This is a genomic window from Pseudarthrobacter sp. NCCP-2145 (assembly GCF_023708005.1).
Classification (GTDB): domain Bacteria; phylum Actinomycetota; class Actinomycetes; order Actinomycetales; family Micrococcaceae; genus Arthrobacter; species Arthrobacter oxydans.
In genome coordinates this window covers 1-56218 of sequence record NZ_BRCG01000017.1, presented here as the reverse complement: position 1 = coordinate 56218, position 56218 = coordinate 1, and the positions used below count along the sequence as shown (strand labels likewise).

At 66.6% G+C, this 56218-nt stretch carries 54 protein-coding genes and 1 pseudogene; 36 read left to right on the top strand and 19 right to left on the bottom strand.

Features of this window, described 5'->3' with window-relative positions:
- The first annotated feature begins 3 nt into the window (after nt 1–3).
- The 3 genes from NFU08_RS14980 to NFU08_RS14970 are packed head-to-tail and all read left to right on the top strand — an operon-like array spanning nt 4 to nt 2210.
- A complete protein-coding gene (locus tag NFU08_RS14980; RefSeq protein WP_251424437.1) occupies nt 4–705 on the top strand; it encodes a 3-oxoacid CoA-transferase subunit A in 702 nt (233 codons plus the stop codon).
- Nucleotide 706: 1 nt separating this feature from the next.
- Entirely contained in the window at nt 707–1384 is a 678-nt protein-coding gene (locus NFU08_RS14975) for a 3-oxoacid CoA-transferase subunit B (RefSeq protein WP_251424434.1), read from the top strand.
- Nucleotides 1385–1406: 22 nt separating this feature from the next.
- Nucleotides 1407–2210, top strand: a complete 804-nt coding sequence (locus tag NFU08_RS14970; RefSeq protein WP_251424432.1) for an IclR family transcriptional regulator C-terminal domain-containing protein — start codon at nt 1407–1409, stop codon at nt 2208–2210.
- Between the two features lie 30 nt (nt 2211–2240).
- Here the strand turns inward: NFU08_RS14970 and NFU08_RS14965 are convergent, their stop codons facing one another.
- Nucleotides 2241–3113: a shikimate dehydrogenase gene (locus NFU08_RS14965; RefSeq protein WP_251424430.1), complete on the bottom strand. Its 873-nt coding sequence runs from the start codon at nt 3111–3113 to the stop codon at nt 2241–2243.
- Between the two features lie 226 nt (nt 3114–3339).
- On the opposite strand from NFU08_RS14965, the gene NFU08_RS14960 reads away from it, so the two are divergent.
- The 9 genes from NFU08_RS14960 to NFU08_RS14920 all read left to right on the top strand — a co-directional run bounded on the left by NFU08_RS14960 (nt 3340) and on the right by NFU08_RS14920 (nt 11851).
- On the top strand, nt 3340–4311 hold the full coding sequence (locus tag NFU08_RS14960) for a tripartite tricarboxylate transporter substrate binding protein (protein WP_174177745.1): 972 nt from the start codon (nt 3340–3342) through the stop codon (nt 4309–4311).
- A 71-nt stretch (nt 4312–4382) separates the two neighbouring features.
- Nucleotides 4383–4937, top strand: coding sequence for a tripartite tricarboxylate transporter TctB family protein (locus NFU08_RS14955; protein ID WP_174177743.1), 555 nt, complete (start codon nt 4383–4385; stop codon nt 4935–4937).
- Entirely contained in the window at nt 4934–6466 is a 1533-nt protein-coding gene (locus tag NFU08_RS14950) for a tripartite tricarboxylate transporter permease (protein ID WP_217432406.1), read from the top strand. The genes NFU08_RS14955 and NFU08_RS14950 overlap by 4 nt, the downstream gene beginning before the upstream one ends.
- Before the next feature lie 72 nt (nt 6467–6538).
- On the top strand, nt 6539–7366 hold the full coding sequence (locus NFU08_RS14945; protein ID WP_251424428.1) for an IclR family transcriptional regulator C-terminal domain-containing protein: 828 nt from the start codon (nt 6539–6541) through the stop codon (nt 7364–7366).
- A 101-nt stretch (nt 7367–7467) separates the two neighbouring features.
- The gene (locus NFU08_RS14940; RefSeq protein WP_251424495.1) at nt 7468–7791 is read left to right on the top strand and encodes an MmcQ/YjbR family DNA-binding protein; all 324 of its coding nucleotides are present in this window, start codon (nt 7468–7470) and stop codon (nt 7789–7791) included.
- 175 nt (nt 7792–7966) lie between these two features.
- A complete protein-coding gene (locus NFU08_RS14935; RefSeq protein WP_174177737.1) occupies nt 7967–9136 on the top strand; it encodes a Re/Si-specific NAD(P)(+) transhydrogenase subunit alpha in 1170 nt (389 codons plus the stop codon).
- Complete coding sequence (locus NFU08_RS14930) at nt 9136–9456, top strand: NAD(P) transhydrogenase subunit alpha (RefSeq protein WP_251424426.1); 321 nt, start codon at nt 9136–9138, stop codon at nt 9454–9456. Before NFU08_RS14935 ends, NFU08_RS14930 begins: the two co-directional genes overlap by 1 nt.
- Complete coding sequence (locus NFU08_RS14925; protein WP_251424424.1) at nt 9453–10826, top strand: NAD(P)(+) transhydrogenase (Re/Si-specific) subunit beta; 1374 nt, start codon at nt 9453–9455, stop codon at nt 10824–10826. Before NFU08_RS14930 ends, NFU08_RS14925 begins: the two co-directional genes overlap by 4 nt.
- Nucleotides 10827–10930: 104 nt before the next feature.
- Nucleotides 10931–11851: a diacylglycerol kinase family protein gene (locus NFU08_RS14920; protein WP_251424493.1), complete on the top strand. Its 921-nt coding sequence runs from the start codon at nt 10931–10933 to the stop codon at nt 11849–11851.
- Nucleotides 11852–11857: 6 nt separating this feature from the next.
- On the opposite strand, the pseudogene NFU08_RS14915 reads toward NFU08_RS14920, so the two are convergent.
- Nucleotides 11858–12700, bottom strand: a pseudogene (locus NFU08_RS14915) (ACT domain-containing protein).
- 161 nt (nt 12701–12861) lie between these two features.
- On the opposite strand from NFU08_RS14915, the gene NFU08_RS14910 reads away from it, so the two are divergent.
- The 3 genes from NFU08_RS14910 (at nt 12862) to NFU08_RS14900 (ending at nt 16066) form a co-directional block, all read left to right on the top strand.
- On the top strand, nt 12862–13941 hold the full coding sequence (locus tag NFU08_RS14910) for an FUSC family protein (RefSeq protein WP_251424421.1): 1080 nt from the start codon (nt 12862–12864) through the stop codon (nt 13939–13941).
- A 61-nt stretch (nt 13942–14002) separates the two neighbouring features.
- The gene (locus NFU08_RS14905) at nt 14003–14746 is read left to right on the top strand and encodes an IclR family transcriptional regulator (RefSeq protein WP_251424420.1); all 744 of its coding nucleotides are present in this window, start codon (nt 14003–14005) and stop codon (nt 14744–14746) included.
- Between the two features lie 132 nt (nt 14747–14878).
- Nucleotides 14879–16066 (top strand): 4-hydroxybenzoate 3-monooxygenase, encoded by a 1188-nt coding sequence (locus NFU08_RS14900; protein WP_251424418.1) that lies wholly within the window; start codon nt 14879–14881, stop codon nt 16064–16066.
- Between the two features lie 36 nt (nt 16067–16102).
- On the opposite strand, the gene NFU08_RS14895 is transcribed toward NFU08_RS14900, so the two are convergent.
- A complete protein-coding gene (locus tag NFU08_RS14895) occupies nt 16103–16642 on the bottom strand; it encodes a TetR/AcrR family transcriptional regulator (protein ID WP_174177721.1) in 540 nt (179 codons plus the stop codon).
- Between the two features lie 56 nt (nt 16643–16698).
- On the opposite strand from NFU08_RS14895, the gene NFU08_RS14890 reads away from it, so the two are divergent.
- A complete protein-coding gene (locus tag NFU08_RS14890) occupies nt 16699–17754 on the top strand; it encodes an FAD-dependent monooxygenase (RefSeq protein ID WP_251424416.1) in 1056 nt (351 codons plus the stop codon).
- On the opposite strand, the gene NFU08_RS14885 is transcribed toward NFU08_RS14890, so the two are convergent.
- From NFU08_RS14885 to NFU08_RS14865, 5 genes are all read right to left on the bottom strand, one after another.
- Complete coding sequence (locus tag NFU08_RS14885; protein ID WP_174177717.1) at nt 17755–19575, bottom strand: iron ABC transporter permease; 1821 nt, start codon at nt 19573–19575, stop codon at nt 17755–17757.
- The gene (locus tag NFU08_RS14880; protein ID WP_174177715.1) at nt 19572–20639 is read right to left on the bottom strand and encodes an ABC transporter ATP-binding protein; all 1068 of its coding nucleotides are present in this window, start codon (nt 20637–20639) and stop codon (nt 19572–19574) included. Before NFU08_RS14880 ends, NFU08_RS14885 begins: the two co-directional genes overlap by 4 nt.
- Nucleotides 20640–20683: 44 nt before the next feature.
- Nucleotides 20684–21760 (bottom strand): extracellular solute-binding protein, encoded by a 1077-nt coding sequence (locus tag NFU08_RS14875; RefSeq protein WP_251424414.1) that lies wholly within the window; start codon nt 21758–21760, stop codon nt 20684–20686.
- Between the two features lie 176 nt (nt 21761–21936).
- Nucleotides 21937–22377, bottom strand: coding sequence for an acyl-CoA thioesterase (locus NFU08_RS14870; RefSeq protein WP_174177711.1), 441 nt, complete (start codon nt 22375–22377; stop codon nt 21937–21939).
- Nucleotides 22378–22450: 73 nt separating this feature from the next.
- Nucleotides 22451–22954 (bottom strand): GNAT family N-acetyltransferase, encoded by a 504-nt coding sequence (locus tag NFU08_RS14865; RefSeq protein WP_174177709.1) that lies wholly within the window; start codon nt 22952–22954, stop codon nt 22451–22453.
- Nucleotides 22955–23108: 154 nt separating this feature from the next.
- Here NFU08_RS14865 and NFU08_RS14860 point away from each other — a divergent pair, with 154 nt between their 5' ends.
- The 3 genes from NFU08_RS14860 to NFU08_RS14850 all read left to right on the top strand — a co-directional run bounded on the left by NFU08_RS14860 (nt 23109) and on the right by NFU08_RS14850 (nt 24942).
- Nucleotides 23109–23621 carry a MarR family winged helix-turn-helix transcriptional regulator gene (locus NFU08_RS14860; RefSeq protein ID WP_174177707.1) on the top strand — a complete coding sequence of 171 codons (513 nt, stop codon included), beginning with the start codon at nt 23109–23111 and terminating at the stop codon, nt 23619–23621.
- 116 nt (nt 23622–23737) lie between these two features.
- The gene (locus NFU08_RS14855) at nt 23738–24019 is read left to right on the top strand and encodes a hypothetical protein (RefSeq protein ID WP_229675247.1); all 282 of its coding nucleotides are present in this window, start codon (nt 23738–23740) and stop codon (nt 24017–24019) included.
- A complete protein-coding gene (locus NFU08_RS14850; RefSeq protein ID WP_251424412.1) occupies nt 24016–24942 on the top strand; it encodes a serine/threonine-protein kinase in 927 nt (308 codons plus the stop codon). The genes NFU08_RS14855 and NFU08_RS14850 overlap by 4 nt, the downstream gene beginning before the upstream one ends.
- Here NFU08_RS14850 and NFU08_RS14845 read toward each other — a convergent pair.
- Nucleotides 24939–25616 carry a histidine phosphatase family protein gene (locus NFU08_RS14845; protein WP_251424411.1) on the bottom strand — a complete coding sequence of 226 codons (678 nt, stop codon included), beginning with the start codon at nt 25614–25616 and terminating at the stop codon, nt 24939–24941. The two genes, NFU08_RS14850 and NFU08_RS14845, sit on opposite strands and share 4 nt — an antisense overlap.
- A gap of 117 nt (nt 25617–25733) precedes the next feature.
- Entirely contained in the window at nt 25734–27176 is a 1443-nt protein-coding gene (purB, locus tag NFU08_RS14840) for an adenylosuccinate lyase (protein WP_174177701.1), read from the bottom strand.
- Between the two features lie 239 nt (nt 27177–27415).
- Between purB and NFU08_RS14835 the strand changes: the two genes are divergently transcribed.
- Entirely contained in the window at nt 27416–27718 is a 303-nt protein-coding gene (locus tag NFU08_RS14835; protein ID WP_251424409.1) for a hypothetical protein, read from the top strand.
- The gene (locus tag NFU08_RS14830) at nt 27719–29065 is read left to right on the top strand and encodes a PE-PPE domain-containing protein (RefSeq protein WP_251424407.1); all 1347 of its coding nucleotides are present in this window, start codon (nt 27719–27721) and stop codon (nt 29063–29065) included.
- Nucleotides 29066–29074: 9 nt separating this feature from the next.
- Here NFU08_RS14830 and NFU08_RS14825 read toward each other — a convergent pair whose 3' ends face one another.
- Entirely contained in the window at nt 29075–29500 is a 426-nt protein-coding gene (locus NFU08_RS14825; protein ID WP_174177695.1) for a phage holin family protein, read from the bottom strand.
- Nucleotides 29501–29773: 273 nt separating this feature from the next.
- Here NFU08_RS14825 and NFU08_RS14820 point away from each other — a divergent pair, with 273 nt between their 5' ends.
- The 7 genes from NFU08_RS14820 to NFU08_RS14785 all read left to right on the top strand — a co-directional run bounded on the left by NFU08_RS14820 (nt 29774) and on the right by NFU08_RS14785 (nt 38712).
- The gene (locus tag NFU08_RS14820; protein WP_251424405.1) at nt 29774–31147 is read left to right on the top strand and encodes a polysaccharide lyase family 1 protein; all 1374 of its coding nucleotides are present in this window, start codon (nt 29774–29776) and stop codon (nt 31145–31147) included.
- The gene (locus NFU08_RS14815) at nt 31147–33033 is read left to right on the top strand and encodes a pectinesterase family protein (protein WP_251424403.1); all 1887 of its coding nucleotides are present in this window, start codon (nt 31147–31149) and stop codon (nt 33031–33033) included. Before NFU08_RS14820 ends, NFU08_RS14815 begins: the two co-directional genes overlap by 1 nt.
- 59 nt (nt 33034–33092) lie before the next feature.
- On the top strand, nt 33093–34211 hold the full coding sequence (locus NFU08_RS14810) for a histidinol-phosphate transaminase (RefSeq protein WP_251424401.1): 1119 nt from the start codon (nt 33093–33095) through the stop codon (nt 34209–34211).
- Nucleotides 34212–34360: 149 nt separating this feature from the next.
- The gene (gene pdhA, locus NFU08_RS14805) at nt 34361–35596 is read left to right on the top strand and encodes a pyruvate dehydrogenase (acetyl-transferring) E1 component subunit alpha (RefSeq protein ID WP_251424399.1); all 1236 of its coding nucleotides are present in this window, start codon (nt 34361–34363) and stop codon (nt 35594–35596) included.
- Nucleotides 35596–36576, top strand: coding sequence for an alpha-ketoacid dehydrogenase subunit beta (locus tag NFU08_RS14800; RefSeq protein WP_251424397.1), 981 nt, complete (start codon nt 35596–35598; stop codon nt 36574–36576). Before pdhA ends, NFU08_RS14800 begins: the two co-directional genes overlap by 1 nt.
- 21 nt (nt 36577–36597) lie before the next feature.
- Entirely contained in the window at nt 36598–38085 is a 1488-nt protein-coding gene (locus NFU08_RS20875) for a dihydrolipoamide acetyltransferase family protein (RefSeq protein WP_285835603.1), read from the top strand.
- 60 nt (nt 38086–38145) lie between these two features.
- Entirely contained in the window at nt 38146–38712 is a 567-nt protein-coding gene (locus NFU08_RS14785; protein WP_251424395.1) for a phosphatase PAP2 family protein, read from the top strand.
- A gap of 7 nt (nt 38713–38719) precedes the next feature.
- Here the strand turns inward: NFU08_RS14785 and NFU08_RS14780 are convergent, their stop codons facing one another.
- The 6 genes from NFU08_RS14780 to NFU08_RS14755 all read right to left on the bottom strand — a co-directional run bounded on the left by NFU08_RS14780 (nt 38720) and on the right by NFU08_RS14755 (nt 43971).
- Nucleotides 38720–39055, bottom strand: coding sequence for a hypothetical protein (locus NFU08_RS14780; RefSeq protein WP_251424392.1), 336 nt, complete (start codon nt 39053–39055; stop codon nt 38720–38722).
- 151 nt (nt 39056–39206) lie between these two features.
- Nucleotides 39207–39635 (bottom strand): universal stress protein, encoded by a 429-nt coding sequence (locus NFU08_RS14775; protein WP_104186955.1) that lies wholly within the window; start codon nt 39633–39635, stop codon nt 39207–39209.
- A gap of 44 nt (nt 39636–39679) precedes the next feature.
- Complete coding sequence (locus NFU08_RS14770; RefSeq protein WP_251424390.1) at nt 39680–40972, bottom strand: PLP-dependent aminotransferase family protein; 1293 nt, start codon at nt 40970–40972, stop codon at nt 39680–39682.
- Nucleotides 40973–41056: 84 nt separating this feature from the next.
- Nucleotides 41057–41884 carry a hypothetical protein gene (locus NFU08_RS14765; RefSeq protein ID WP_251424388.1) on the bottom strand — a complete coding sequence of 276 codons (828 nt, stop codon included), beginning with the start codon at nt 41882–41884 and terminating at the stop codon, nt 41057–41059.
- A gap of 150 nt (nt 41885–42034) precedes the next feature.
- The gene (gene ligD / locus NFU08_RS14760) at nt 42035–43279 is read right to left on the bottom strand and encodes a non-homologous end-joining DNA ligase (RefSeq protein ID WP_251424386.1); all 1245 of its coding nucleotides are present in this window, start codon (nt 43277–43279) and stop codon (nt 42035–42037) included.
- A gap of 134 nt (nt 43280–43413) precedes the next feature.
- Complete coding sequence (locus NFU08_RS14755; RefSeq protein WP_174177664.1) at nt 43414–43971, bottom strand: NAD(P)H-dependent oxidoreductase; 558 nt, start codon at nt 43969–43971, stop codon at nt 43414–43416.
- A gap of 126 nt (nt 43972–44097) precedes the next feature.
- Between NFU08_RS14755 and NFU08_RS14750 the strand changes: the two genes are divergently transcribed.
- The 6 genes from NFU08_RS14750 (at nt 44098) to NFU08_RS14725 (ending at nt 52269) form a co-directional block, all read left to right on the top strand.
- Nucleotides 44098–44712 carry a TetR/AcrR family transcriptional regulator gene (locus tag NFU08_RS14750; RefSeq protein WP_374724865.1) on the top strand — a complete coding sequence of 205 codons (615 nt, stop codon included), beginning with the start codon at nt 44098–44100 and terminating at the stop codon, nt 44710–44712.
- 360 nt (nt 44713–45072) lie between these two features.
- Nucleotides 45073–46056, top strand: a complete 984-nt coding sequence (locus NFU08_RS14745) for an ABC transporter permease (protein ID WP_174177660.1) — start codon at nt 45073–45075, stop codon at nt 46054–46056.
- A gap of 2 nt (nt 46057–46058) precedes the next feature.
- Nucleotides 46059–47048 carry an ABC transporter permease gene (locus tag NFU08_RS14740; RefSeq protein WP_251424384.1) on the top strand — a complete coding sequence of 330 codons (990 nt, stop codon included), beginning with the start codon at nt 46059–46061 and terminating at the stop codon, nt 47046–47048.
- Nucleotides 47045–49282 (top strand): ABC transporter ATP-binding protein, encoded by a 2238-nt coding sequence (locus NFU08_RS14735; protein WP_251424382.1) that lies wholly within the window; start codon nt 47045–47047, stop codon nt 49280–49282. Before NFU08_RS14740 ends, NFU08_RS14735 begins: the two co-directional genes overlap by 4 nt.
- A 52-nt stretch (nt 49283–49334) precedes the next feature.
- The gene (locus NFU08_RS14730) at nt 49335–51053 is read left to right on the top strand and encodes an ABC transporter family substrate-binding protein (RefSeq protein WP_188810860.1); all 1719 of its coding nucleotides are present in this window, start codon (nt 49335–49337) and stop codon (nt 51051–51053) included.
- 142 nt (nt 51054–51195) lie between these two features.
- Complete coding sequence (locus NFU08_RS14725; protein ID WP_251424380.1) at nt 51196–52269, top strand: Gfo/Idh/MocA family oxidoreductase; 1074 nt, start codon at nt 51196–51198, stop codon at nt 52267–52269.
- Between the two features lie 24 nt (nt 52270–52293).
- On the opposite strand, the gene ald is transcribed toward NFU08_RS14725, so the two are convergent.
- Nucleotides 52294–53412 carry an alanine dehydrogenase gene (gene ald, locus NFU08_RS14720; protein WP_251424378.1) on the bottom strand — a complete coding sequence of 373 codons (1119 nt, stop codon included), beginning with the start codon at nt 53410–53412 and terminating at the stop codon, nt 52294–52296.
- A gap of 233 nt (nt 53413–53645) precedes the next feature.
- Here ald and NFU08_RS14715 point away from each other — a divergent pair, with 233 nt between their 5' ends.
- Nucleotides 53646–54866: a CdaR family transcriptional regulator gene (locus tag NFU08_RS14715; protein WP_174177648.1), complete on the top strand. Its 1221-nt coding sequence runs from the start codon at nt 53646–53648 to the stop codon at nt 54864–54866.
- Here the strand turns inward: NFU08_RS14715 and NFU08_RS14710 are convergent.
- Nucleotides 54863–55270 (bottom strand): helix-turn-helix domain-containing protein, encoded by a 408-nt coding sequence (locus NFU08_RS14710; protein WP_174177646.1) that lies wholly within the window; start codon nt 55268–55270, stop codon nt 54863–54865. The two genes, NFU08_RS14715 and NFU08_RS14710, sit on opposite strands and share 4 nt — an antisense overlap.
- Before the next feature lie 48 nt (nt 55271–55318).
- On the opposite strand from NFU08_RS14710, the gene NFU08_RS14705 reads away from it, so the two are divergent.
- Nucleotides 55319–56101: an alpha/beta fold hydrolase gene (locus tag NFU08_RS14705; protein ID WP_251424376.1), complete on the top strand. Its 783-nt coding sequence runs from the start codon at nt 55319–55321 to the stop codon at nt 56099–56101.
- Nucleotides 56102–56218: the final 117 nt, after the last annotated feature.

The following is a 56218-nucleotide window of genomic DNA, read 5'->3' as shown; positions in this document are numbered from 1 at the left end:
GCAATGCTGAACTTCGTAGAGTCGGTCCAGGAGGCCGTCTCCGGAATCAAGGACGGTTCCACCGTGATGATCGGCGGGTTCGGCAACGCCGGGCAGCCGTTCGAGCTGATCGACGCGCTGCTGGACTGCGGCGCCACGGACCTGACGGTGGTGAACAACAACGCCGGCCAGGGTGACCAGGGCCTGGCCCTGCTGATCAAGGAAGGCCGGGTGAAGAAGATGATCTGTTCCTTCCCGCGCCAGTCAGACTCCTGGCACTTTGACGCCAAGTACAAGGCCGGGGAAATCGAGCTGGAACTGGTGCCGCAGGGCAACCTGGCCGAGCGGATCCGGGCCGCCGGGGCCGGGATCGGCGGGTTCTTCACCCCCACCGGATACGGCACCATGCTCGCCGAAGGCAAGGAAACCCGGATCATTGACGGCCGCGGCCAGGTGTTCGAGACCCCCATCCACGCCGACGTCGCACTCATCAAGGCGCTCAAGTCGGACGGGAAGGGCAACCTGGTGTACCGCAAGACCGCCCGGAACTTCGGGCCGATCATGGCCGCGGCGGCCAGGCACTCCATAGTCCAGGTCTCTGAGATCGTCCCTGTCGGGGCTCTGGATCCGGAGAACGTGGTGACTCCCGGAATTTACGTCAATACTGTGGTCCGCGTTCCCGCGGCAGCCGGCAGCACCACTGGCACTGAAGAGAAGGTGGCCTGAGATGGGCGTCATGGAATCGAGCATCAAGACCTCCGAGACCCCGCTGAGCCGGGACGACCTCGCCCGCCTGGTGGCCAGGGACATCGCCCCCGGCTCGTTCGTGAACCTCGGCATCGGCCAGCCCACCCTGGTGTCCAACTACCTCACCGAGGACCAGGACATCACGCTCCACACGGAGAACGGGATGCTGGGCATGGGCCCGGAGGCCAGGGGCGAGGAGATTGACGAGGACCTCATCAACGCGGGCAAGATCCCCGTCACCGAGCTCCCCGGCGCCTCCTACTTCCACCATGCCGACTCCTTCGCGATGATGCGCGGCGGGCACCTGGACATCTGCGTGCTCGGCGCGTTCCAGGTATCAGTCACCGGCGACCTGGCGAACTGGCACACCGGTGCACCCGGCGCGATTCCCGCCGTCGGAGGCGCCATGGACCTGGCCACCGGCGCCAAGGACGTGTTCGTGATGATGACCCTGCTCACCCGCGAAGGCGCGTCCAAGATCGTGGAGTCCTGCACCTACCCGCTCACCGGCGTCGGCTGCGTCACCCGCGTGTACACGGACAAAGCCGTCTTCCTCACCGGGCCCGGCGGCATCACCGTCCGCGAAACGTTCGGCTGCACTTTGGAGGAACTCCAGGAACTGGTGCCGGTTCCGCTCAAGGCGGCCGCCGCGGCCTGAGGCGGCCCTAGGATTGGTAACCATGACCGACGCAGCATCAGCGGGTGCCCCGCAGGCCAGTGACCAGTACGTCCAGTCCCTGGCCCGCGGGCTCGCCGTCATCCGTGCATTCGATACGGACCACCCGATGATGACCCTGACGGAGGTGGCAGCCCGCACCGGTCTGACGCGCGCCACTGCCCGGCGGTTCCTGCACACCCTGGTGGAGCTGGGCTACGTGCGGACGGACGGCAAAACCTTCGCGCTGACGGCCAAGGTGCTCCAGCTGGGCTACGCGTACCTGTCCGGGCTGTCGCTGCCGCAGATGGCGCAGCCGCACCTTGAGGAACTGTCCCTGAAGCTGGGGGAGTCCACCTCTGCGGCGGTGCTCGACGGGACGGACATCGCCTACATCGCCCGGGTGACCACCCGCCGGATCATGAACGTGGGCATTACCGTGGGCACCCGCTTCCCGGCGTACGCAACGTCAATGGGCCGCGTGCTGCTCGCCGGGCTGCCTCCGGCGGACCTGAAGGCCTACCTGGCCACGGCCGAGATCAAGCCGCTGACCCCGCGCGCCCTGGGCACCGCCAAGGACCTTCTGCCAGTCCTTGAGACGGTCCGGGCGCAGGGCTGGTGCCTGCTGGACCAGGAGCTGGAGCTGGGCCTGATGTCCGTGGCGGCCCCTGTGTACGACAGGTCCCGGGTAGTGGCAGCCGTCAACGTGTCCCTGCAGGCCCAGTCCGTGGCCGCCAAGCCGGACCCTGACGCCTTCCTGGCCTCGGTGGCACAGGAGATCATTGCGACGGCGAAACTCATCTCCGCCGATCTCAGCGCCCGGGGTTAGCCGCCCCAAGGGGGTGGACGCCGCCCGCGCCTAGCTCCCCTGCCGGAGCAAGGACAGGAAATGCTGCCTCATGCGTGCGCGGTCCGGTTCCACGCCCGTGATGAGGCGGAAGGCGTCCACCGCCTGGCCCACGGCCATGTGGCCGCCGTCCAGCACACGGCACCCTTTGGCGCCGGCGGCCTTGACCAGTTCGGTTTCGATCGGACGGTAGACGATATCGGCCACCCAGTGCCGGGACTGGAGCAGGTCCCCGTCCAGGGGCATGCCCGGGTGGGCGTGCATGCCCACGGGAGTGGCATGCACCAGGCCGTCAGCCTCGGACATCAGATCCCCTATCTCGCCGATCGGCCGCCACTCGATGTTCCTGTCCGGAAAGATCCGCGCGAGGGCCTCGGCCCGCTCCCGGGACCGGGCGGGATCCAGGTCCAGGACGCACAGGTGCTGCGCTCCTGCCGCCAGGAGCGCATAGGCCGTAGCGGCCCCGGCGCCGCCCGCGCCCAGCTGCACAACATGTCCAAGGGATGCTCCGGGGAGGCCTTCCTCGAGGGCGGAGCCAAATCCGGAGTAATCGGTGTTGTGGCCGATGAACTTGCCATCACGGATAAGGACGGTGTTGACCGCTTCCAGCCGCGCCGCATCGTCCGAAAGAACATCAAGGTACCTAAGGACAACCTGTTTGGCTGGAACGGTGATGTTAAAAGCATTGAAGCCCAGGTCGCGTCCGGCCGAGAGCAGGGTGCCCGCGTCGTCCGCCGGACGTGCCAGGACGGTCAGGTCGACGGTCCGGTAGATGTACCGCAGCCCGTGATGGTCGGCTTCCCGCTCGTGGAGGGCGGGGGTCAGGGAGTGCGTGGTTCCTTCGCCGATCAACCCCACCAGGTACGACTCCGCCGGAGTACTCATTCTGTCCACCTTCCGGCCCCGCCAGTGCGAAGCGTCCTTGGGTCGGATTGCCGGTCACAATTTCGGCCGCGGCCTTGTTCCGGGCCTCGATGTGAACTAGATTACAACTACTGTACGTTTTATGCACACATGTTCGTAATGCGCACAAAGTCCCAGGCGAGGCGCACTGTCGGAGAAGACAGCCGGCAGCCTTGTCGGAGTACGGGTATCAAAGGAGAAAACCGTAGTGAAAACCCTTCTAAAATCACTCGCAGTGGGCACGGCGGGGTTGCTTGCGCTGACCGGCTGCGCCTCGGGCAGCAACAGCAGTTCGGAAGCCGACTTCCCTGCACAGGACATCCGGCTGACCGTTCCGTGGGCCGCAGGCGGCTCGGGGGACCTGACGGCCCGTACCATCGCACCGCTGCTGGAAAAAGAGCTGGGCGTCGAAGTCATCGTCGAAAACAAGCCGGGAGCCAACGGATCGGTGGCCTACAACTGGCTGAAGGACCAAAAGCCGGATGGATACAACCTCTCGATGATGGGCGTAGAGGTGGCCACCCTGCAGTTCCAGGATTACGACATCGACCCGTCCAACTACGCGCCGATTGGCCAGGGCCTGGCCGGACCCGGTGCCATCGCTGTCCCGGTGGACAGCCCCTACAAGTCGCTCAAGGACCTCGTCGCGGACGCCAAAGCCAACCCCGGCAAGGTCACCTACTCCAGCCCGGGCGTCGGCTCGGTCTGGGATTCCCCCGCCCAGGGCCTCCAGGAACTGGCCGGAATCGAACTCACATCTGTCCCGTTTGACGGCTCAGCCCCGGCAGTTGCTGCTGCGGCGGCCGGTGACGTCGATTTCTCGATCGATGCGATCGGCACGCAGAAGAACCAGGTGGACGCAGGCAAGCTCCGTTACCTGGCCATGCTGACCGAGGAACGGGATCCAAAGAACCCGGATGTCCCCACCGCCAAGGAAGAAGGAATCGACCTGCAGAACGCTTCATGGGTGGGAATCATGGCTCCGGCAGGTACACCCGAGGAAGTGGTCAGCAAGCTCTCCACCGCCATGGGCAAGGCTGTTGAGGACCCGGAATACAAGAAGGTCATCGAAGGGTCCAACCTCGTGCCTACCTTCAAGGACGCGGAGGAGATGAAGGCTTTCCTTGACGAGGAAGCCGACCGTTACGGACCGTGGATCAAGCTCGCGCAGGGCAAGTAGCGCAGGGCACACACTTCGAGGCAGACGGGCCGGCCGGCCTTCCGCTGGCCGGCCCCTACTGAGGAACCGCAATGAACGATCACACAGCAACAGGGCCGCCGGCAGGCCTCAACCCAACAGACCCTGAGCAGGACCACGCCGAAGCCCATATCCACCCGGCGTCCGAGGTGCTGGTCACGGACCGCGCGCACCGGCTCAGGGAACTGGTTCCGGCCGCCGTCACCATAGGCCTCGGCGTTCTCATCCTGGTGCTCGCCCAGGGCATCCGTTCGGGGGTCCGGGTGGAACTCGGGCCTCCCTTCTGGCCCACCATGCTCGCATGGAGCCTTATCGTCCTCGGCGTCCTGCAGGTGGTGGTCAACGTGCTGCGCGGGGTCAGCCGGGCAAACCTCCCTGATCCGCTCAGCGGCTGGGGCATCGGCCGGATGCTGCTGACGGCCGTGATCCTGGTGGGCTACCTCCTGCTATGGAACGTCCTCCAGTTCTGGTTGATTACGTTCGCAACGAGCGTCGCGCTGACGGCCCTCTACGGCGGCCGGGGCTGGAGGCCGCTGCTCGTGTTCCCGGCCATCGTTACGGCCGTCCTCCATTTCCTTTTTGTCGTCGCATTGCGGGTGAACCTATGATCCAGATCGCTGCCTCGCCCGTCACGGACGGCATCATGACCGTCCTCCAGGTGGATACCCTTCTCTACATAGGCCTGGGCATCCTGGTGGGCATGCTCGTGGGTGCCTTCCCGGGTGTGACTGCCACCATGGCCGTGGCTCTGGCCAGCGGTTTCACTCTGACGCTGGAACCCATCCAGGGCCTCGCCGTGCTGCTGACCATCTACGTGGCCGCCCAGTTCGGGGACCGGGTGCCGGCCATCCTCATCAACACCCCGGGCACCCCTGCCTCCATTTCCACAACCTTTGACGGCTATCCGCTTGCCCTGAAGGGACAGGCGGGCCTGGCCCTGACGACGTCCGCCTTCGGCTCGGCCTTCGGCATGCTTTTTGGCATCCTCATCCTGGCGGTCGCCGCGGTGCCCCTTTCGGAATTCGCCCGCCAGTTCGGGCCGCCGGAAATGTTCGCGCTGGTGGTTTTTGGCCTGACCATGATGGTGGGTGTCTCCTCGGGACGGATCCTCAAGGGCCTTGCCGCCGGAGCCTTCGGTCTCCTGCTGGCCACCGTGGGCCGTGATCCCATCACCGGTGACGCCCGCTTCACCCTCAATGTCCTGGAACTGAACGGCGGCGTGCCCTTCATCCCGGTCATCATCGGGTTCTTCGGCGTGGCGGAAGTCCTCAACCAGATTCTCACCAGGCGCAGGCACCTGCACCAGGTCAAGCCCGTCACCCAGCTGGGCCAGTGGATGCCGGGACGGAAACTGATGCAGCGGCTGCTCAAGCCAATGGGAATCGGTGCGGTGACCGGATCCGTCGTCGGCCTTGTCCCGGCCGTGGGCGGCGACATCGCAGGCATCATCGCGTGGGACAACGCCAGGAAAGTCTCCAAGCACCCGGAGGAGTTCGGCAAGGGCTCCCTTGAGGGCCTGACTGCCGGCGATACCTCCAGCACGGCAACCCTGGGCGGCAGCGTGACCACCACCATGGCGCTCGGCGTCCCCGGTGATTCCGTCATGGCCGTCATGATCGGATCCATGATGATCTGGGGCATCCAGCCGGGGCCCAGCCTCTTCAGCAGCCGGCCGGACCTTGTCTCCTCGCTGGTCACGATCATGCTGATCGCCACCATCCTGACCCTCGGGCTGAGCCTCCTGCGCATGCGCGGCATGGTCAAACTGCTGGAACTGCCCAGCCACTACCTGTGGGTCATCATCCTGATTTTCTGCATGGTGGGGACGTACTCCATCAACAACAGCGTCTTCGATGTGTTCATGATGATGATCTTCGGGGCCGTGGGGCTGTTCATGCTGCGGTTCGGTTTCCCTGCAGGACCTGCTGTTCTGGGCCTGATCCTCGGCCCCCTGGCCGAGGCAAACCTGCGCCGCGCGCTCATCACCGACGGGTGGGCATCCGTCTTCACCAGTCCCATTGCGCTGGTGCTCCTTGCCATCTCTGCCGCCGCACTGGTGGTCCCTCCCCTCCGCGCGCAGCTGAAGCGGCGCAAGGCAGTGGGCGCCGGAGCGGACCAGGCGAAGGTTTCGAGCTAGCTACGCTCAGGGACACCGGGCCCACCGAGGCGGGCCCGGTGTCCTATATTTTTTCGGAAGGGCAGGAAGTCCATGGAAGAAGAACATCCGGCGTACTTTGTGAAGTCGGTCGGGAAGGCCTTTGACGTCCTCAGGGCGTTCACTTCGGAAACCCCCCGCCTGACCGTCTCCCAAATCGCGGCGGCGACGGACATAACGCGTGCCTCTGCCCGGCGGTTCCTGCTGACGCTGGCGGACCTGGGGTACCTGCGGACGGATGGACAGACTTTTGAACTGACCGCCCGTTCCCTGGAGCTGGGTTCGTCCTTCCTCTCCATCCTGTCCCTTCCCCGGGTGGCCGAGCCGCACCTCAAACTGCTGGCGTCCGAGCTCGGCGAGACGGCGTCCCTTTGCGTGCTTGATGGGGCGGACGTCGCGTATGTCGCCTGTGTCCCCTCCCCACGGCTCCTCAACGTATCCATCAGCGTGGGCACCAGGTTTCCGGCGTGGGCGACGTCCATGGGCCGGGTGCTCCTCGCCGCACTGCCGGCCGGCAGGCTGGAGGCGTACTACGAATCGGTCCACCTGCAGCGGTTTACCGAGCACTCCGTCGGCAGCCTCGAGGCCCTCAAGGACGAGGTCAGCCTTGCCCGGAGCCAGGGGTGGTCCATGGTGTCCCAGGAACTGGAGAACGGCCTCCGCGGCGTTGCCGTTCCCATCTGGTGCGGAGACGAGGCTGTCGGCGCTGTCAACGTCTCATTGCAGACACACCGCGCCGCCCAGGACGTGATCGAACAGACAGTTGTCCCGCTCCTGCAGGAAACAGCACGTGAGATAGGGCTGGACTACCAGGGCCGGCCGGCAAAACGCCTCGGCGGCGTGGATATGCTTCGGCCCGCGATGGCGGACACGCCAGGCTGACGCGGCCCGGGCGGCACGCACGCCCGCGGCGCCACGCACGCCCGCGGCGCCGGCGAACCGGCAGCCCTTGCCCCGGAGCGGCAGCAGTGCCACTGTGGCTTATGGCCACCGAAGCCGACGTCCGCAGGATTGCCCTGGCGATGACGGGCGTCACGGAGCGGCCCAGCTGGGGCCAGCCCGCATGGTTCGCCAGGACCCTGATGGCCCGCATCTGGGAACCCGGAGTCCTCACCGTCAAGACTGGCGAACGCGAGGCCCTGGCGGGAACGGAGCCGGAAACATACTTCTGGACCCCGCATCACGAGCGTTCCCCCCAGTTGGTGCTGGTGCGGCTGGACGGGATCGGCGGGGAGCTGCTGGCGGAACTGCTGCAGGATTCCTACCGGCTGGCGGGCGGGGAACAGAGCAGGCGCAAGCGGCCGTAAGGTAACTGTTTGCCACCCAAGCAGGCCGCACTACTCCCGCGGCACCGGTGCGGGCCATAGACTCAAGCCAACTACGTGCAGCAGCGCCGCTCCGCGAAGCCGGCTGGTCCAGGTCAACCAGGAACGGCCCGGCAGGGCGGCGCTCGCGCATCCATGCAGCGAGGGGAGTCAGCGGGTGAAACTGGGCATACCGCGGGAACGCCGGGAGGGTGAACGGCGGGTGGCCGCCACGCCGGAAACGGTCAAGCAGCTGGCGGCGCTCGGCGTCGAGATACTCCTCGAGGAAGACGCAGGCGCGGCGGCCGGGTACCCGGACCTCGCGTACAGCCAGGCGGGTGCACGCATTGTCTCCGAGCTCGATCCCGCCCAGCTGGACGTCCTTGCCCACGTCCGGCCCCTCGACCCGGACACAGCCCGGTCCCTGAAAAGGGGAGCCGCCACCGTGGGGCTCGCATCGCCGTCGTCCGAACTGCCAACCGTCCAGGCGCTCGCCGACGCCGGCGTCACATCCTTCGCCCTGGAACTCGTGCCCCGCATCTCCCGGGCCCAGTCCATGGACGCCCTCAGCTCCCAGGCCCTTGTGGCCGGGTACCGCTGCGTCCTTGAGGCGGCGATCCGGCTGCCCCGGTTCTTTCCGCTGTACATGACCGCCGCCGGCACCGTCCCGCCCGCCCGGGTGCTGGTGCTGGGGGCCGGGGTGGCGGGCCTGCAGGCCATCGGCACCGCAAAGCGCCTCGGCGCGCGGGTCTTCGCCAACGACATCCGCCCCGCCTCCGCGGACGAGGTAGCCTCCATGGGCGGCACCTTCATCCGGCTGGACCTCGAAACGGCGGAGGCCGCCGGCGGGTACGCCCGCCAGCTCAGTTCCGACGCCGGCACCCGGCAGCGCCAGCTGCTGGCACCGCATGTGGCGCAGGCCGACGTGCTGATTACGACGGCGGCCGTCCCCGGCAGGCGGGCACCGCTCCTGGTCACACGGGAGATGGTGCAGGGCATGCGGGCAGGGTCGGTGGTTGTGGACCTCGCGGCCGAGTCGGGCGGCAACGTGGAAGGCGTCGTGGCGGGCCAGGACGTTCCCATACCCACCGCTGACGGCTCCGGCAACGTCTTGCTGGTCGGCCTGAAGGACGCACCCTCCGCCATGGCGTCGGATGCTTCGCGCCTGTACGCGAAGAATGTCGCCAACCTGCTGGTGCTGATGGTCAGGGACGGTGCGCTCGCTCCCGATTTCAGTGACGAGGTCATCGCCGGGGCCTGCCTCACCCACGACGGCACGGTGCGGCACCAGCCGACGGCGGACCTGCTGGCCGAGCGGGCCGGCTCCCGGCGGGAAGGGGCGCTCTGATGGACGGTATGAGCCTGCTGACCATTACGGTCCTGGCCGTCTTTGTCGGCTTCGAGGTGGTGTCCAAGGTCTCCAGCACCCTGCACACCCCGCTGATGTCCGGCGCCAATGCCATCCACGGCATCATCCTGGTGGGCGCCATCATCGTCGCCGGCCAGGCTGCAGACCCCTGGGTGCTCGCGGTGGCGCTCCTCGCCGTCGTCCTTGCCACGGCCAACCTGGTGGGCGGCTTTGTGGTGACCGACCGGATGCTGCACATGTTCCATGCGCGCAAAGAGGCCGGCACCAGTCAGGCCGCCCGGAAGGCGGACGGCAAATGAGCCTCCTGGATCCTGTGTGGACGTCGCTGCTGTACCTGGTCGCCGCCGTCTTCTTCATTCTGGCGCTGCGCGGGCTCAGCTCCCCGCGGACCGCCCGCCGCGGAAACCTGATCGGCGCCGCAGGGGCGCTGATCGCCGTCGTCACCGTGTTCCTGTCCTCCCGGCTGGAGAACATCCCGTGCATCCTGGCGGCCATTGCCGTGGGGTCGGCCGTGGCCGCCCCGGTGGCCCGGCGGGTCAAGATGACGCAGATGCCGCAGCTGGTGGCCCTCTTCAACGGCGTGGGCGGCGGCGCAGCAGCACTGGTGGCGCTCCTGGAACTCAGCCATGCCGGCGATCCCTGGGTGCGCCTGGCCATCGTTTTCACCCTCCTGGTGGGTGCCGTGTCCTTCGCCGGTTCGGGGGTTACGTTCGCGAAGCTCCAGGAACTGATGACCACCCGGCCGGTGGTGTTTCCCGGACTGCCGGCGGTGATGGCCGCGGTGCTGCTCGCCGCCGTGGCGGCGGCCGCCGTCGTCGTTTTTACCGGCTCCCTTCCGCTCGCGTCGCTGCTGCTGGTGCTGGGACTGGCCGCCGGCATCCTGCTGGTGCTGCCGGTGGGCGGTGCCGACGTCCCCATCGTCATCTCGCTGCTGAACGCCTTCACCGGCCTTGCCGTGGCAGCCTCCGGCCTGGTGCTGGGCAACGTGCTGCTGGTGGTGGCCGGCACCCTGGTGGGCGCCTCGGGCACCATCCTCACCCGGGCCATGGCGGCGGCTATGGGCCGCAGCGTGGCGGGCATCCTGTTCGGAGCGTTCAGGGGAGGTTCGACGGCGGGATCCACCGCCGTGAGCGAGCGTCCCGTCCGTTCCTCCAGCGCGGAGGACGTTGCGGTCCTGCTCGGCTACGCGCAGCGCGTCATCATTGTTCCCGGCTATGGACTGGCCGTGGCCCAGGGCCAGCACACCGCGGCCGAGCTCGCGCTGGCCCTGGAAAGCCGCGGCATTGAGGTGGACTTTGCCATCCATCCCGTTGCGGGCCGGATGCCCGGGCACATGAACGTGCTGCTGGCCGAGGCCAACGTGCCGTACGAGTCGCTCAAGGAAATGGGGGAGATCAACCCGGAGTTCAAGACGGCCGATGTGGCGCTGGTGGTGGGCGCGAACGACGTCGTGAACCCGGCCGCCAAGACGTCCGCGGGCTCACCCATTTACGGCATGCCCATCCTGGAAGTGGCGGAGGCCCGGCAGGTGGTGTTCCTCAAGCGTTCCATGCGTCCCGGGTTCGCCGGGATCGAGAATGACCTGCTGTACGAGCCGCAGACGTCGCTGCTTTTCGGCGACGCCAAGGACTCGCTGGCCCAGGTGCTCGGGGCCGTCAAAGCACTGTAGCCGCGTACCCAGTGCGGGGCTGCTGCCGGCCTGCGCCGAACCCCGGGCGGGGCAGGCTAGTCTTCTCTCAGACGTAGCCTTTTCACTTGCCACCAGAGGACACCATGACTGCCAACAGCTCCACCTCACCCCAGCGCGCCGCAATCATCGTCAATCCGGCCAAGCCGGTGGATATCGATGTGCGCGGCCTGGTGGCAAAGCACTGCGTGGAGAACGGCTGGGGCGAGCCGCTCTGGTTCGAAACCACCAAGGAGGATCCCGGCGTCGGCCAGGCCAAGGAAGCGCTCGCGCAGGGGGCGGACATCGTGATCGCCGCCGGCGGCGATGGCACCGTCCGGTGCGTGGCCGAGGTGCTGTCCGGTGGGGATGTGCCCATGGGGCTGCTCCCGCTGGGTACCGGCAACCTCCTGGCCCGCAACCTCGGCATGGACGTCACTGATTACGACGGCGCCATGGCCGGGGCCCTGATCGGCACCGAGCGGAAGATCGACGTGGTCCGTGCCCGCCGCAGCGACCCGGACATGGAGCAGCTGTTCCTGGTGATGGCCGGGGTGGGCTACGACGCCACCATCATGGCCGACACCAACGAGGAACTGAAGGACAAGGTGGGCTGGCTGGCGTACGTGGACGCCGGTATCCGGAACCTGCCCGGCAAACCGGTCAAAGCCACCATTGTGATCGACGGGAAGCCGGCTGTCCGCCGCGGCGTCCGCAGCGTCATGGTGGGCAACTGCGGCAAGGTCCAGGGCGGCCTGGAGATCTTCCCCGAGGCAAAGGTGGACGACGGCCTGCTGGACGTTGCCGTGCTGGCGCCCCACCACGGCAAGCTGGGCTGGCTCTCGGTGGTTGCCGGGATGATCGGCAAGGGCCGGGGGAAGGACACAGCCGTGGAGTACTTCCAGGGCAAAACAGTGGAGATCACCCTGGAAAACAAGGACGACTACCAGCTGGACGGCGACCACGAAGGCCAGAGCAAGCACGTGGTCATGACCATGGACCCGGCCGCCCTGACCCTCCGGATGTAGGGCTTCCTACCTGCTTGGCCGGGACGGAGCAGGCCGGTGCGCCAGGATCTCGGCGAGCTCCGCGAGGCGGTGGGCCCGGGCTGATTCAGCGGGAGTGAACGGTTCCCCCGGCCGCACAAAAGTGATGGGGCCGTGCCAGGCCGTCGGGATCTTAAGCCGGGTGCCGGCGTCGTGCCTTTCCAGCAGCGCCTCGGCAGGGGAAAGGATCCGTGCCCGCAGGAGCTCAGCCACGGCCAGCGGAAGCTCGTCCGGCGCATCAGCGATCCGCGCCGCCAGGCTCAGCGCCTTTGTCTGCCCGTCCGCCATTGCCAGCGCGGTGGTTGGCCACACGTGGGAGTGTGTACCGCCGGCCAGGTGCAGCGCCTCCAGCAGCTGGTATTCATCCACGTCGCCGGGCGTGGACAGCACAAACTCGTCCAGCACGCCGCCGGCCACCGGATGGACGTGGATGCTCAGGATATTGGTGTCCAGCCGGGCCAGGGCCTTGGTGACTTTCTGCAGCGCCCCCGGTTCATCCTACAGGACGGTGCGTGCCCGCCACAACGCCGGCGCCCCGGTAAGCCGGCGCCGGTGCCGCAGCGCCGGTGCGTGCAGCCATCCGCGAAGCACCCGCGCCGCGGAGGGCTCAGCCACCCAGATGACCAGGACAGTGGCGGTAACGGTCAGCACAAGGACCTTGGCCAGGTAGGGAAGCGGGGTGTCCACCACCAGGGCGTGGACCAGGAGCTCGATCGGCAGCATCACGGCCACGTTGGCCAGGGTCAGCCGGGTCCTTGTTGGTTCGGGCATCAGGCCGCAGACTTCGCAGCTCAGTTCAGACGCGGGGGTCTTGCTTGCACCGGGCTTCATGGTCCAAGGATCGCGTGGTGCTGTTTCGGCGGTGTTGCCCGGCCGTTCCGATCGTGCGAAGCATGGCGGGCGTAGGATTTTTGATGGAACGTCAGCGCGGCCGCCCGTCTCACCAAAAACAGATCCCAGACGCCCGGCACCGCAGGAAGGCCCCGCTCCACGTGAAGATGCTCGCCGAGATGTTCAGCATTGCCCCCGCCAACAAGGACCACCACCCGGCCCTCAGATGCGCGGTGGGTGTCTTCGTGCCGCTCTTCACGCTTGTGCTGCTGGGCCGGCTGGACCTTGCCATCTTCGCGTCGTTCGGGGCTTTCACCGGCATCTACGGCCGCGGCGAACCCCACGGCATCCGTTTCGCGCTGCAGCTGCGGGCCGGTTTGCTGATGCTGCTGGTCATTCTCCTCGCAGCGCTCGCTGCCCGGGCCGGCGGAGCCTGGGGGCTGGAACCCGCCGGGACCACGTGGCTCCTGGTCCTGGCCACCACGCTGGTGGCAGGCGGCTGTTCGGTGGCAATCGCGTGGTTCCGCCTCCGCCCGGCCGGGTCCCTCTTCCATATCTTCGCGTTCGCGGCCATTGCCTCCATCCCCAACCAGCCGCCGCTTTGGGAGGGCATGCTGGTGGCCGCCCTCACCACCGCCTTCTGCCTGCTGATCGGGTTCTCCTCCCGGATGCTGCCCAGCCGCCGGACAGCATGGTCCCGGCCGCGCCCCATCCGCCGCACGCCCGATGAGAAGCGCGCTGCCCTGCTTGAGGGCCTGGGCTACCTGGTGGCTGCCGGGCTGGCCGGTGCGCTGGCCACCTGGGCCGGCAGCCGCCTTGGGTTCGGCCACAACTACTGGGCCATGGTGGCCGCCGTCGTTCCGCTGGTGGGCCACACGACCCGCCACCGGGTCCGCCGCGGGGTGCAAAGGATCATCGGCACCGTGCTGGGGCTTGTGGTGATGGCGGGCATCCTGCTGCTGGGCCTGCAGCCGTGGCAGACCGTCCTGGTCATGGCGCTGTGCCAGTTCGGCGCCGAGATGTTCATCATCCGGCAGTACCTGCTGGCCCAGATCTTCGTCACGCCCCTGGCGCTGGTGTCCACCCTCCTCGTGGTCCCCGCATCGCCAACCATCCTGCTCCGGGACCGCATCATTGAAACGGTGATCGGCGCCGCCGTCGGCATCGCCGTGGTCCTGGCCCCGGGCGGGTGGCGCCGCCTCCGTGGACGCACGACGGCGGCACCGGCCAACGTGCCATAGCCACCTCACCTGCCACGAAGGTAGGCTGGAATCGTCCCATTCAACGGAAGCGGTGCGTGCGGTGGCGAATTCTGCCTCGGGTGATTCGGTGGTGGACCGCATTGTCCGCCTGCTTTCCGCCTTCCCGGAGGATGTCAGCGCCCTGCAGCTGTCCGAACTGGCCGAACGCTCGGGCCTGCCGCTCACCACTGCCCACCGGCTGGTCCGCCAGCTCGCGGCCCACGGCCTCCTGGACGCCGGCCCCGGCGGCCTGGTGCGCCCCGGCCTGCGGCTCTGGGAACTGGTCAACCGCACTGCACCCACCCTTGCCCTGCGGCAGGCGGCCATGCCGTTCATGGAGGACATCCAGCAGGTCCTCAACCAGAATGTGAACCTGGCCGTGCTGGACGGCTGGGATGCGCTTTTTGTTGAACGGTTGTCCCGCCGCGGGTCCGTGGCCAACCGGGCCAGGGTGGCCGGCCGGATGCCCGTCCATACCTCGTCCGCGGGACTGGCGCTGATGGCCCACCAGGACAGGCTGCTGCAAAGCCAGTACCTGGACCAGTTCGCGGACCCGGACGGGAAGGTCGCCACCGATGCTGTCCGGGTGTTGCTCAGCGAAACGTTCCACCAGGGCTTTGCCCAGCTGAAGGGCGTGGTGGACCCGGACACGTGGGGGATTGCCGTCCCCGTGCTGGACCCCCGCCAGCGCGCGGTGGCGTCGCTCGGCGTCGTGGTCCCTTTGCGCGAGATGCGCCTGCAGGCACTGGTGCCCGCACTGCAGACAGCAGCCAGGGGTATTGCGCGCAGGCTGAACGACGCGTAGCCCGCCGCCCAGCGTCCGGTTCCTTCCGTTGAACGGAATTCATGTAACGCCGCTCACCTGCCGGAGCGCACACTGTTGGCAGAAGCACCACACGGCCGCGCACCAGCGGCCCCGCAACGAAGCGAGAACACCATGCCCCGCACCATCATCACCACCCAGGTGGCCATCATGGGCGCAGGCCCTGCCGGCCTGATGCTGTCCCACTTGCTGGCCAAGGCCGGCATCGAGTCCACCGTCATTGAAGTCCGCAGCCACAAGGACATCTCGGAGACCGTCCGGGCGGGCATCCTGGAGCACGGCACCGTCAACATGCTCGTGGACAGCGGCGTCTCGGACCGGGTGCTGCGCGACGGCGACCGGCACGACGGCATCGAACTGCGGTTCAACGGCGAGAGCCACCGCGTGGACTTCAAGGACCTGGTGGGGGAGTCCGTCTGGCTCTACCCGCAGACCGACGTGTTCCTGGACCTCGCCGCCCGCAGGAAGGCCGACGGCGGCGACGTCCGCTACGGCGTCACGGACACCACCGTGCATGACCTGGAAGGGAAGCCAAAGGCCTGGTTCACGGACGCCGAAGGGGTGGAGTTTGAGATCCAGGCCGACTTCCTGGTGGGTGCCGACGGGTCCCGCAGCCACTGCCGCTTCCAGATACCCGAGGCCAGCCGCAAGTGGTACTTCCACGAGTACCCGTTTGCCTGGTTCGGCATCCTGGCCGAGGCTCCGCGCAGCGCTGACGAGTTGATCTACGCCAACTCCGCCAACGGTTTTGCCCTGATCAGCCAGCGGACCGAGACCGTCCAGCGCATGTACTTCCAGTGCGATCCCAAGGAGAACGTGGCGGAGTGGGATGACGACCGGATCTGGGCGGAGTTCCGCAGCAGGGTCAACGGCAACGGTTTTGAGCTCAAGGAGGGCCCGGTCATCGACAAGATGGTCCTGCCCTTCCGCAGCTTCGTTCATACGCCCATGCGCCACGGCAACCTGTTCCTCGCCGGCGACGCCGCCCACACGGTCCCGCCCACTGGCGCCAAAGGCCTCAACCTCGCCATCCACGACGTCAAGATGCTCTTCGAGGGTCTGGATACCCATTACAACTCTGGCTCTGACCACCTGCTGGACTCCTTCAGCGACCGCGCCCTGGAGCGGGTGTGGAAGGCGCAGCAGTTCTCCTACTGGATGACCACCATGCTGCACACCCCCGCCGATGCGGACGACTTCTCCCGGGCACGCCAGCTCGGCGAGCTCAACTCCGTGGTGTCGTCCAGGCACGGCATGGCCTACCTGGCGGAGGCCTACACCGGCTGGCCCGGCCACGCCTGACACGCTCCGGGGAAAGGGGCGACGGCGGGAGGCGCCTTAGGGGGCGAGCAGCCGGCGGACTGCGGCTGCGATGGACGCGGCATCAGGCCGCTCGTCCCGCCTGACCGTGAGCAGGTGGAGCAGGACGCCGTCGCCGTAATCCGCCAGGTCCCGTGCCCGGGCGGCTGCATCGGGCACCCCCAGCGCGGTGAGGGCCGGGACCAGGCCGCCCACCAGCCGGAAATGCCCGGCAGTCACCGCTTCCGGCCGGTCCAGCGAAAGGGCCAGCCGGGCGCGGGTCAGGCCCGCGTGCTCGCCGGCCAGCGCCAGCAGCATGGAAGCCAGTTGGCCCGCAAGTTCCTCGAGGTTCCGCGGCGGGCCAGCCGCTCCCTGGTCCCGGAGCAGCTGGGTGTCCAGATGCTCCAGGCGGTCCAGCACCGCTTCCACCAGGGCGGTTCGGTTGCGGAAATAGTTGGAGGTGGTCCCTTCCGCCACCTGCGCGGCGGCGTCCACGGCCCGGTGGGTAAGGCCCTTCATTCCTTTGTCAGCCACGACGGCCAGGGCGGCATCAAGGAGATGGGTCCGGCGGTCAGGCATGCGCCCAGTGTAATTGACCCCTTCCGGATCACTACAAAAGTAGTAAAATTACGTGCATGGACACAATCTCGATTGTTGGCGGCGGCATTGCCGGCCTGGCGCTGGCCGCGGCCCTGGACCACAGCCGGTTCCAGGTGACGCTGTACGAGAAGCGGCCTGGGCTGCCGGCCGTGGGCCACGCGCTGGGGATGTGGCCCAACGCCCAACGTGCCCTTGCGCGGCTGGGAGTCCTTGAAGAGGCGCGGGCGGTCAGCCCGGTGCTCGGCAGCGGATCGGTCCGTGACGCCCAGGGAGAGCCCTGGATCACCGTCAACGCGGGGGAGATGTTCGGCATTTCCCGGGCTGACCTGCTGCGGTTGCTGGACGGTGCCGTCCCGGGAACCGTCCGCCGGATCACCAGCACCGTCAGGTCACTTCCCGACGACGGCAGCCTGGTGGTCGGTGCTGACGGCGTGCACAGCGCAGTCCGGCGGGAGGTCTGGGGCGCCGGAACGGAGGCCCGCCTCACCCCCTACCTCGCCCTCCGCGGGACCCTGCCTGCTCCGGTCAGCCAGGACGAGGTGGGCGAATACTGGGGCCGCGGCGACCTGTTCGGCATGGCTGCCGCCCGGGGAGGGTCCTTCTGGTGGGCCAGCTACCGGTCCGCGATGGGCCCGTACGGAATTGACGCAGCATCAGCCCTGGAATACGCCCGGGAGCGCTATTCCAGCCACGCGCCCGCCATCCGCCGCACGCTGGCCGCAGCCACGCCCGAAGCATGCCTGGTCCAGCGGATCTGGACAGTTCCGCATCTTGGCTCCTACGTCCGCGGGCGGAACGTGCTCATCGGCGATGCCGCCCACGCCATGCTGCCCACCCTGGGGCGCGGCGCCTGCGAGTCGCTGGTGGATGCCGTAACACTGGCTGACCTCCTCAACACGCTGCCCGAAGGCCACGCACTGCGTGCCTACGACCGGCAGCGTCGGCCAAGGACCCGCGCCCTCAGCCTGGCGTCCTCTGCCATGGGGCGCGTCGCCTTTGCGGACGGTGCCCAGCCGCTGCGTGACGGCCTCCTCAAGCTGGCCCGACGGCGGAACGCCCGCGCCGCCGTCGTCAGCGGTTCCGCCGGCTGATCAGCGCACGGGAGCTGCAGGCTGCGCGGCGTCCTCCCCGGCCACCGGCGTTCCGGGAAGCCCCGGACCGGGAACCTGGGAGGCCGGCGGGACGGCTGGCAGCTTCTTCTTCCGGGACCGCTCCCGGCTGGAGCGGCCATAGACGAGATACATGGTCACACCGGTGATGACCATCAGCAGCACCGTGTAGACGAACGTGTTGGCGACTCCGTCAACGCCCTCCGCGCCGTCGGTATTGGCCTTGATGACCAGGCCCAGCGGCTGGACCAGGGGGTGGGCCAGGAAGATCGCGGTGTCGTAGTCGTCCAGCAGGCTGTTGAAGTTCAGCGCCGTGATGGCGGCGGCCGCCGGGAGCACAAGCGGCAGGAGGATCCGCCGGAAGACGTACAGGGTCTTGGCGCCCATGATGGCCGCAGCCTCCTCCAAGGAGGAGTTGACCGAGGCGAAGGACGCCTTAAGCATGCGCAGCGTGAACGGGATCTTGACTGTGACAAAAGCGATCAGCAGGATCACGGTGGTCCCGGTGAGGACTGCCCCGCCCACCAGGGGATTGGGGTGGTCGTAGCTGATGATGAGGCCCAGGGCCAGGAGCGCGGACGGCAGGATCCACGGAATGTGGAGCAGGTATTCGAAGACCGAGGCTACCCAGTTCTTGTACTTCTGCAGCAGCCGGGCCACAAACAGGAGCCCGCCCACGGCGATCAATGCCGCCAGGGCGCTGTACACCACGCTCACGATGAACGGCCGCAGCCCGGACTGCTGGGTCAGGACCCGCTGGTAGTTCTCCAGCGTAAGGCTGCCGAACGCCAGCTCGCCCGTCTGGATCGCGGCGCCGTCGGCAAAGGAGTACAGCACAATCAGCACCACCGGCAGCGTGTACACCGCAAACAGCAGGTAGGCCACCGCGTGGACCACCACGTTGGCCACAGGGTTGGTGATGTCCTGCTTCTGCAGCGCCGAGGACACCTTGGACACCGAAAAGTACGTGCCGCCCTTTTCCAGCCGGGACATCACGGCGAGCATCAGGATGGTGGCCAGGCCCAGGATCACGGCCAGCAGCGCCGCCAGGTCCCGCGAGGTGGGGCTGTTGGTGAACGTCAGGATCATCGGGGTGATGGTCTGGAAGTCGCGTCCGCCGAGCACCTGCGGAGCGCTCAGGGCGCCGAGCCCGGTCAGGAAGGACAGGATGGTGACGGCGAACAGGGTCGGCTTAAGCATCGGCAGCACGATCCGCCGCAGGATGGTCCAGGTGGACGCCCCCAGGTTCCGGGCCGCTTCAATGGTCTGGTAGTCAACGCCTTTCAGGGCGTTGGCCACGAACAGCATGTGGTTGGTGGTGGTGGCGAACGTCATCACTACCAGGACGGCGAAGAAACCGGAGAACCACGCGGGGTCCATGCCGGGAAACACCTTGACCAGCAGGGACGTGACAATTCCCTTGTCCCCGTAGATGAACTTGTATCCGGCAGCCAGGACGATGCCGCCGTAGATGAAGGTGGACGCATACCCCAGGAAAAGGATCCTGGAACCGCGGATCCGGAAGTAGTGCGTCACCAGGACAATGAACACGCCCACCAGGTTCACCGTGATGGACAAGGCCACCGCCAGCAGGAAGCTGTTGCCCAGCGCCTTCATGGCGCGCTGGGACGAGAAGAGCTTTTCCGCGGCCCGTCCGGAAAAGCTGCCGTCCGGGAAGAACGTCGCGATCAGGACGTTGATGTTGGGCCAGACCAGGAATGCCGCGATGAACCAGGTCAGGACGGCCCCCACGATCAGTACGAAGGGGGAGCGGACCATGGCGCGAACCGCCGTGCTGCTCATGGCAGGACTGCTGCAGGGTCCCGCTGCCGAAGGGCGGCGCCTGTGTCCGGGTGGTACTGCAGAACGTGGGCAGGCTGCAGGTACACAGTGGTTTCGGTGCCGGGTCCGTGGTGGGCGCCGCCTTCTTCCTTCACCAGGAGGCGGATGTCGGCGCCGTGGCTGCGCACCACGTACCGGCTGTGAAGGCCGTGGTAGGTGCGGGACACCACCGTGCCGGGAAGTCCGACGGCGGCCCCTCCTTCAGTCGCGGGACTCAAGGACGCCTTTTCCACCCGCAGGTAGGAGTTGGCGTCCGGGCTGAGCCCCGCCCCTGAGAGCCGGTTCAGCTCCGCTACGAACTCCGGCGTCAAGGCCGAGCTGTCCCCGATGAAGTTGCAGACGAACTCCGTGGCCGAATGGTCGTAGATCTCCTGCGGCGTCCCCACCTGCTCCACCACGCCCTTGTTGAACACGGCTACCCGGTCGCTCATGGCCAGGGCCTCGTCCTGGTCGTGGGTGACGTACACCGTGGTGATCCCGAACTCGCTCTGCAAGTCCTTGAGCTGCTGGCGGAGCTGGTGGCGCAGCTTGGCATCCAGGTTGGACAGCGGCTCGTCCAGCAGGAGGATCTTGGGCCGCAGCACCAGGGCCCTCGCCACCGCCACGCGCTGCTGCTGCCCGCCGGACAGCTCAGCGACGTTCTTGGACAGCTGTTCATCGCTGAGTTCCACCCGCCGGGCAATGTCCCGGACCAGGCGGTCGCTGTCCGCAGGTTTTTCCTTCCGGACCCGCAGCCCGAAGGCGATGTTTTCCCACACGCTCATGCTGGGGAAGAGGGCATAGTTCTGGAACACCATGCCCACCTGCCTCTTGTCGCTGGGAAGCCGGGTGACGTCCTTGCCGTCAACGTGCACTGTGCCGCTGGAGGGCTGGATGAAGCCCGCCAGCGTGCGCAGCGCCGTCGTCTTCCCGCAGCCGGACGGCCCCAGGAGGGTGAAGAACTCCCCCGGGAGTACGTGCAGGTCAAGGCTCGGGATGGCGGTGAAATCACCAAAGGAAACTTCGATGTTGTCCAAGCGGATCATGGCAAACCTGTCTGGTGAATCGAAACGGGGTGGACGGAGCCGGGTTACGTCATGTACTCGAGTTCGATCTTTTCCACCCAGGCGCCCATGTTTTCCTGCACGAAGTCCCAGTCGATGTCCTGCTGCTTGAGGTCCGCGAAGAAGTCCACCACCTCGGGATTGGCCTGGGCCTCGGCTTCCTTGTTCACCGGCATCGCGTTGAACTGCTGGGCAAACTCGCCCTGCACTTCGGCGCTGCCGAACCAGTCGATGAACTTCTGGGCCTGTTCCTTCTTTTCCGTGCCCTTCACCAGGGCGATCTGTTCCACGGCCAGCGGGACGCCAACGGACGGGACCACTGTTTCCACGTTGACGTTGAAGGACTTTTCGCGCTCGGCGATGATCGAGGACGGCATCTGGCCCATGTCCACTTCACCGGACGCGATCCGGGCAAAGAGGTCGGTCTTCGCAACGGCGGGGCTGCCGTTCTGGAAGTACTGCTCCACCTGCTTCCAGCCTTCGTCCGAGACGCCAAGGTCGCCGGAGTCGTCCTGGTAGCGGCTGAGGATGCCGGCGAAGACCAGTTGTGCCGTGGCGGTGCCCAGGCCGGTTACCCGCTCGTAGCGGTCCTTGAACTCGTCCTTGGTCCACAGGTCGGTCCAGTCCTGCGGCGCTTTGTCCGCCGGGATCTTGTCCGAGTTGTAGCCGAGGAGGATGGCCTGCTTGACCAGCGGCCAGTATGTTTCACCGTCGCCCAGTTCCTTGTCCACCTCGCCCGCCCACGACGGTTCGTAGGCCTCCAGGGCGTCCTCGGCCTGGATCTGCGAGAAGTACATGTTGTTGAGCCCGAACGCGACGTCGGCGATCGGGTTGTTCTTCTCCGCGATCAGCTTGTTGGTGGCATCAGCACCGCCCGCGCCGACGATCTCGATCTTGAAGCCGGCCTCGGCGGCCTTGGCGGTCCACCATTCCCCGCGGCCCTCGCCGTTGGAGTTGGTGTAAACCACCAGGGTGTCCCCGGATCCGCCAGCCGGGGCTGAGGAGGCATCACCTGACGCCGGGGGCGATGCGTCACCTCCTCCGCATCCGGCAAGAAGGGTGACGGCGACGGCGGCGGCAACCAAAGTCTTCAATGTACGCACGATCTGGACTCATTTCTGGACTGGAATCGGAGCATGTCCGGCAAGCCTAACGCCGGGCAGGCGGAATTCACGGCTGTTATGGCTATCGATTCGATAAACAGCCCGGCTGGTTACTCTGGTCCAGTCAAGGGAACGGCCGGGGGCGTGCGGGTAAACAGGCGGTGAAGCGTCAGCGGTTACTGTGCGTCTCCAGTGAGTGTCTCCGTCAGGTGGTGGGTGGGGATCCTGTCCCGGTCGTAGGTGATTTCCGTGTAGCCGTGCGGCTCCGGCCTCCCTGACGGGCTGAGGTTCACGAAGACGATTTCCTCGATGGTGAGGATGCTCTGGCGGGTAATCATGTTGCGGACCTCGGCGCGCATGGTCAGGGATGTCCGGCCGAAGCGCGTGGCAGTCAGCCCCATTTCGATCAGGTCGCCCTGCACCGCGGAGCTGACAAAGTTAATCTCCGAGATGTACTTCGTGACGGCGCGCCCGTTACCCAGCTGGAGGATCGCGTAGATGGCCGCTTCCTCGTCGATCCACTTCAGCAGGCTGCCGCCGAACAGCGTCCCGTTTGCGTTCAGGTCCTCGGGCCGGACCCACTTGCGGGTGCGGAAGGTGATGTCTGCTGTTTCCATAGGGCGAGGTTAGCCGAGGCGCTGCAGCGGCACCCACTGTGACGACGTCCGCCCCGGGTGACGGGACGCCGGCCTAGGCCATGGCGGTCTGGGCGGCGCTGCGGGCATTGATGCTCTTGGCGTAGCAGTACGAGTGCGCCACCCCAATGTAGGGCCCAAAGTTGGGAACGGCCTCAAATCCCGAGTTTTCGTAGAAGTTCCGGCCGTCCGGCTGGGCAGATCCCGCTTCGGCCTTGATGCGCGTGTAACCAAGCTTGAACGCTTCTGCCTCGAGGGCCGCCAGTATCGAGCTGGCCACGCCTGAGCCGCGGGTGTAGGGGAGGACGTACAGGCGCTTGATCTCCGCGGTGGTGGCGTCGATCATCCGCAGCCCGCCGCACCCCACGGGCTGGCCCGAGCCTTTGTCGTAGGCCACCAGGAAGACGGCACAGTCCGCGCTCGACGGCGGCGGGCCGGGTTCGTGGTCAGGGGTACCGAAGCGGGCGTCGAGTTCGGCCTGCTGCGCGCGCCTCAGGTCAGCGCCTACGGGGTTTGACCAGGGCACCTGCCTGATGTTCAACCGCGGGTTGGTCTGCATTCTGCCTCGCTTCGCCGAAGGGTTATGCAAACCTAGGCTAGGAGGGGGCGGTTACGCCGGTGTTTCCTGCCGGTTAGTTCCCGGAGAACGCATCGCGACCCGCCTCCTGCAAGTTACTTGGCTGCCTAGTTATCAGCTGGTCTAATATGATTGCATGCGTTCTACGGGTAATGAGGGTTCCGGGTATTGGTACGGGCCCGACGGTCAGTTGGATTACAGCGCCGCGGTGTTGAAGTCCCTGCGGGACTACCGGACCGCTGAAACGGCGGTCCGCCGCTCCACCCGTGACTCCATGGGAATGGGGGAGACGGATATTCTGGCCCTTCGCTACCTGCTGCGGGTGCAGGCCTCCGGAAAGTCCGTCGTGCCCAAGGACATCAGCCAGTTCCTCGGCATCACCAGCGCTTCCACCACATCCCTTATCGACCGGCTCGTGGCCAGCGGGCATGTCCGCCGCGAGGCCCACCCCACCGACAGGCGTTCCGTCATTGTGGTCCCTACCGTCGAGTCCGACAGGGAGGTGCGCCTGACCCTTGGCAATATGCACCGCGAAATGATGGCGGTAGCCGAGGGCCTCTCGGCGGACGAGGCGCGGGTTGTGGTGGAGTTCCTGGGCCGGATGACCGAAGCGCTCCAGAAATCACACCCGGACGAAAAAAGTATCTAGCCTGACTAGCTAGATTGACTAGCAATATGTATGCTTACGAATAATCCCGAACATTTACCTCCGGAGTCGTGAGCCTGTTGGTTACCTTTACTGAGCTTTTGCCCTTGGAGTCTTCTGTGACGGGCCCTGCGTCCAGCACGCAGTGGCCGTCGGACGGCGCGGGCAGCGGCGCCGCCTTCCATTGCGGAACCGCTATGGACCTGGTTACTCCCGCTGTGGGGCCAGCCGCCGTCGTCTACTCGTTCGAACCTGAGGATGGCGGTCCCGTCCAGCTCCCGCCCGTGTGGCGCTGCGGTTGCGGCTTCCAGCTGGACGCGTGGATCCGCTCCCCTTATGCCCGCGCATTCCAGGCCGGAACCGCTGTGGACCTGCCGAACACCGCGGCCCTCTCCGCATGAGCGCCCCCTCCCCGGCGCACAGGCAGCCACCAGGCGAGCACGCCCTGGGCGGGCCCGTGGTGGCGGGCCGCTATCAGCTCAGGGACCTCCTGGGCCGCGGCACGCTGGCCCAGGTTTTCCGGGCCGCCGACCTTGACGGCGGCCCGGATGTGGCCGTCAAAGTGGCAGTTGACGACTCCGCGAAGCATTTCGAGAGGATCAGCAATGAGGCCGCGGTCCTGGCCGCCCTCAGCCACCCTTCGATTGTCAGGTTTATCGGACTGGGTGTTGTCCCCGCCGGAACACCGCTGGCGGGGCGGCCGTTCCTGGTGGAGGAGCTCGCCCTGGGCCCGAGCCTTTCGGAGGCGGTCCGCAACAGCCAGCACCATCCCGACGCCGTCGCCGGCTGGGCGCGCGGGCTCTTCGAAGCCCTGGCCCACCTTCACGGAGAAGGGCTGGTCCACCGGGACATCAAACCCGCCAACCTGATGCTGAGCGGCCTGCGGCGGAGCCCGGTGCGCATTGTCGACTTCGGCATCGTCGCGGCCGCAGGCTCACCTGCGGAACCGGGTGTCTCATCAGGAACTGTGCACTACATGAGCCCCGAGCAGGCCTCGGGAGGACCCGTTCGTCCTTCCTGGGACGTCTACGCTATGGGTCTGGTCCTCCTGGAGCTCCTCACCGGATCCAAGGCGTTTCCCGGGACGGCCATCGAGTCGCTCGTGGCCAGGACCCTCCGCAGTCCCCAGGTGCCGGATTCCTTGGGTCCCGGCTGGTCTTCCTTCATCCGGTCTCTGACCGCTATGGACAGTGCGGGAAGGCCGACGGCGGCGGAGGCCGCGGGCATGGCCGCGCGGCTCATGCCCGTACCCGTCGACCAGGCCAGCAGCCCCTGCCGCAGAATGGCGGTTTTTCCCGCCCGCCGGATCCGGCAGCTGACCTAAGACCCGGCGGTGTCCTGCCCGGTGGGGTCTTCCGCGGTGGGATCGGCCAGGGCGAGACCGCCCACCGGGCTGCCGTCCCAGTGGAGCAGTTTCCAGCCGTGGTCCGGGTCGCCTTCCAGCGCCACGATCCCGGTATTGGCCAGCACATGCCGTGCCGCGAACTCATGGTCCGCGTCCTCCGCCCGGCGTCCCGCCCAGGTCCGGATGGCAGCGCCATGGCTCACGACGGCCGCCGCCTCGTGCCGCTGGTCGAGCGCCCGCTCCACCACCCGGCGGATGGCGGCGTCAAAGCGGTCAAAGAAGGTATGGCCGTCAGGGCCGGCAGGCATCCTCCGGTCCAGGTCCCCCGCCGCCCAGGAGAAGACAGTTCCCATGTATCGCTTGTGGGACTCCTCGTCCGTGAGCTTCTCCAGGGACCCGGCTTCGATCTCGTGCAGGCCGTCCAGCACCTCGACCTCCAGGCTATGCAACCGGCCCAGCGGTGCAGCGGTGATCTGGGTCCTGATCAGTGTGGACGCATACAGGGCGCCGATGGGTTCGTTCGCCAGCGAGCGGGCCATCGCCTCGGCCTGGCGTTCGCCCAGTTCTGTGAGGCCGGGCCCCGGGTGCTCAGTGTCCAGCTGGCCGAGCACGTTACCGGGGGTTTGTCCGTGGCGGATGAGCAGCAACTTCATGCTTCCAGTCTCGCACTTCCGGCACGGTTGGATGACCCGCACCGGAAGGCGCCGGGCCCCTTGGGAGCCCGGCGCCGCCGTCGTACTCTACTGCCATCCGCGGTACTGCAGCGGGAGCTACTTGAGGTGGTCCACCAGCTGGTCCGCGATGCCGGTGTACTTGCCGGGCGTCAGCGCCAGAAGCCGGGCCTCGGCTTCTGGTGACAGGCCGAGGCTCTGTACGAATTCCTGCATGCGGGCGGCGTCCACCCGCTGGCCGCGGGTGAGGTCCTTGAGGCGTTCGTAGGGGTTTTCCATGCCTTCGACGCCGGCGATCGCCTCTGCGCGCATGACCATCTGGATGGCTTCACCCAGGACTTCCCAGTTGGTGTCCAGGTCTCCGGCCAGCACATCTTCAGCCACGTCCAGGCGCTCCAGGCCCTTGGCAACGTTCGAGATTGCCAGCAGTGAGTGGCCGAATGCCACGCCGATATTGCGCTGGCTGGAGGAGTCGGTGAGGTCCCGCTGCCAGCGGGAAGTCACCAGCGTGGACCCCAGGACGTCCAGCAGTCCGCACGAGATTTCGAGGTTGGCCTCCGCGTTCTCGAAGCGGATCGGGTTCACCTTGTGCGGCATGGTGGAGGAGCCGGTGGCGCCGGCAACCGGGATCTGGGCGAAGTAGCCGATCGAGATGTAGCTCCAGATATCCGTGCAGACGTTGTGCAGGATCCGGTTGAAGCGGGCGACGTCGGCGTACAGTTCCGCCTGCCAGTCGTGGCTCTCGATCTGGGTGGTGAGCGGGTTCCAGGCCAGGCCCAGTCCCTCCACGAAGGACTTGGAGACCTGCTGCCAGTCAGCGCCGGGCACGGACGCCACGTGGGCGGCGTAGGTGCCGGTGGCGCCGTTGATCTTGCCCAGGTATTCAGTCTTCTCGATCCGGTCCAGCTGGCGGGTGAGCCGGTGCGCGATGACCGCAAGTTCCTTGCCCAGCGTGGTGGGCGTGGCGGGCTGGCCGTGCGTGCGGGACAGCATGGGGACCGCGCGGTTTTCCTCGGCCATTGCGCTGATCTGGGCTACCAGCGAGCGTGCGGCCGGCAGCCACACGTCCTCCACGGCGCCCTTGACGCCCAGCGCATAGGACAGGTTGTTGATGTCCTCGGAGGTGCAGCCGAAGTGGACCATCGCGGTCAGGTTTTCGATGCCGATGGCCGGCAGGCGGCGGCCGATGTAGTACTCCACAGCCTTGACGTCGTGGACCGTGACGGCTTCGATGTCCGCGAGTTCGGCCACCGAGCCTGCGTCGAATTCGGTCACGATGGCCCGCAGCTGGTCCTGCTGTGCGGCGGTCAGCGGCCCGGCGCCCGGAAGGACGTTGTTGCTGGTGAGGTGGATCAGCCATTCAACTTCGACAGCAACACGGTCACGGTTGAGGGCCGCCTCGGAGAGGTAGTCCACCAGGGGCGCGACGGCTGACTGGTAGCGGCCGTCCAGCGGGCCGAGCGCGATCTTTTCCGGGGACGCGGCAAGGGCCAGGCGTCCTGAGGGCGTACGGGTGTCAGCTGTGGCGGCAGTTTCAGGCATGTGCTGATTCTTTCACGAACTCCGGCGGCCCCTTAAGCGGCGGTCATCCACGTTACTTGTCCACATAGCCGACGGCGGCCCTACAGCCCGGGACAGTCCTTCCGTAGCGTCGGGGAAGGGAAGAGGGCCGGGCGGTGTGTCCTGGCGGGCGCTACGGAAGTGGGGCGGCATGGAAGGGACAGTTGCGGGATGGGAACGGGACTTGTGGCGGCGGTGCGGGGCGTCCGTGGGGCGGAAGGGTGAGCAGTGAGCTGGCAGGGGCGGACCTGCAGGCCGACTTGCACCGGGTTTCCCAGGTGGACCAGCTGGCTGCCCGTGTGGCGGCCTGCGTGGTACGGGGAGAGGAAGTGCTTGCGGGATTCAGGGACATCCAGCTCCTGCAGTGGGAGTCGCCGGCAGGGCGGGCCTACCGGGACACCCTGGCTCTGCAGGCGTCGGCCCTGCTGCGCGCCCTCGAATCATTGATGGAAGCAAAGGCGGCCGTGGAACGGCACAGCCGCGAGACCCTGGTTGCCGGCTGCTCCTACGGCGGCAGGTTCTAGATGGCCGAGGCGACGCCGCCCGGCACCGGCGGCCCTGTCCGGGTCACCGGCCCGGAACAGGACGGCCCCCTCACAATCCGGGGCGGGGTGGGCGGCATCAGCTTCCAGCTGGAGGAGCTGGCCGCCGGCGCGGAAAAAGTGGATGCCCTGGCGGGACGGCTTGCCGGGGTGGAGGCCGAGGCCCGCCGCATTTGGGAAGAGCTCATTCCGTTCCAGGACCAGCCCCGGTGGACCGGGACCATGGCCCTGACCGCGGTGGGCGAGTCAGAACGGAGCCTCCAGGCCGTGCGGACCGAACTCCAGCGCATCAGCAGCCAGGTCCGGGCGTGCAGGCAGGAGTACGAAATGGCGGAGGCGAGGGCAGCCGCTGCCCGCGCCAATGGAATTCTTGACATCCAGGCCGAGCTGCAACGCCACGCGGATTTCTGGAGGACAGGATTCCTGAACCGCAGCGCGGCCGAGAGCCTCTCAAGCCATGCGGCAGCTGCTACTCCGCTGCTGAAAACCTTGGTGGAGGGCGTATACCCGGGAATGAGGCCACGGCCGGTGACAGTGGGCCGGCAGGAGAGCATACCCATCGACTTCGATCCTTCCCCCTCCGGATTGCTTGAACGCATACGCCTTATTGATGAACGCGGGGCGGGCTTTATCGAGGTTATTGAAGTAGAAAACGGTGGCGAAAAGGCATATGTGCTGGTGATTCCAGGAACACAACTCCATGGTGAAGGGGCGGACCGCAATCCGTTCGGCCTGAGTGGAATTGTGGAAGGCGTTGGCAACGGCTCGGAAAACGTGAAAGGTGCTGTCATGGAAGCCCTCAAAGCCGCCGGGGCCGAAAGAGGGGCCGCGGTCGTGGGCGTGGGCTACAGCCAGGGAGGCATTCACGCCATGAACTTGGCAGCCAGCGAGGACTTCCTTGACGAGTACGACCTCAAATACGTCCTGACCGCTGGATCACCTGTCGGGGGAATAACGCCGTTGCCCGAGGTCAGCACGCTCCATTTGGAACATCGAACAGACTGGGTCCCTGGGACCGACGGCGCAGCCAATCGTGATGCAAGGAACCAGGTAACAGTCACAATGACCAACGACCACTACGTTCAGATTGGGGAGGACGTCGGCATTGGTCCCGGCCACCAGCTCAGTAGCTATCAGGACGGCGCCCGGCTGGTGTCAGCAAGCTCCGATCCGTCGCTGGTGCAGTCCACTGCCGCGCTGGGTGCTGTCCTCGGCGCCGGGGGCGCGGCAACGGCCATGCGGTTTTCCCTGGCACGGACACCGGCGCCTGCGTCACATCTCCACGCCGCGGACCTCCGCCGGCGGGAACGCGGGCATGGCGGGCGGTAGGCAGGCCTGTTAGCGGCGCACTCCGGTAATCCGGCCGGCCACCAGCGAGATCAGGGTGATGATGATGGCAGCGAACACGGCCGTCCAGAAGAACGAATCGATGGTGAAGTGCACCGGTGTGAAACTGCTGATCCAGGAGGTCAGGTACAGCATGGCGGCACTGATGACGATGGTGAAGAGGCCCAGCGTGAGGATGGTGATCGGAAGGGACAGGAAGCTCACCAGCGGGCGGATGAACGCATTCACCAAGCCAAAAATCAGGCCGATGAACACATACGCCAAAGCCGTTCCGGCCACGTCCGTTCCCTGCGAGACACCCGTCTGGGCTACCGCGTCTGTTGTTGCCGCTGTGGAGATTTCCAACCCGGGAAGGATCCAGCTTGCAATCCACAGTGCCAACCCGTTGATGAGGACGCGGCCAATGAAAGAGAGCATGCGCCCATGTTTTCACACCTGCCTGTGAGCCAGGTGCAGGAGACGGCTGTCCCCTCGGGGCGTCGGCTGGAGTCGGCCCTGCGCAGGCACCCTCCCGCAGCGACTGTCACACGCTTGCATGCCACTGTGACAACGCTGCAATTCATTTTGTCAAGGATCAACTAAGGCCTTGACATTCAGAAAGCGGTTTCTCATAGTAGAGAAATCGCTTTCCGACGTGCAGGCCGTCGCCTGTGCCGAAGCGTGGTTCATTCCAATGGAGGAAGAGAGATCATGCGTCACAAGAAGCCCCTAACACCCGTGTCCGTGGTGGCGGCCCTTGCCGTTTCACTGCTCGCAGCACCAGCCCCCGCGTTGGCATCGCCCGCGCCGCAGGCGGACCCAACAGCCCAGACCGCCCGGCAGCCGCTCGAACGCCAAGTACTGCCGGAAAACGACGGTTGGGCGGCGGCGGGTGCCGGCACCACCGGCGGGTCCGCCGCCGGCGCGGACCGCGTGTACGACGTTTCCAGCAAAACCGAACTCCGTGCCGCCTTCGCAAGTGGCGGCACGGACCCGAAGGTCATCCGGGTCCACGGGGACATCGCGGCCAACGTGGACGCGAGCGGCTCTCCGCTCAGCTGTGAAGACTATGCCAGCGGCACCGGCTATTCCCTGGCGCAGTACCTTTATGATTTCGATCCCGCCCGGTATGGGACAACCAGGGAACCTGAGGGCGCCCAGGAAACTGCGCGGCGCGCAGCAGCGGCCAAGCAGGCCGCCACCATCCGCTGGGACATCCCGAGCAACACCACCATTGTGGGCGCTGGCCCGGACAGCAGCATCACGGGTGCAGCACTGCGGATAAACCGCGCCGGGAACGTGATTTTCCGGAACCTCACCGTGCGCGATGCCGCCGACTGCTTTCCGGCCTGGGATCCGACCGACGGCGCCACCGGCAACTGGAACAGTGAGTATGACCTGCTGCAGATCATCAACGGTTCCACCAACGTCTGGGTTGACCATTCCCACTTCACCGACGCCCCCAACCTGGACAGCGCCCAGCCCAGTTACTTCGGCCGGCCCTACCAGGTCCATGACGGGGCGGTTGACGTCACCAACGGCTCGGACCTCGTCACCATGTCCTACAACCGGTTCTCCGACCATGACAAGCTCCTGCTCATCGGATCCACGGATTCCACCAACCGGGGTGACGCCGGCAAGCTGCGCGTAACAATCCACCACAACGTGTTTGAGAACGTGGGCCAGCGGGCACCGCGGGTCCGCTACGGCCAGGTGGACGTCTACAACAACCACTTCAAGGCCTCCGCTGACTCTGAGGTCCCCTACGGATATACCTTCGGGGCAGGGGTGGAATCGCACCTCTACGCTGAGGCCAACGCCTTTACCCTTCCCGCAGGTACCCCCGTCGCCTCGCTTATCGGCTATTTCAAGGGCAAGGCCATCGCCACCACCGGAAACGCGGTCAACGGCAAAATCGTCGATCTGCGGGCAGCCTACAACGCAGCTGCTCCGGCGGACCGTCAGCTGGGTGCCGATGACAGCTGGACGCCGGTGCTGCGGACCCATGTGAACGCCGCCCAGGCCGTTCCCGCCCTTCTCGCGGACGCCGTCGGGCCCGTCTTTACGGCTGGGGAGGCCAACTGATGCGACGCCTCAAGCCCAGCCGCCGTTCAATCCTGGCTGCTGTTGCGGCTGGAGCAGCGACGGCCGCGGCGGGAATCTCCGGACCGGGCGCTGCGCGCTCGCAGGCCGCCGTCCGCCCCGCCAATGCGTCCCCGCAGGGCCGGACCCGTCCGGTGATCTTCGTGGTGGGGGACTCAACCTCGTCGGCCTACCAGCAGTCGGAACGGCCCCGCGCAGGCTGGGGCCAGGCGCTCCCCCTGCTGCTGGGGCCGCAGGCAGGGGTGTTCGACTACGCATGGTCGGGCGCGTCGTCCAAGAGTTTCGCCGACGCCGGCCTCCTCGATGAGGTGGCGGCAATGCTCCAGCCAGGGGATTACCTGCTGATTTCCTTCGGACACAATGACGAGAAGGTCCAGGATCCGGCCAGAGGCACCGACCCCCAGACCACGTTCAAGGAATACCTGCAGAAGTACATCGACAGTGCCAAGGCCCGCGGCGCGAAGGCCGTGCTGGTCACGCCTGTAGAACGTCGGCGGTTCAGCGCGCTCGGCGTTGCCCAGGATTCGCACGGCGCCTACCCCCAGGCTGTCCGGGAGCTTGCCGCTGCGACGGGGACGCCCCTCGTGGATCTCACCGCTTCCTCCAAGGACCTGTGGCAGAAGCTCGGCCCAGAAGGGACAAAGTCGCACTTCCTCTACGCGTCGCCGGGCCAATATCCGCAGTACCCGGAGGGCGTGGCGGACAACACCCACTTCCAGGCGGAAGGCGCCCTTGCCGTGGCCCGGCTGGTGGCCTCGGAGCTGCAGGCGCTGCAGGCAGTCCCGCCGGGATACTTCCAGCATGTTGATGCCCAACTGGACCCCCTCGGCGGAATCCACTGGCCCAGCGAACGTCCCGTCGACAAGCCCGTGGTCCTGGAGGTCGGGGCAGCATCCGTGTTCCGGACCGTGCAGGCAGCCGTGGACGCCGTACCGGCCGGAAGCACCCACCGCACCCAGATACGCATCGCTCCCGGAACCTACCGGGAACTCATCAGGGTGCCGGCCAACAAACCCAGGATCTCGTTCATCGGTCTGGGGGAGAGGGCAGAGGATGTTGTGCTGGTCTACAACAACGCCTCCGGCACCGCGAAGCCTGACGGCACCGGACCTTATGGCACGGGCGGAAGCGCCAGCGTGCGGATTGACGGGGCGGATTTCACGGCGGCGAACCTCACGTTCAGCAACGACTTCGACGAAGCCGCCAACCAGGAGATGAAAAACCGGCAGGCGGTGGCGCTCTTCCTGACGGGCGATCGAGCGGTCCTGCGCAATGTCCGGTGCCTGGGAAACCAGGACACCCTGCTGGTTGATTCGCCTGCCCGGGGAGTGCAGTCACGGTTCTTCTTCAGCGACTGCTACGTAGAAGGGGACGTGGACTTCATCTTCGGCCGGGGTACGGCGGTGTTTTCGGGCTGCGAGATCCGGTCCCTGGACCGGGGATCTGACAGCAACAACGGCTACGTGTCGGCCGGCAGCCTCAACATCCAGATCAAACACGGCTACCTGTTCACGGGCTGCCGGTTCGTCTCGGATGCCGCGGCAGGCACCGTCCACCTGGGCCGTCCCTGGCACCCGAGCGGCGACGTGGAGGCGGTTGCCCAGGTGCTCATCAGGGACTCCTGGCTGGGCGCCCACATCTCCGGTCAGCCCTGGACGGACATGAGCGGATTCTCCTGGCAGGAAGCGCGCTTCCACGAACTCAACAACAACGGTCCGGGATCCCGGGTCACCCCCACGCGGCCCCAGCTCGACCCGGCCGTGGCCGGGGAGTACACGCTGGAGGCCTACCTGCGCGGCACGGACGGCTGGGCGCCGCAGCTGGCGGGCACCAGGGCGGACAGCGCCGCGGCACCGTCCGGCACCTAGGCCAACAGTGTGCGACCAGCCTGCTTCCCTCCTGCAGCACGGGAAGTAGGCTGGTCTGCATGACGTCTTCTGAGACCCTCACGGGTGGTGTCCAGCCCCGTCCCGTGGTGGCCCACCTGCCCCGCTATGCCGCTGGGAAGCCGCCCGCCGCCGTTGACGGGATGGCCAGCTACAAGCTGTCCTCCAATGAAAACCCGCTGCCCCCGCTACCCGCTGTCCTTGATGCCATAGCGCACCAGACCGACTTCAACCGGTACCCTGATCCGCTCAGCAGCAGGCTGCGCGCGGAGTTGTCCGGCTTTCTGGGCGTGCCCGCCGAGGATATTGTCACTGGCGCGGGCAGCCTGGGCGCACTGAACCAGCTGCTCGCCACGTTTGCCGGACGGAACGACGACGGCACACCGGACGAAGTGGTCTACGCCTGGCGCTCCTTCGAGGCGTACCCCATCAGCGTGGGACTCTCCGGGGCCGAAAGCGTGCGCGTCCCCGTCACTGCCGACGGCAGGCATGACCTCCGGGCCATGGCGGCAGCCGTGACCGCCCGGACCAGAATGGTCCTCCTGTGCACACCCAACAATCCCACCGGACCCGTCCTGGGCACTGCCGAAACAGAGGAATTCATCAGGCGCGTCCCACCGCACGTGGTGGTGGTAATCGATGAGGCCTACCAGGAATTCGTCAGGTCTGAAGATGCCGTGGACGGGCTTGCCATGTACCGCAAATTTCCCAATGTGGTGGTGCTCCGGACCTTCTCGAAGGCACACGGCCTGGCCGGGCTCAGGGTCGGCTACAGCGTGTCCAGCCCCGTCCTGACGCAGCACATCAGGGTGGCAGCCACCCCCTTTGCCGTGTCCCAGATTGCCGAGACGGCCGCGATTGTTTCGCTGCAGAACTACCCCCAGGTTGTAGAAAGAGTACAAAGCCTGGTGGAGGAACGCGAGCGTGTCACGGCGGGGCTGCGGAGCCTTGGCTGGGCTGTTCCTGACGCGCAGGGGAACTTCGTATGGCTGGACCTGGGCGAACACAGTGCCGGATTTGCTGAACTTGCGGGCACCCAGGCGCTGTCAGTGCGGGCGTTCCCCGGCGAAGGGGTGCGGGTGAGCATCGGCGAGGTGGACGCCAACACCAGGTTCCTCCAGCTGTGTGCGAAATATACAAACGCGCCACGGGGTTCCTAGCGCTTAACAAGTAGCTCGGCGCGTACCTACTGAAGATAAAGTTAGGATCAGTAAAGCAATATATATGCCGCGCCGGGAATCTATTCCTCTTGAGGCATATATCCCAGCGACATTGCACTGCATCCGCATGCGGCAAGCGAGGAGACGGTATGGGCACACATCTGCCTTCCACCGAGTTCGACGGAACAGCGGTAGACGACCAGCGTGAGGCTGATGCCGAGGCGGTCATGGGCGAGCCCCCCGCGCAGATGGTCCAGCTCCTGGGCCCCGACGGGAAGCTGGGCTTCGACCCCGTCTTCACCGGGTACGCGGGGAAGGTTACCCCGGAGGTTCTTCGAGGCCTTTACGCGGACATGGCGGCCATCCGGCGCTTCGACGTGGAAGCCACTGCGCTGCAGCGGCAGGGACAGCTCGCGCTTTGGGTCCCGCTGACCGGCCAGGAGGCCGCACAGATCGGCTCCGGCAGGGCCAGCCGGCCACAGGACTACATCTTCCCCACCTACCGTGAGCACGGCGTCGCTTACACCCGCAACGTGGACCTCGCCGAACTCCTCCGGCAGTTCCGCGGAGTGTCGAACGGCGGCTGGAACCCCAAGGACACGAACTTCCACCTCTACACCCTGGTCCTGGCCGCCCAGACGCTCCACGCCGTCGGCTATGCGATGGGCATCCAGCGCGACCAGAAATTGGCGGCAGCGCAGGGCAGCGGGGAGGAAGCCGCGGTCATCGCCTACTTCGGTGACGGGGCCAGCTCCGAGGGGGACGTCCACGAGTCAATGGTCTTCGCCTCCTCCTACAACGCGCCCGTGGTGTTCTTCTGCCAGAACAACCACTGGGCCATCTCCGTCCCCACCAATGTCCAGACCCGCGTGCCGCTGTCCAACCGCGCCAAGGGCTACGGCTTCCCGGGGATCAGGGTGGACGGCAACGACGTCATCGCGGTCCACGCCGTCACCGAATGGGCCCTGGAACACGCCCGCCAGGGCAACGGTCCTGTCCTGATCGAGGCCTTCACCTACCGGGTGGGCGCCCACACCACGGCGGACGACCCCACAAAGTACCGCCACTCCGCAGAGGAAGACGCGTGGCGGGCAAAGGATCCGCTTGCCCGAGTGGAAAAGTACCTGCGCGCCGAAGGCCTGGCCGACGACGCGTTCTTCGCGAAAGTGAAGGCCGACGGCGACGAACTCGCCGCGTACGTCCGACGCACCACCCATGACCTTGAAACCCCGGACATCCGCTCCGCCTTCGCCAACACCTACGCCGAGGCGCATCCCCTGGTGGCGGAGGAGCTCGCATGGTTTGAGGAATACACCGCAGGGTTCGAAGGCGGAGACCTGCCGGCCGAACCTTCCGGACAGCCCGCAGCAAAGGCAGGCCACTAATGACAACCATGACCATTGCCAAGGCCATCAACGAGGGCCTTCGCGAGACACTCGCCAGCAATCCAAAGTCCCTGCTGATGGGGGAGGACATTGGTCCGCTGGGCGGGGTCTACCGCGTCACGGACGGCCTGATCGGCGAGTTCGGCCCCGACCGGGTGGTGGACACGCCGCTGGCTGAATCGGGAATCATCGGAACTGCCATCGGCCTTGCGCTCCGGGGGTACCGGCCGGTTTGCGAAATCCAGTTCGACGGGTTTGTCTTCCCCGGCTTCAACCAGATCACCACGCAGCTGGCCAAGATGCACGCGCGCAGCAATGGCAACCTCACCGTCCCGGTAGTCATCCGCATCCCCTACGGTGGCGGCATCGGTTCCGTTGAGCACCACTCCGAATCGCCGGAGGCACTGTTCGCCCACACTGCCGGCCTGCGCATCATCACCCCCTCCAACGCGCATGACGCCTACTGGATGGTCCAGCAGGCCGTGGAGTGCCAGGATCCCGTCATCATTTTCGAGCCCAAGCGCCGCTACTGGCTCAAGGGCGAGGTGGACACCGCCGCGCCGGGCCGGGCAGAGGATCCATTCAAGGCCCACATCCTCCGCGAAGGGACGGACGCCACCGTCGTGGCATACGGCCCCCTGGTGCCGGTCGCGCTGGCGGCCGCGAACGCCGCGGAAGAGGACGGCCGGAGCGTGGAGGTGATCGACCTGCGGTCCATCTCCCCGCTGGACTTCGACACTGTCGCAGCCTCCGTGCGGAAAACCGGGCGGCTGGTGGTGGCCCACGAGGCGCCCACCTTCGGCGGAATCGGCGGTGAAATCGCCGCCCGGATCAGCGAGCGGGCCTTCCACTCGCTCGAGGCGCCGGTCATCCGGGTAGGCGGCTTCCACATGCCCTACCCCGTTGCCAAGGTGGAGGAAGACTACCTTCCGGACATCGACCGCATCCTGGAGGCGCTGGACCGCGCCCTTTCCTACTGAGGCTTCCCAACCGAGGACACCATGACTCTCAACAAGTTCAACCTGCCTGACGTCGGCGAAGGGCTCACCGAGGCCGAGATCGTCTCCTGGAAGGTCAAGCCGGGCGACGCCGTCGCCATCAACGACGTCCTCTGCGAGATCGAGACGGCCAAGTCCCTCGTGGAACTTCCCTCGCCCTTCGCCGGGACCGTCACTGAACTGCTGGTCCCGGAAGGGGTGACCATCGACGTGGGCACCGCCATCATCAGCGTCAGCGACAACGTGTCCGGAGACCCCACCCCGGCGGATGTCCGCGCGCCTGAGGCTCCCGCGCAGCCGCTCTACGGCAAGCTTCCAGCGTCCGACGGCGGCACGGCAGACAGTGCGCAGGCCGCGGAAAGTGCCCTGGCAGGCGGGCCCCTGGTGGGCTCCGGCCCCAAGGCCGACGCCGTCAAGCGCCGGCCGCGGAAGACGTCCCCCTCCTCCTCCCTTTCGCGCAACGCTCCGGAGGTGGAGCCCGTCCAGCCCCATTCGCCGGCCGAAGTGACCCAGGACCCGGGCCCGGCAACAAGCCCGGCCGCCGACGTCGACAACCGTCCCACCCTGGGAGGCACCATCACCGGGCTGGTCAGCCGCGTGCTCGCAAAGCCCCCCGTCCGCAAGATCGCCCGCGACCTGGGCATCGACCTGGCAGACGTGGTGGCCACCGGATCCCGCGGCGAGGTGACCCGCGAGGACCTGGTGAGCTACCAGGCCCAGCGGGACGCGGAACTGGACAAGGCGGACGGGTTCTGGGGCAAGGCGGGCAAGCCGCAGGACCAGCGCATCGAGCGCATTCCCGTCAAGGGCGTCCGGAAAGCCACCGCAAAGGCCATGGTGGATTCCGCGTTCGCGGCACCGCACGTCAGCATCTTCGTGGACGTGGACGCCAGCCGCACCATGGAGTTCGTCAAAAGGCTCAAGGCGTCCCGGGACTTCGAGGGCATCAAGGTTTCACCTCTGCTCATCCTCGCCAAGGCAGTCATCTGGGCCGCTGCCCGGAACCCCAGCGTCAATGCCACGTGGGTGGACAACGCCGACGGAACCGACGGCGCGGAAATCCAGGTCAAGCACTACATGAACCTGGGCATTGCGGCAGCCACGCCGCGGGGGCTGATGGTGCCGAACATCAAGAACGCCCAGGACCTTTCCCTGAAGGAACTGGCACTGGCGCTCAACAACCTGGCCGTTACGGCCCGGTCCGGAAAGACGAAGCCCGCCGAGATGCAGGGCGGCACGCTGACCATCACCAACATCGGAGCCCTGGGGATCGATACCGGCACACCCATCATCAACCCCGGCGAGGTTGCCATCGTGGCCTTCGGAACCATCAAGCAGAAGCCGTGGGTCCTTGACGGGGAAGTGATCCCGCGCTGGATCACCACGCTGGGCGGATCGTTCGACCACCGGGTGGTGGACGGCGACCTGTCCGCCCGCTTCATGGCCGACGTCGCCGCCATCCTGGAGGAGCCCGCGCTCCTCCTCGACTAGGACAGGACACTGGCAATCAGCGGCAGCACCCTCCGCGCGAAGAACAGGGCCGCGCGGTGGGTGACGGAGGCCTTCCAGCCGCCCGTGGTGGTCAGCATCCAGCTGCTGATCAGTCCCATAGCGCAGCCGGGCTTTCCCGGAACAGTGGGGTACGGTGCGCTGGCAGCCCTGTTCGTCTGCGTGCTTCCGCTGTTCCTGCTGCTGATGCTCGTCCGGCTGGGGAAAGTCACTGACCACCATGTCAGCGACCGCCGTCAGCGGGCCCCCGTGCTGCTGATGGCGCTGGCTTCCATCCTGGCCGGGCTCCTGGTGCTGGCGGCAGCGGGCGCCCCGCAAAGTGTGGTGGTGATGGTCCTCGCCGTGGTGGCAGGGGTGGTGGTGCTGGCGGCAATCAGCCCGTTCTGGAAGATCAGCGGGCATGCGGCGGCGATGTCCTCGGCGGCAGTGATCAGCGTGCTCATGCTTGGTCCGGCGTGGCTCCCGCTGCTGCTCCTGGTGCCTGCCGTCGGCTGGTCCAGGGTGATGCTGCGCGCCCACACCGTTGCGCAGGTGGTCGCCGGTTCGCTCTTCGGCGGCGTGGTGATGGCCGGGATATGGTTCGCCCTCCAGGGCCGGATGGTGGCTTAGCCCGGCCTCAGTAGGCGGTGTAGGCGGTCAGCATCTCAAGGGTGGCCGGGTCCGCGGTGGTACCCAGGGCCACGGCAGCACCCGTCATGAGGACAGCCATGGCCGCTGCCATCCCGCCCCAGGCCGTCAGGAGCTTCCAGTCCTCCCGGAGCACGCTGCCCACCGTCTCGGGGAGCTTGATCCCCGGCGCGATGAGGTTGGGGGCGCTGTCCACGCTGCCATCATCCAGTAAAGCCACGACGCGGTCGTTGCTGCGGTCAACGCGCATGGAGCAGATGTGGTTGCCATGGCGGGCGAGGAGGATGTCGTGGCCGGCAAGCTGGCGGCGCTGGAGGGTGATCAATGGGGCCCCTTGATGGTGGTGGATGCTGGGTGTCCGCACCGTTGGGGGCTCCTCCAATTTTATCGCCGGGGTAGAGCCGGGAACGCGCTTTCGGGCGTGAGAACGGACACCATGCGGGACGCGCTGACCGCATGGTGTCCGTTAAACTCTGCTATTCGGCGTCGTACGTATTGGCGATGTAGACGTCGCAGGGCGCGTTGTGGGCCACGCTGTTGGCAACGCTGCCAAGCACGCGCCCGATGCCGTGCATCCTGCGGTTTCCCACCACGATGATCCGTGCGTCCATCCGCAGGGCTTCCTTGATGAGGGCGTCGGCCGGCCTGCCGCGGGCGGCGGAGTACGTGACCTTGATATCCCTGCCCAGCGACTCCGCAACTGTCCGCGCCACATGCTCGGCGGCATCGGCGTCGGACACGATCCAGCGGTCACTGCCACTGCCGAACACCTCGGTTCGGTCGCTGTCGAAGGCGGATACCACGTGGAGCGAGGCGCCAAGGGCTGCTGCGAGGTCGCGGGCCGATTCGGCCGCCTTCTTGGCAGTTGCGCTGCCGTCAACCCCTACAACGATGATTCCGCTCATGTGTGCTCCTTTGCTTGGTTTCAGTAGCGCTGGTCAGGCCAAGGCTACAGCGCGGCGATGGCTTGCTGAAGCACCGGCGCCAGGCGGCGTACCCCTTCGGCGATGGCCTCGGGCGGGACGGCGCTGAAGGCGAGGCGCAGCTTGTTGGAAGGGTCGTCCGACGGCGTGAAGGCGGCTCCCGGGATAAACACGACGCCGGCGTCGATCGCCTTGCGCAGCAGGGGGTAGGTGTCCACACCCTCGGGGAGAGTCACCCACACGAAAAAGCCGCCTTCCGGACGGGTCCATGTGGTGCCCGGCGGCATGTGTTCCTCAAGGGCTGCCAGCAGTGCGGCGCAGCGCTCGGCGTACAGCCCGCGGTATGTCTCGATCTGGCCCCTCCAGTCGTAGTCGCGGAGGTAGGCCGAGACCAGCATCTGGTTGAAGGCGGGCGGGCAGAGCGTTACGGCCTCGGCTGCCAGGTAGTAGCGGCGCTGGAGGTGTTCCGGGACAAGCGCCCAGCCGATCCTGAGGCCCGGGGCGAAGATCTTGGAAAAGGACCCCATGTAGATGACGTCATCCGGATTCGCCGCCCGCAGCGGTGCCAGCGGCTCGCCGCTGAAGCGGAGCAGTCCGTACGGGTTGTCCTCCACCACGAGAATATTCGCACTGCGGCATATATCGACGATCCGTTGGCGCCTGCCCGCCGCCAACGTGATGCCCGAAGGGTTGTTGAAGTTGGGGATGGTGTACAGGAACTTGATGTTCTTGCCGGCCAGTTGAAGGGCGGCAATCCGTGCCTCCAGCTGCTCCGGAACCAGGCCTTCGTCGTCCATCTCCACGGTTTCCACCTGGACCTGGTATGCCTCGAAGGTGTTGAGGGCGCCCACATAGGTGGGATCCTCCACCAGGACCACGTCGCCGGGGTTGCAGAAGACCTTCGTGGCCACGTCCTGGGCGGACTGCGAACCGGCGGTGATCACCACGTTCTGCGGCAGCGCGTCCGTGATGCCTTCTGCGGCCATCACTTCGCAGATTTGCGTGCGGAGTTCCTCCGATCCCTGCCCGCTTCCGTACTGCAGGGCGGTCAGTCCGTCCTCGGCAATGATCTTGGCGGCTGTTGCGGCAAGGCGGTCCAGCGGGAGGGACTGCAGATAGGGGCTTCCGCCGGCGAGCGAGACGAGCCCGGGCCGCATGGAGATATCGAAGACGTCCCGCACTGCTGACTGCCGGATATTCGCGGCGCGTTCCGAAAAGAGTTCTTCGTGGCGGTGCGCGGAGGTCGCCGCCCGCTCGATGGCATCAATGGCTTCTGCTGGCAGCGTCCCTGCTGCGGCGTCGAGTGTTTCGTGGCTCACATCATCAGGATACAGCGAGGTGTTGCCCTAAAAGCAACACCTGTTTATATATACGCCACAGGTTGAGGCTGACGCCCACACTCTTTAATCGAGGCTCAGCACTTCCTCAAGGGTGAGGCCATTGACGTAGATCTCTGCCCTGATGGCGCCGACGGCAGCCACCGCTGTCTGCGTGAGCTGCGCTTCCAGCCGGGGGAGGTCGCACGCTCCGCCGGGGCGGAGGCTTCCGGCCAGGTAAACCGTCACGGTGGTCCCGTCAAAGCTGCCCGAGAGGAACTTCAGGCGTGAGCTGGCAAGGGCGTTGTAAAGATCCGCTTCCGGACCCACTGCAGCTGCGCTGCCTGGCGGGTCAATCAGCGCGCCGACCGCCGCAGGAAGGGCCTCCCCGGCAACGGAAGTTTCATGGGGGACGCCCACCAGGCTGTCGTTGCAGCCAAAACGCACACCGTTCCGGCCGCCGTCGTCCAGGAGCACGTAGTACGCCGTCACCGTGTGCGGCGCGGCCGGAGTGCCGGTGGGCCCGGGCTTGCCGGAAGCCCGCAGCACTGCAGCACCGCCAAGGTCCTGCGGGGCTTCGGTGCCGGGAGCGGGGGTACTTGGCGTGGAAACATCCGGTGCCGGGGCGCTGGGCCCGCCGGCCCCGGCGGAGAAACCGGCCGATGCCTGGTTCAGTGATCGGGCAGGGGGAGCGGCCGTCTCCGTCCGGGCAGCATCCTGCGGCTGCGGGGAGGGAGCAACGGGCGGCGGGGCGGCATGTGTACTGCTGCTGATGGCGAGCGGAGCGGGCGGTGCGGGGGTGGGTTCCAGGGGTGCTCCTGCCGCGCAGGCGCCGAGCCACAGCGGAAGCGCCAGGCTGGCTGCTGCTGCCGTCCGCAGCCCTGCCCTGCGCCTTCCTGCACTTCGTGCCCGCATGAGTCCACCGCAATCCCGTCCGGTTTGGTGGATTAACGTTACGGCTGGCGCCCCGGCCCGGGAATGCCGGGAAGGTACCGGTTGGGACAAGAGTTGATCACGGGGCAGCGCCAGCCCGGACCCGCGCCAAGTTTGCGGACGGAGCCGCCGTCAGGACGCCGGCCGGCCCGGCCACTCTTTGCCCGCCCAGGGGTCGTAATCGGCTATCAGGTCTTCCTGCGGCGGACGCTCGCCCTCTGGGACGTGCTGCAGGTTCACCCGCACCCGGTACCAGAGCGAGCTCGATCCGCGCATCCCGTCCACCAGCACGTCGGCCGGATGCAGGGCCGGAACAAGGTCCGTGTGGCGGGATTTCCATTCGTCGAGGGCGGCCTGCGCTTCGGGCTTTGTCCTGGTCCGGGCAACTTCAATGAGCGGCATCGCCGACTGCCGGCGGCCGGAGCCGTCGCCGCTGCGCGGTGGCTTTTCCGCAGGGCCGAGCTCCGCGGCCAGTGCCAGGAGCCCATCCAGGCTGCCCGCGGCGTCATCGATACCGGCGTGCGGGTCGCCCAGGTCCGCGAAACGCCGGGGCACCGTGAGTACCGTGAACTGGTCCGGCCTGGCGGTCCGGACCTCGTCCCAGGTCAGGGGGGTGGAGACCCGGGCGTCGGGCAGTGGCCGCACCGAGTAGGCGGACGCCACGGTGCGGTCCTTGGCGTTCTGGTTGAAGTCAACGAACACACTCTCGCCGCGCTCCTCCTTCCACCACCGCGCGGTGGCGAGGCCGGGCGCGCGGTTCTCCACCTCGCGGGCAAGGGTCTCGGCGGCGAGCCGGACCTCCCGGTAGGTCCACCGCGGCGCGATGCGCACCAGGATATGCAGCCCGCGCGAGCCGCTGGTCTTCGGCCACCCCGCCAGGCCGGCGTCGTCGAGCACGTCCCGGGCCACGAAGGCGGCGTCCACGATCTGGGACCAGTCCACGCCCGGCATCGGATCGAGGTCCACCCGGAGTTCGTCTGGGTGTTCCAGGTCCTCCGCGCGCACGGGGTGGGGGTTCAGGTCGAGGCAGCCGAGATTAACCACCCAGGCCAGTCCGGCGGCGTCCCGGATGACGGCTTCCTCCGCTGACGTCCCCGAGGCGTAGTGCAGGGTGGCGGTGTCGATGAAGTCCGGGTGGTTTTCGGGCACGCGTTTCTGGAAAAACGGCTCGGCGTCGATGCCTTTGGGGAAGCGCTTGAGGACCATCGGCCGTCCCCCGGCCCCGCGGAGGGCCCCGTCGGCGACGGCGAGGTAGTACTCCACCAAGTCGAGCTTCGTCAGCCCGGGTTCGGGGAACAGCACCTTGTCCGGGCTTGAGATGCGGACCTCGGTCCCGGCGATGGTGAGGATCTCGGCCGGGGTCTTTGAGGGACTCATGCGGTCACGGTAGCAACGATCAGGTGCGGCAGCCAGAGCAGCGCCGGCGCGGCCGGGCGCCGGGGTCAGGTGCCGGGCGGGTTTAAAAAGGCTGTACCCGGCGCATTGGCTGCGCCGGGTACTGGAGGCATTGGTTAAGCCGCGGGCCGGGAGGCGGTGAGTGCGTCGAACACGCCCTTGATCTGCTCCACGACCTCTGCGTCGTCTTTCGGGTGGACCTCAGCGAAGCGGACCATGGATCCCGGCACGGCAAGCTTGACGTCCTCAAGGATCTGCGCGCCGGCAATGCCTGCTGCCTTGCGTGCCTCATCCTGGGCCCAGACCCCGCCGTACTGGCCGAACGCGGTGCCGACGACGGCGGTGGGCTTGCCGGCGAGGGCGCCGGCACCGAAGGGGCGGGACAGCCAGTCGATGGCGTTCTTCAGTGCGGCAGGCACGGTGCCGTTGTGCTCCGGGGTGACGAGCAGCAGCGTGTCTGCCTCATTCGCCGCGGCGCGCAGGGCTGCCGCCGCCTCGGGGACCTGGCCTTCGACGTCGATGTCTTCGTTGTAGAACGGGATGTTGCCCAGGTTCCCGTGGATCACCACGTCGACCTGCTCCGGTGCGTTCAGCTGGATGGCTTCGGCCAGCTTCTGGTTGGTGGACTCGGCGCGGAGGCTGCCGACGAGGGTAAGGACGGTGCTCTTGGTCATGGGAACTCCTGGGGTCTGGGTCCGCGGGAGGGCCGCGGGCCGGTCTAAGCTGAGGCTTGTCAGTGCCTTCACCCATCTAAACGGACTACGGTCCGCTTATTATTCCCGAGGTGTGGAATGTCGGATGTGAGTTCCATCCCACCGCGGCCCGGCCTCCCTGCGGGGGCGGGGGCGGCGGCGGAACGCCGGGACGCCGCAAGGAACCGGGAACGCCTGCTTGCGGCTGCCCGGGAGCTGATTGCTGACTGCGGGGCAGAGGGGCTGACCATGGATCGGCTGGCCGAACACGCCGGGGTGGGCAAAGGCACGGTCTTCCGGCGGTTCGGCAGCCGTGCGGGACTGATGCTGACCCTGCTGAGCGAGTCCGAGGCCGATTTCCAGGCCCGGTTCATGTTCGGGCCGCCGCCGCTGGGCCCGGGTGCGCCCGGGATGGAACGCCTCATCTCCTTTGGGGCGGAACGGATCTCCTACGTCATGGAGTTCGGGGACCTGGTGCTCGCCGCCGAGCATGCCTCGCGCGGGCGCTTTGAAGCCCCCGCCGCCGTCCTGTGGCACCGCCACATCGAGATCCTCCTGCGGGAAGAGGGTTTCGGGCCCGACCCCTGGCTGATGGCCGGCTCCCTGGCGGCGACCCTGGATCCGGAGCGCCTGTTAAGCCTTGTCAAGGTTCACGGAGTCAGTCCCGAGAGGCTCACCGCCTCCTGGCGGGATCTTGTCACACGCGTGGTCCGCGGCGCGTAGGTTACGCCACAGTTCGGATACGCGTCCAGTCACACCAACTTCACAGAACTATTCATAACGATCTGATACGGGCGGGTAGCTTTCCGGGCATTCGCCCGCATTTTCGGTTCCGGCTTGTGATAGTTTCCTCTGGAATGTGACCCGCGACATAGTCCACAAGGACTAAGCCCTGACAGGCTGCGGGACGCCAGCTACCCGCTGGCAAGGACCCGGTAAGGCGGCGCAACCCCCGCTGATCACGGGAAAACGGAAGGATCCAGCACGTGATTGTTGATTTGCCCAACAGCCTGGCCCGCCTGCGGATGACGCGGTGTCTGACCGTCTGGCTGCCGGCGGCGACGATCCAGAAGTAGCTGCCGCATGCTCAGGTATCTCGCCAAGCGGGGCATCACGTATGTCTTCATGATCTTCCTGACAACGTCGGCGGGATATTTCCTCGCCGTCAGTTCCCTCAAGCCCGCGCTGCTTGAACAGGAACGGATACCCCGTCCCACCCCTGAACAGGTGGCGAACTCCATGCGCCTGAAGGGCCTCGACCCCGACCTCAGCCCCTGGGAACGCTATGTCGAATGGCTTACGGCGATTGTCACGCGCTGGGACTGGGGCCGCAGCCCCAACGGCGCCTTCATCAACGCCGAGTTCGGGGACCGGGTCTGGATCTCCACCCGCCTTTTCCTGGCCTCCATCATCCTCACCCTGGTGATTGGGGTTGCCCTCGGCGTCTATTCGGCCGCACGGCAGTACCGGTTCCAGGACCGCGTCATCACCTCGTACAGCTACCTCGCGTACATCGTGCCGGCCCCCATTGCCTACTTCCTGGTGCAGCTGGGTGCCATCAACATCAACGAGACCGTGGGCGAACGCATCTTTTTTGTCACCGGCATCTCCACCCCGGGGATGGAACCGGGCTGGGCCCAGTTCATCGACATGCTCGCGCACTACGCCGTGCCCACTGTTGCCATCACACTGGTGGGCTGGGGGTCCTACCAGATTGCCCAGCGCCAGTACCTCCTGGACAACGTCAATGCCGACTTTGTCCGGACCGCCCGCGCCAAGGGACTCACCAGGAACCAGGCCATCTCGCGGCACGCGCTGCGGGTCTCGTTCATACCCGTGGCCCAGAGCATCGCCTTCACCATCCCGGCCATCTTTGCCGGCGGCTTCTTCGCGGAGAAAATCTTCGCCTGGCCCGGCGTGGGTTCCTGGAGCATCGACGCCATCTCACTCCAGGACGTCAACGCCGCCACGGCCACCCTGGCCTATGGTTCCGTGATCTTCGCCCTGGGAGCCATTCTGGCGGATTTCGCCACCACCCTTGTTGACCCGAGAGTGCGGGTGCAGTAACCGTGACCAACCTCAATGCAGTAGACCCCGCCGCCGTCGCGCAGGACGCCCACCTGGAGAGCGCCGACGTCGTCATCGGCAAGAACACCATCATCTTCCGCCGCTTCATGCGGAACAAGACAGCCGTGGCAGGGCTTGCCATCTTCCTCGCCCTGACCGTTTTCTCCTTCGTGGGCGGGTACTTCACCGAGTGGGACAAGCAAACCATCGACCCCTTCAACATCGGCATGCCGCCGTCGGCCGAACACTACCTGGGCACCTCCCAGGCCGGGATCGACCTCTACGCAATGACGGTGGAAGGCACCAGGATCTCCATCCTGATCGGACTGATCGTCGGGCTCGTGTCCGTCCTCGTCGCCGCCGTCTACGGGTGCACCATGGCCTACTTCGGCGGCAAGGTGGACAAGGTGATGCTCTTCATCCTCGAAGCGCTCATCATGATGCCGGCCCTCCTGGTGGTGGCTGTGGCCACCAGCGGCGGAGGCGAAGGGCTCAGGCGGGACCTGCCGTCCTGGCTGCTGCTGATCATTGTGCTGCTCGTCTTCAGCTGGATGGGAACAGCGAGGCTCATCCGGTCCCTCTCCATGTCACTCATGCAGCGGGACTTCGTCAAGGCCGCCCAGTACATGGGTGTTCCGGCGCGCCGGATCGTGTGGCGCCACCTCGTGCCCAACATCGGGTCGCTGCTGGTCCTGGACATCACCCGTGGAGTCACCGGTGCCATCCTCGCGGAAGTTGCCTTCTCCTTCATCGGCATTGGCATCAAGGTTCCGGATGTGAGCCTCGGCGTCCTGATCGGCGGCGCGACATCCCAGGTGCAGACCTTTCCCTGGATGTTCTGGGTGCCGTTGACCGTCATGTTCCTGCTCACGGGCTCGCTCGCCATGATGAACGACGGACTGCGCGACGCCTTCGATCCAAGCTCAAGCTCGTCCGGCAGCGCCAAAAAGCGTATCGCCCTGAAAGCCCGTGTTAAGGGGAACGCCTCATGAGCAGCGAAATTGCCGCCGGACCGGTTGACCAGCCCCAGTCAGCTGTGGAGCGGCTGCACGTGGCCGGCCTTCACGCGCCGGCGGACGCAATTCTGTCCGTCAGGGACCTGAACGTACGCTTTAACACCGAAAACGGTGTGGTTCATGCAGTCCGGGGTGTCGACTTTGACCTCATGCCCGGAAAAACGCTCGGCATCGTGGGCGAATCCGGCTCCGGCAAATCGGTCACGTCCCTGGCCATCATGGGCCTCCTGCCCACCACGGCGGAGGTCACCGGCTCGGTACGGCTGAAAGGCAGGGAACTGCTGGGCCTCAGCGACAAGGCCATGTGCGAGTTCCGCGGCAATGAGCTTGCCATGGTCTTCCAGGATCCGCTGTCCTCGCTGACGCCCGTCTACACGGTGGGCAACCAGATCATCGAAGCGCTGACCATCCACAACCCCGCCATGAGCAAGCAGGCGAAAGAAGCCCGCGCCGTCGAACTTCTTGCCATGGTGGGCATTCCCAGCCCCAAGGAACGCCTCAGGGCCTTCCCGCACGAGTTCTCCGGCGGCATGCGCCAGCGCGTGATGATTGCCATTGCCATCGCCAACAACCCGCGGGTCCTCATCGCAGATGAGCCGACGACGGCGCTGGACGTCACCATCCAGGCGCAGGTGCTGGAGGTGCTGCATACGGCGCAGGAGGAGACCGGAGCCGCCGTCGTGATGATCACGCACGACCTCGGCGTTGTGGCGGGCATGGCGGACGACATCATGGTGATGTACGCAGGCAGGCCGGTGGAGACCGGAGCGGTGGATGACATCTACTACAACCCTCGGATGCCGTACACCATGGGCCTGCTCGGGGCCGTTCCGCGCGTTGACGTTGCGGAGAAGTCATCGCTGGTGCCCATTGAGGGCATGCCGCCGAACCTGATCCACGCGCCCACCGGCTGCTCTTTCGCGCCCCGTTGCCCGCTCGCCACGGACGCGTGCCTGGAGGGTGAACCGGCGCTGGCGCCGGTTCCGGGGCCGGCCGCCCACCGCGCCGCCTGCATCAAATCCGGTTCGCTGGGCGGTGACGTTGATGTCCATGACGTTTTCGCCGCTCCGCCGGTGCCGGTATCCCGCTTCGACGCCATCCCGAGGGAGGAGCGCTCCACCGTCCTGCAGTTGAAGGACGTCCGCAAGCACTTCCCGCTCACCAAGGGCGCACTGTTGAAGCGCCGCATCGGTACCGTCAAGGCCGTGGACGGACTGAGCTTCGATATCCGCGAAGGGGAATGCTTCTCCATCGTGGGCGAATCGGGCTCAGGCAAGACCACCACCCTGCTGGAAATCATGGAGTTCCACAAGGACCAGGATGGCGAGGTGGTGATCGGCGGGATCAGCAACAAGCAGGCCGCCGACGGCAAGACCAGGAGCGCCATGCGCCGGGAGCTCCAGATGGTGTTCCAGGACCCGACCGGCGCGCTTGACCCCCGGTTCACGGTGTATGAAGTCCTTGCTGAACCGCTGCAGAACGCGGGCATGAACAAGGCCGACACCAAGAAGCGGATCATGGAACTGATGAAGCTGGTGGGCCTGCAGCCTGACCACGTGAACCGCTTCCCCAACCAGTTCTCCGGCGGGCAGCGCCAGCGCATCGGCATCGCCCGCGCACTGGCCGTGAACCCGAAGCTTGTGGTCCTGGACGAGCCTGTCTCGGCGCTGGACGTCTCGGTGCAGGCCGGCGTCATCAACCTCCTGGACAAGCTCCGGGCCGAGCTGGGCCTCAGCTACCTGCTGGTGGCGCACGATCTGTCAGTGGTCCGGCACATCTCCAACCGGGTGGCGGTGATGTACCTGGGGAAAATCGTGGAAATCGGCGAAGTGGACCGGGTGTTCGACAACCCACGCCACCCCTACACCCGAGCCCTGCTCTCCGCCATCCCCGTGCCGGACCCCCAGCTGGAGCGCACCCGGGAACGCATCATCCTCCAGGGCGACCTGCCGTCTCCACTGGGCACCCCCAAGGGCTGCAACTTCGCCACCCGCTGCCCGGTCTTTGCTGCGCTGCCGGCAGCGAAGCAGGAAAAGTGCCTGACCCTGGAGCCGCCGCTGGAGCAGGTAGCACCCTCCCCGGCAGCCCAAACACTGGCGGCGGAACCACTGCCCGCCCCGGACCAACGCTTCGCCTGCTTCTTCCCTGACGGAGAGCTGGACGAGGACATGCTGGTAGTCCACGAATCGGCGGACCACCATGCGCCCTAGGTTTCTTCGACCCATCACAAGCACCACCACTCGCACCAACGAAGGGAACACCATGAGGAATCTGAACAGGATCGGCGGAGCGGCGGCCATCACCGCAGCTCTGGCGCTGACGGCCTGCGGCGGCGGTGGCGGGTCCACCGGCCCGGAAACGGCCAAGGGACAGGAGGCAGGCAGCGACCTGTCCAAGCTCATCAGCGTCAACGAGAAGCCTGCTGCGGACCTTGAACAGGGCGGCAAGGTCACCCTTCCGCTGGGCAACATCGGCCCCGACTTCAACGGGTTCTCCAACAACGGCAACAGCGCTGACAACTCCGCGCTACAAATCCCAATGAACCCGGTCGCTGTGAACAGTGGCGGCATCGGGGGCTGCTGGAAGCTCGACTTCGAGGGCAAGGCGTCCCCCAACAAGGACTTCTGCGAGACCGTGGAAAACGAAGTCGAGGATGGCAAGCAGACCATCACCATCAAGGTCAACGAGAAGGCCACCTACAATGACGGCACCCCGATCGACGTCAAGGCCTTCCAGAACACCTGGAACATCCTCAAGAGCCCGGATGCGGGCTACGACATCGTCAGCTCGGGTGCCTATGAATTCGTGGAATCCGTCGAGGCAGGCAGCAGCGACAAGGAAATTATCGTCAAGACCAGCCAGCCGGTTTATCCGCTGGAGGACCTGTTCTTTGGACTGATCCACCCCGCCGTGAACAGCCCCGAGATCTTCAACGAGGGCTTCAACGGCGAGCTGCACCCGGAATGGATGGCCGGTCCGTTCAAGCTGGACCAGTACGACACCGCGGCCAAGACCGTCACGCTGGTGCCCAACGAGAAGTGGTGGGGCAACAAGCCGGTCCTGGAAAATGTGGTGTTCCGCCAGCTGGAGACCAGCGCCCAGATCGCTGCCTTCAAGAACGGTGAGATCGACGCCATGTCCGCTAACACCATCTCCCTCTACAAGCAGCTTGAGGGCACCAGCAACTCCGAGGTCCGCCGCGGCCAGCGCCTGTTTGCCGGCGGCATGAACCTTAACGCCCAGCGCATCACCGACGTCGCCGTCCGCGAGGCCATCTTCGCGGCGGTTGACCGTGAAGCCCTCCGCAAGGTGCGCTTCAACGGCCTGAACTGGGAAGAGCCCAGCTCCGGGTCCATGATGCTCCTGCCGTTCTCCGAGTACTACCAGGACAACTACCCCGTGAAGGAAACCGGACCGGAAGCCGCCAAGAAGGTGCTGACGGACGCCGGCTACACCGAGAACGCGAACGGCATCATGGAGAAGGACGGCAAGCCCGCAGCCTTCAAGATCAGCAACTTCGGTGACGATCCCACCACCCTCGCCTTCACCCAGACCCTGCAGCAGCAGCTCCAGGCCGGCGGCATGGATGTTGGAATTGACCAGCGGGCCTCGGCCGACTTCGGCAAGGTCCTGGGTTCACGCGAGTTCGACATGAGCGTCTCCGGCTACACCGTGGGGGCGGACGCCACGTCCGCCGTCAAGCAGTACTACGACTCCAAGACCAACGAGAACCAGCTGGGCGACGCCGAGCTGGACAAGAAGATCGCTGATCTGGCCTCCATCGAGGACAACGCCGAGCGTAACAAGGCGGCCATGGAAGTGGAGAAGGAGCACATGGCGAAGTACTTCTCCATGGGTGTGGTCATGAACGGCCCGCAGATCTCCTTCGTCCGCACGGGCCTGGCCAACTACGGCCCGTCCCTGTTCCAGAGCCTCTCCCAGGTTCCGGATTGGACCACCCTCGGCTGGGAAAAGAAGTAACCCCCACCTTGTAACGCTCTCTTACTCCCTGCAGGTTTTCCTGCCACGCTCTCTCACTGTCCGGTGATCCTTGCCGGAAAGTGAGAGAGCGCTTGTGTTTTTGGGGCAGGAAGTGAGAGAGCGTCCGGAGTACGGTAGCCCTATGACCGGGACTGAAGCTTCAGCACGCACCATTCGCACCGCCGTCGTGGGTTTCGGGTTGTCCGGGAGTGTGTTCCACGCGCCCCTGATAGCAGCGGACCCCCGGTACACACTCAGCATGATTGCCACGTCCAACGCCGGCAGGGAGGCTGCGGCGGCCGCGCAGTACCAGGATGTGAAGACCGTGCCGGACGGCCAGGCAGTCCTTGAACACGCCAACGATGTGGACCTGGTGGTGTTGGGGACCCCGCCCGCCACCCACTACCCGCTGGCCAAGGCGGCCCTGGAAGAGGGCCTTGATGTGGTGGTGGACAAGCCTTTCGCCGTGACCAGCGGGCAGGGGCAGGAGCTCGTCACGCTGGCCCGGCAACTTGGCCGGGTGCTGACCGTATTCCAAAACCGGCGCTGGGACGGCGACTTCCTGACCCTGCGGAAGCTCCTGGCAGCTGATGCCCTGGGCAAGGTGACACGGTTTGAATCACGTTTTGAGCGGTGGTCGCCCGCCATCGCTAAGGCCTGGAAGGCCCGCGCCACCGCGGCCGATGGGGGCGGAACGCTGTTCGACCTCGGCAGCCACCTGATCGACCAGGCCCTCCAGCTCTTCGGGCCGGCCGCCGTGGTCCACGCGGAACTGAAGGTGCGCCGCTCGGACGAACGGGCGGACGACGACGTTTTCCTGGTCCTGCGGCATGAGTCCGGTGTGATCAGCCACCTCACCATGAACATGCTCTGCGCGCAGCAGGCCCCGCGGTTCCGCGTGCTGGGTTCCGTGGGCGGTTTCACCAAGAACGGGGTGGACCCGCAGGAGCCGTACATTGCAGCCGGCGGCAGCCCCCTGGACGCGGAATACGGCCAGGAGGCACCCGAGTGGGCGGGCCTCCTGGGCCGCGATGGACACCTGGACGCCCTGCCCACCGAGCGCGGCGCGTACCCGGAGTTCTACCGGCTCCTGGCAGACAAAATCCTCGACGGCGGAACGGCGTCAGACCTGCCCCTCCCCGTAGACCCAACAGACGCCGTCGAGTCCTTGAAAATCATTGAACAAGCACGGGAACTGGCCGGCGGCAGGCCTTAGATCCCATCGCGGGACGGGTGAGACCTACGCCGAGACCAGTTCGTGCCAGTCCGCTACGAGGGGCAGGTTGTGGGCCTCGGACACGGAGTGGTGCGCCACGTGGCCGGCGGCAATGTTGAGGCCGGCTGCGAGGGCGGGGTCGCGGTCGAATGCTGCCCGGACGCCCAAGTTGGCGAGGGCCACCGCGTGCCGCAGGGTGACGTTGGTCAGCGCGTAGGTTGAGGTGTTGGGCACGGCGCCGGGCATGTTGGCCACGCAGTAGAAGATGGTGTTGTGCACCTTGTACGTGGGCTCCTGGTGCGTGGTGGGATGGGTGTCCTCGAAGCAGCCGCCCTGGTCCACGGCGATGTCCACCAGGACGGAACCGGGCTTCATGCGGGCCACGAGGTCGTTGGTGACCAGCTTGGGGGCCTTGGCGCCGGGGATGAGGACGGAACCGATCACCAGGTCCGCATCCACCACGGACTTTTCGATCTCGTACTTGTTGGAGGCCACGGTCTTGAGCCGGCCCTGGTACTGGGCGTCCAGTTCACGCAGTCGGTTGATGTTGATGTCCAGGATGGTGACGTCGGCGCCCAGGCCCAGCGCCATGGCGGCGGCGTTGGTGCCGGCCACGCCGGCGCCGAGGACAACGACCTTGGCCGGCCGGACGCCGGGAACGCCGCCGAGCAGCACGCCCTTGCCGCCTGCGGGGGCCATGAGCGAGGATGCGCCCACCTGCACGGAAAGCCGGCCCGCCACCTCGGACATGGGGGCGAGCAGCGGAAGGGTGCGGCCCTCCTGGACGGTTTCATAGGCGATGGCGGTGACGCCGGAGTTGATGAGCTCACGGGTGAGTTCGGGCTCGGCGGCCAGGTGGAGGTAGGTGAAGAGAATGAGGCCCTTGCGGAAGCGGTGGTACTCGGCCTTGACCGGCTCCTTGACCTTCATGACCATGTCCGCGCGAGCCCAGACGTCGTCCGCCTCGTTGACGATCTCGGCACCGGCGATGGCGTATTCCTCATCGGTGATGCCCGAGCCCAGCCCCGCGCCCCGCTCCACCAGCACGGTGTGGCCGTTGCTGCGGAACTCGTGGACGCCGGCGGCGGTGATGGCCACCCGGAACTCGTTGTTCTTGATTTCTTTGGGGACGCCGATGATCATCGTGGGCTCCATATCTTCGGCCTGGTCAGCCGGAAAGTGCGGAAGGATTTCGTGTATCAACGATAAATCCGGTTGTGAGCCAGCTGACATGAAGGCAAGGCGAGGGCTGAAGCGGATCCGCGCCATTCCGGGAATTCTGGCATCAGTAGCTCGACGTTTGTCGAGCCGCGGGGCGGCAGGTGTCGCCTCATGTCCGTTCGTCCACGGGACCTTCCGGGCAGTAGTGTTGGCGCATGCAGCTGCAGGGTGTGGAACAACTGGTTGAGCAGGTGGCGCAGAAGCTGGGCCGTGGCCTGTCGCTCGAGGACCTGGACGGTGTGCTGCTTGCCTACAGCTCCAACCAGTCCCACGCCGACCGGGTCCGGGTGAACTTCCTGCTGAGCAAGAAAGTCCCCGCGGACGTCAGCGCCTGGCAGCTCTCGCACGGCATTGCCACGGCGGTGCGGCCCGTGGTGGTCCCCGCCAACCAGGACCTGGGCATGCTGGGCCGCGTCTGTGTTCCGCTGATGGTGCGCGGCTTCCGGGTGGGATACCTGTGGGTGCAGCAGGACTCGGCGGATGAAAGCCCGACGGCGATCCTCACCCAGTTGCCGGCCGTCAACCACGAGCTCGAGATGCTGTCGGGGCTCCTGCTGGACTCGAACACTGCGGAATCGGAGTTCCGGCGTGGGCGTGAGCGGGAGTTCCTGGCCGCCTGCGCCGGCGAACCCAATGCCGTGGCCGCCGTCGCGGGCTGGAAGGAAGTCCAGGGCCGCGGCCCCTGGCAGGTAGTGACGGTGCTCGACGCCGACGGGTGGTCCGGCGGGCCGGACCCCATCGCGTCCACCCTGATCCACCGGTCTGCCGCGCTGCAGGCGACCATTGGTGTGGACTCCGCACTGTTCAGCGCGGGGACGGAGACGCATTCGGTGGTCCTGTTCCGCGAGTTGTCCGGCAGGGCGAACCACGCGCAGGTCCTGGTGCACTACCAGCTGGAACTCGCCAAGCGCTCCGGCCGTCCGGTCCACCGCATCATCCTGGGCCTCAGTGAGGGCTTTGCCCGGCCGCGGGAGCTCGCCGCCGCGTACCGGCAATCGAAGGTGGCGGCCCAGGCCGCAGCCGTGGACCCGCAGCTGGGCGAACTCGTTGACTGCCGGGCCGCGGGGGTCTATCAGCTCCTCGCGTCCGCAGGGGGCGGGGCCAGTGCCTGGGCTGACTCGGGTTCGGTCTACTTCCGCATGCTTGAGGACCACGACCGCAACGGGGAGCTTCTGCCGGTCCTGGAACTTCTCTACGACAATGACGGCTCCGTCCAGGACGTGGCCACCAAACTCCACCTGCACCGCAGCAGCATCTACAACAGGCTGGGCCGCATCCGGCAGCTGCTTGGCGTGGATCCGCTCAAGGGGATGCCCCGCCTGGAGCTCCACGCCGCGCTGAAGATGCGCCGCTGGGCAGCCAGGCCCAGGATCTAGGCGCCCGCCCCGGGGTCCTTCCCGGCCTCGCGCAGCTCCGCCTTTTTCTGCTGCTCCAGCCAGGCCATGATGGCGGCCCGCGGAATCCGCCGGTGGGTTCCGCGGTACTCCACCGGGATCTCGCCGCGGTCCGTCATGTTCCGCAGGTAGGTGTGCGAGATGCCGGCCAGTTCCGCTGCCTTGGAGGTGGTGAGCATGTCCTCCACGCTGCTGACCGTCACCGCTTCGCTGCGGCTGAGCCGGTGCAGGAGATCGACGACGGCGTCCCTCGCCTGGGGCGGCAGCCGGTGGACGGTGCCGTCCACGAAGACGGTGATGTCGTCGCTGCCAGCCAATGCCCGGCCCAGCTTTTCGGCATCCTCCGACGGGAGCGCGCCAGTGATCCGGGGAGCTATCAGTGCCATGCACCCAGCCTACCGGCGGCCATCCCGCACCAGGCGTATGCTCGGCTGATGGAACTTAGTGGCGGCCGGGACGTCGAGGCGGGCGGATTCAGGGGCAGGCTGTACGCCTCGGCAAAACCCGCGGGCTCCGCGCCCAGGCCCGCCTACGTCCTGCTGCACGGCATCGGAGTGTCCCACCGGTACCTGGCCCGGCTGCATCTCGAACTGGCCCGGGATACGGACGTCTACACCTTCGACCTCCCGGGCTTCGGCAAGGCTTCACGGCCCCCGCGCCAGCTGCAGATCGGGGACTTTGCGGCGTTCGTGGGCGCTGTCCTGGCGGAGGAAGGAGTTTCCAGCTACGTGGTGGTGGGCCACTCCATGGGGACGCAGTCCGCGGTGGAGCTCGCGCTCCAGGAGCCCGGCCGGGTGGCGGGCGCCGTGCTGATGGGACCCGTGGTGGACTCCCCCCGGAAGACAGTCACCAGGCAGGCGCTGGCACTCACGCGCGATGCCCTGTTCAGGGAGAGCCTGACCTCGAACGCCCTCGTGTTCAGCGACTACTTCAGGGCCGGCCCGCGCTGGTACCTGACCGAGCTGCCCGTGATGATGGACTACCCCATGGAGGAAAAGGTGGCCGCCCTCAGCCAGTCCGTCCTCGTCCTTCGCGGCGCCAGGGACCCCATCGCGCGCCGCCCCTGGTGCGAACACCTGGCCGCAGTCGCCCGCCAGGGCACCATGGCTGAAATCCCGGGGCAGGGCCACGTCCTGCAGCACACCGCCCCGGGCGCATCGGCCGAGGCCATCAGCGGCTGGGTCCGCGCCCTGGACGGCTTCGGCGTCACCGCCTAGGAGACTGCTGAAATATCCGCTGGTTTAGGCGCGTCGGCTGGACTGGTGAGGCTGGTGGTTAAGACTGGTCTTATGCAGGGACGCGAGGACGCGCAACGCGGGTATTTGGATGTGGAG

Excerpts from the sequence above, each read along its gene's own strand:
- NFU08_RS14980 (WP_251424437.1), top strand. The coding sequence starts at position 4 with ATGCTGAACTTCGTAGAGTCGGTCCAGGAGGCCGTCTCCGGAATCAAG.
- NFU08_RS14975 (WP_251424434.1), top strand. The coding sequence starts at position 707 with ATGGGCGTCATGGAATCGAGCATCAAGACCTCCGAGACCCCGCTGAGC.
- NFU08_RS14970 (WP_251424432.1), top strand. The coding sequence starts at position 1,407 with ATGACCGACGCAGCATCAGCGGGTGCCCCGCAGGCCAGTGACCAGTAC.
- NFU08_RS14965 (WP_251424430.1), bottom strand. The coding sequence starts at position 3,113 with ATGAGTACTCCGGCGGAGTCGTACCTGGTGGGGTTGATCGGCGAAGGA.
- NFU08_RS14955 (WP_174177743.1), top strand. The coding sequence starts at position 4,383 with ATGAACGATCACACAGCAACAGGGCCGCCGGCAGGCCTCAACCCAACA.
- NFU08_RS14950 (WP_217432406.1), top strand. The coding sequence starts at position 4,934 with ATGATCCAGATCGCTGCCTCGCCCGTCACGGACGGCATCATGACCGTC.
- NFU08_RS14945 (WP_251424428.1), top strand. The coding sequence starts at position 6,539 with ATGGAAGAAGAACATCCGGCGTACTTTGTGAAGTCGGTCGGGAAGGCC.
- NFU08_RS14940 (WP_251424495.1), top strand. The coding sequence starts at position 7,468 with ATGGCCACCGAAGCCGACGTCCGCAGGATTGCCCTGGCGATGACGGGC.
- NFU08_RS14930 (WP_251424426.1), top strand. The coding sequence starts at position 9,136 with ATGGACGGTATGAGCCTGCTGACCATTACGGTCCTGGCCGTCTTTGTC.
- NFU08_RS14925 (WP_251424424.1), top strand. The coding sequence starts at position 9,453 with ATGAGCCTCCTGGATCCTGTGTGGACGTCGCTGCTGTACCTGGTCGCC.
- NFU08_RS14920 (WP_251424493.1), top strand. The coding sequence starts at position 10,931 with ATGACTGCCAACAGCTCCACCTCACCCCAGCGCGCCGCAATCATCGTC.
- NFU08_RS14900 (WP_251424418.1), top strand. The coding sequence starts at position 14,879 with ATGCCCCGCACCATCATCACCACCCAGGTGGCCATCATGGGCGCAGGC.
- NFU08_RS14895 (WP_174177721.1), bottom strand. The coding sequence starts at position 16,642 with ATGCCTGACCGCCGGACCCATCTCCTTGATGCCGCCCTGGCCGTCGTG.
- NFU08_RS14890 (WP_251424416.1), top strand. The coding sequence starts at position 16,699 with ATGGACACAATCTCGATTGTTGGCGGCGGCATTGCCGGCCTGGCGCTG.
- NFU08_RS14885 (WP_174177717.1), bottom strand. The coding sequence starts at position 19,575 with ATGAGCAGCACGGCGGTTCGCGCCATGGTCCGCTCCCCCTTCGTACTG.
- NFU08_RS14880 (WP_174177715.1), bottom strand. The coding sequence starts at position 20,639 with ATGATCCGCTTGGACAACATCGAAGTTTCCTTTGGTGATTTCACCGCC.
- NFU08_RS14870 (WP_174177711.1), bottom strand. The coding sequence starts at position 22,377 with ATGGAAACAGCAGACATCACCTTCCGCACCCGCAAGTGGGTCCGGCCC.
- NFU08_RS14865 (WP_174177709.1), bottom strand. The coding sequence starts at position 22,954 with ATGCAGACCAACCCGCGGTTGAACATCAGGCAGGTGCCCTGGTCAAAC.
- NFU08_RS14860 (WP_174177707.1), top strand. The coding sequence starts at position 23,109 with ATGCGTTCTACGGGTAATGAGGGTTCCGGGTATTGGTACGGGCCCGAC.
- NFU08_RS14850 (WP_251424412.1), top strand. The coding sequence starts at position 24,016 with ATGAGCGCCCCCTCCCCGGCGCACAGGCAGCCACCAGGCGAGCACGCC.
- NFU08_RS14845 (WP_251424411.1), bottom strand. The coding sequence starts at position 25,616 with ATGAAGTTGCTGCTCATCCGCCACGGACAAACCCCCGGTAACGTGCTC.
- purB (WP_174177701.1), bottom strand. The coding sequence starts at position 27,176 with ATGCCTGAAACTGCCGCCACAGCTGACACCCGTACGCCCTCAGGACGC.
- NFU08_RS14830 (WP_251424407.1), top strand. The coding sequence starts at position 27,719 with ATGGCCGAGGCGACGCCGCCCGGCACCGGCGGCCCTGTCCGGGTCACC.
- NFU08_RS14825 (WP_174177695.1), bottom strand. The coding sequence starts at position 29,500 with ATGCTCTCTTTCATTGGCCGCGTCCTCATCAACGGGTTGGCACTGTGG.
- NFU08_RS14820 (WP_251424405.1), top strand. The coding sequence starts at position 29,774 with ATGCGTCACAAGAAGCCCCTAACACCCGTGTCCGTGGTGGCGGCCCTT.
- NFU08_RS14815 (WP_251424403.1), top strand. The coding sequence starts at position 31,147 with ATGCGACGCCTCAAGCCCAGCCGCCGTTCAATCCTGGCTGCTGTTGCG.
- NFU08_RS14810 (WP_251424401.1), top strand. The coding sequence starts at position 33,093 with ATGACGTCTTCTGAGACCCTCACGGGTGGTGTCCAGCCCCGTCCCGTG.
- pdhA (WP_251424399.1), top strand. The coding sequence starts at position 34,361 with ATGGGCACACATCTGCCTTCCACCGAGTTCGACGGAACAGCGGTAGAC.
- NFU08_RS14800 (WP_251424397.1), top strand. The coding sequence starts at position 35,596 with ATGACAACCATGACCATTGCCAAGGCCATCAACGAGGGCCTTCGCGAG.
- NFU08_RS20875 (WP_285835603.1), top strand. The coding sequence starts at position 36,598 with ATGACTCTCAACAAGTTCAACCTGCCTGACGTCGGCGAAGGGCTCACC.
- NFU08_RS14775 (WP_104186955.1), bottom strand. The coding sequence starts at position 39,635 with ATGAGCGGAATCATCGTTGTAGGGGTTGACGGCAGCGCAACTGCCAAG.
- NFU08_RS14765 (WP_251424388.1), bottom strand. The coding sequence starts at position 41,884 with ATGCGGGCACGAAGTGCAGGAAGGCGCAGGGCAGGGCTGCGGACGGCA.
- ligD (WP_251424386.1), bottom strand. The coding sequence starts at position 43,279 with ATGAGTCCCTCAAAGACCCCGGCCGAGATCCTCACCATCGCCGGGACC.
- NFU08_RS14755 (WP_174177664.1), bottom strand. The coding sequence starts at position 43,971 with ATGACCAAGAGCACCGTCCTTACCCTCGTCGGCAGCCTCCGCGCCGAG.
- NFU08_RS14745 (WP_174177660.1), top strand. The coding sequence starts at position 45,073 with ATGCTCAGGTATCTCGCCAAGCGGGGCATCACGTATGTCTTCATGATC.
- NFU08_RS14735 (WP_251424382.1), top strand. The coding sequence starts at position 47,045 with ATGAGCAGCGAAATTGCCGCCGGACCGGTTGACCAGCCCCAGTCAGCT.
- NFU08_RS14730 (WP_188810860.1), top strand. The coding sequence starts at position 49,335 with ATGAGGAATCTGAACAGGATCGGCGGAGCGGCGGCCATCACCGCAGCT.
- NFU08_RS14725 (WP_251424380.1), top strand. The coding sequence starts at position 51,196 with ATGACCGGGACTGAAGCTTCAGCACGCACCATTCGCACCGCCGTCGTG.
- ald (WP_251424378.1), bottom strand. The coding sequence starts at position 53,412 with ATGATCATCGGCGTCCCCAAAGAAATCAAGAACAACGAGTTCCGGGTG.
- NFU08_RS14715 (WP_174177648.1), top strand. The coding sequence starts at position 53,646 with ATGCAGCTGCAGGGTGTGGAACAACTGGTTGAGCAGGTGGCGCAGAAG.
- NFU08_RS14710 (WP_174177646.1), bottom strand. The coding sequence starts at position 55,270 with ATGGCACTGATAGCTCCCCGGATCACTGGCGCGCTCCCGTCGGAGGAT.
- NFU08_RS14705 (WP_251424376.1), top strand. The coding sequence starts at position 55,319 with ATGGAACTTAGTGGCGGCCGGGACGTCGAGGCGGGCGGATTCAGGGGC.